Here is a 57,183-nt window from a genome sequence, read left to right as displayed (position 1 = left end):
TTCTTTGAAAACGATATAAGAACCTTGGAGCAATTCAAGACATTATAATACAATAAACCTCCGGAGCTCCGGAGGTTTTTGTTTTTAATTACTGACCTAAGAAACAAAACGTAATTAAAAACTGATCTTATTGAAAAATTTACACGTGTCTGTTTCTTATATCCATACTTCGGGTAGGCAAGGGATTCCATCGAAGTATTGACATTGCAGCCTCGTTGCTGCTTCTATTAGTAAGACAATCTTTATTTGATATCTATTACATTTAAAATAAAAAATGTCTGTAAAAAATTACAGACATTGATTCATTAAAAATTGATTATAGGTTTACTTGGTAAACTTTAATGGGTATTTTACATTTTTGTAATCATCAATACTGGCTTTTAGCGACCCCACTGCTAATTCAGCTTTCAAGAGCATTGGAAGGTGGTTGGCATCATTGGAAACCCACATGGTTACCCCTTCTTTTTCTTTGAATACTCTTCCGCTTTTCACAGAAGGAATGATTTTTAAACAATTGATCGTCCCGAATTTTGTTTTTAAGTTCTCAGTTCCTGTTACTTTAAGCTGAAAAGGAAACATTTCATCATCAATCCATACATTCATATTGATTACAGTTCCTACTTTTAGCTCGTCCGGACTTTTGCTTCGCAGATAATAGAAACAGGAAAGCATATCCTGAACACCTTTTACAGATTTGATGACCTTTGAGCCATTGGCTGGTGTTTTCTTATCTGTTAGGATTAAAGTATTATTATCATGATTAAAGGCAGTTTCAAAATGCTGGCGATAGCTTCCTTCACGTACGTTTCGAACATAGTAGCTAGGCAATCCGCTTGCGCTGTCAATAAAACTTTCATAGAGGTCTTCTACTTTGAAGAAAGCTTTAACGGCACCAGTAGTCTGTCCGGTCCCTTTTACATACAGATGAGGTTCTCCTTTATACGTTGTCTTTTTAGTCGTAAGGTTAGCGGTTCCGGCATTCAGGAACCCATAATGGATTCTAAGAGTGATGGATTCGCCATCTCCGATGTTATCAATTTGGGCTGAGCCTAAAAAGAATATGAATACGGCAAAAAGGTTTAAAATTTTCTTCATAACATGACATTTACAAAAACATTGCCAAAATTAAAATCTTAATTGATAGATATTTGACAAATCTCAGCTTTTTATTTAGAATCAATTAAATATGCTTCGCATTAAAATTAGTAAATTTGCAGCTACATGTATAATTAAATTATCTAAATTATGATAACCACTGATATATTGATCATAGGGGCAGGTCCTACAGGACTTTTTGCAGTTTTTGAAGCAGGGCTTTTAAAAATGAAGTGCCATATTATTGACGCACTTCCACAACCAGGAGGGCAATTGGCCGAACTTTATCCGAAGAAACCTATTTTTGATATTCCAGGGTATCCTTCAGTAAACGCTGGAGAATTAGTAGATAATTTGATGGAGCAGATCAAGCAGTTTCAACCAGGGTTTACTTTGGGAGAAACAGCTGTTTCCTATACCAAGGTAGATGAGGAGTGGTTTGAAGTGGTTACCAACAAAGGAACGGTTCACAGATGTAAGGCGATTGCTATTGCAGGTGGATTGGGTACTTTCGAACCTAGAAAACCTACTTTCGAAAATGTAGCTGATTATGAGGAAAAAGGTCTTGAATATTTCGTTAAAGAACCTGAGCACTTCAGAAATAAAAAAGTAGTGATCGCCGGTGGGGGAGATTCTGCTCTTGACTGGAGTATTTTCCTTTCTAATGTAGCTAGCGAAGTAACTTTGATCCACAGAAGAAATGAGTTCAGAGGAGCTTTGGATTCTGTAGAAAAAGTTCAGGATCTGAAAAACGAAGGAAAAATAAAGCTGATTACTCCTGCTGAAGTTACTGGTATCAGAGGGGATGGAAAAGTAGAAGCAATCACTGTACAAAAAGATGGTGAAGATGCTTTTGAAATTGAAACAGATTATTTCATTCCATTATTCGGATTGACTCCAAAATTGGGTGAGATCGGAAACTGGGGACTGAATATTGAAAAGAATGCGATTGTGGTAAACAACGCTCTTGATTATCAGACTAACATTGATGGTATTTATGCAATCGGAGATATCAATACTTATCCTGGAAAACTAAAGTTGATTCTTTGTGGTTTCCACGAGGCTACTTTAATGTGTCAAAGTGTTTATAACAGATTGAATCCTGGTAAGAAATTCGTATTAAAATATACTACCGTAAGTGGAGTAGACGGATTTGACGGAAGCCGTAAAGAAGCAGAGAAGGCTGTTGTGAAAAAAATTGACTAATTTTGCAGAATTATGTCAGATATTAATATTAAAATCACCGACAGAGAAGGTGTAACCCACGATGTTATAGCTCCAACGGATATGTCCATGAACTTAATGGAGATTATCCGTTCCTATGAATTAGCTGAAGAAGGTACTATTGGTGTATGTGGCGGAATGGCGATGTGTGCTTCATGCCAGGTTTATGTAATTAATGATCCTGGTCTGGAACCAATGGGAGATGAAGAAGATGCTATGCTTGCTGAAGCTTTCCATGTGAAAGATAACAGCCGATTAGGCTGCCAGCTGCATATTGCAGATGCCATGGAAGGGCTTGAAGTGGAAATTGCTCCTTATCCTTAGAAAATATTTTTTAATCTTAATAAAACCCGTTCGGATTTTCCGAACGGGTTTTGTTTTTTATAAAAGCTTTACTATCTGTAATCACTAAAATTGATTATACCGAAATCTTTAACAGTCTCAATATTCACTTTAGTTTAAATTTTATCATTTTTATAGGTTTCAGTTTATATCCAAATAAACAGAATAATAACAGTAGGGATTTTGTTGTCATGTGTATCTAAACTTCCTCTTTAGTAATCCATTTTCCAACAGTAGGAGCCTTATAATTCTTCATTTTTTCAAGTAATTCATCTATATTGTCGCTGATTAGAAGCATGTCTCTGTTTACTTGCTTCAAAAACCCCTTATCTACCATATTTTGAATCAGTTGGATAAGATCATTATAAAAACCGTCAATATTTAAAATTCCGATAGGTTTTTTGTGAAGTCCAAGCTGTGCCCAGGTAATCATTTCAAAGAATTCTTCTAAAGTTCCGTAGCCGCCGGGAAGAACTATCACTCCATCACAGAGATCGTTCATTTTTGTTTTTCTTTCGTGCATGGTTTCCACGATGATAAGCTCAGTCAGATTTTTATGAGCAATTTCTTTGGCTTGTAAAAAGTTAGGGAGAACACCGGTTACTTTTCCGCTTTCACTTAATGCTCCGTTAGCTATTGTTCCCATCAGCCCGGTTTCCGAACCGCCGTAAATAAGCTGTATATTTTGTTTTGCTAAAGTCTGACCGAGCAAAAATGCCTGCTCTTCATAGACTTTATCTGTACCGAAACTTGAGCCGCAGAATACTGTAATACTTTTCATATTGGAATGTATTTATTTTTAAAGCTATAGAAGGTAAGAAAATATTTATTGAAGTTTTATATTGTAATCTCCAGATCTTTAATTGTTCTTAATTTTTTAATATAACGTAATGATTTGATATAATTAAAAATATCCAAAATCAAAAGATCTTGGATATTCAATATAGTTATTTTACTATTTTATTTCTGAGGAATATTTGCTAAAATATCTTTCAGGAAGCTCCAGAATTTCTGAGCAGATGGAATATTTGCTTTCTCATCAGGAGAGTGTGCCCCTCTGATGGTAGGTCCGAAACTTACCATTTCCATTTCAGGATAATTAGCACCAATGATACCACATTCTAAACCTGCATGACAAGCTACTACATGAGGTTTTTCATTGAACTTCTCTGTATAGATCTTTTCCATAATCTGTACAATTTCAGATCCTGGTCTTGGTTTCCATCCTGGATATGAACCACTGAATACCACATTCATTCCAGCTAATTCTGCTACAGATTTTAATTGTTCTGCTGTAGAATATTTAGAAGAGTCCACTGAAGATCTTGTAAGGTTAAGGATTTTTAATTCACCACCTTTCAATTCAACTCTTGCCACGTTATTAGAAGCTTCTACAAGGTCTGCTACATCCGGGCTCATTCTGTAAACTCCGTTGTGAAGAGCTTTCAAAGTAAGGATAACTTTTTTAGAATCTCCTTCTGAAATAGCTTTGTCAGAAGAGGTAGAATTCTCAATATTGATTTGAAGACCTGGTTCTACAGAAGCAAATTCTTCTAAAATCTCTGTTTTAAGAGCTGTTGCTTCTTCAATGAATTCCTGTGCATTTCTTACCGAGATGAGAGCAACGCCTTCTCTTGGGATAGCATTTCTTAATCCACCACCATCAATAGAGATCAGTTCAACATTTTGCTTTTCCACTCCTTTGTAAAGCAGTCTTCCCAGAATAATGTTGGCATTTCCAAAACCTTTGTGGATATCCATTCCTGAGTGACCTCCTTGTAAACCTTTTACCTCAATTCTTACAACTTGTCCTTTTGGAGTTTCTGTTGCGTAGTTTTGAGTAATCGTAACGTCTACACCTCCTGCACAGCCGATGTCAATTTCATCATCTTCTTCCGTATCAAGATTTAATAGAATTTCTCCAGTAAGCTGTCCTGGCTTTAAACCGATAGCCCCTGTCATTCCTGTTTCTTCATCAATGGTGAATAAAGCTTCCATTGCAGGGTGAGGAATGTCTGAACTTTCAAGGATAGACATAATAGTAGCGACTCCTAAGCCGTTATCTGCTCCTAAAGTAGTTCCTTTTGCTTTTACCCAGTCTCCATCAACTTCCATTTTGATTCCTTCTGTTTCAAAATCGAAATTAACATCATTATTTTTCTGGCAAACCATATCCAAATGCGACTGAAGCACAATCGATTTACGGTTCTCCATTCCTGCAGTAGCAGGTTTTTTAATAATTACGTTTCCTACTTCATCTACAGTAGTTTCTAAGCCTAGGTTTTCACCAAATCCTTTGATGAAGGCAATTACTTTTTCTTCTTTTTTAGATGGTCTTGGAACTGCATTTAATTTGGAGAAGTTTTTCCAGATTATCTGCGGTTCTATATTAGATAATTCCATTGAAATTTATTTTTCTCAAATTTACAAAATAAAAAATGCTTCCGTAGGTTACAGAAGCATTTTTATGAGTTATAAAGTAGGAATAAGTAAATTTTTGAATGGGCTTATTCACTTTTTGTTGTTAACATCCACATTCTCCATAGATCGGTGTTGTGATAACACTGCCATCTGGTTTTTCAATGGTCAGGGTACCTTCAAAAAGTAAAGCTTCTTCGCCTTTTATCTTTTTACCTTTTACAGAGATTTTATACCCTTCATTTTCTATTTCTTTGGTCAGTTCTTCATCCACTTCCATATCACTTGAGGAGATAAGGTTCATGGCAAGCCTTTTACCATCCAGCTTCATGTAAGCCGTTTTTCCGGCATCATCAGCATAGATATATTTTTCAGCTTCAAAATCAGCTTTGTTTCTTGCAAAATAGCATGAACATTCTTTGATTTCTTCAGGAAATGAAATGGTTTCAATCTGAATTTTCCCGGAAGGAATACTTGCTGTAGCAGAGTCCTTAGCGATGTTTGAAGAATCTGTGGCGGCGTTCGCAGAAACTGTTTCTTTGTCCTTTTTACAGGCTACTAAAAGAAATGCAGAAAATAAAATGATTAAGTATTTCATGTGTTTGTGGTTTTGAAATGTTAGCCTCTTGCTCTTTCAAGAAGGGTCATCATTAATAATGAAAGAATTACTAAACTTTCTTCTTCATCATCAATGTCTATTAATCTATCTAATTGGAATCTTCTTCCAAAGAATGAAGGCATTTTTTTAAGTTTGAAATATGCTTTTCCGTCAATACCGGTAACAGTATAAGATGGATTCAGGAAATATCCTGTAAACATTCCGATGATAGGAAGTTCTCCTACGAAGCTGTCCCAGAATCTTACCCATGCACTATCTTCCTGTACTTTGAATTTAGGCTGGTCTTTAGAATCAAGAATATCATAGCTTGCTTTCCAGATAGAACGCATTCCTTTTCTGGCTAATCTTCCGTAGTTTTTGTTATCTACAATATCATTTAAAGAATAAGAAGCATTAAAATCAATCCATTGATTGGCTCTGATTCTGAAAAGTTCTTTTGATTTACTTTCGTCATTGAAAACGATAACGTCTTCTTTGAGTTTAAACATTTTCTGACGTACGTAAGCTACGTAATTTCCATTTTTGTCAGTAATGTTGAAGTCGCTGGCTAGTGTCGAAATTTTAAACTTGAAATCCAGTGGATAATTTAGGTTGTTAAGTACCATGTTTTAGTTAATTTTTTTCATATTTAATTTAAGCCGCAAATATAACTGTTTTTTTAGAGTTTCTGAGTATAATGGCCAAATTGGAATCTAAATTATCATTATGAGACAATCTAAGCGTCGAAAGTGGATTTGCTTCGCAGGTGAATAGTGAGTGACAGTTGGTAATCAAAATTGATAAGCGAAGCAAATTGACTATTGACCACTCACTTTTCTGTATTCTGAAACTCAAAAAACTCCTCTTCAGGATAGATTGTTTTCCTTAAATATTGCTTATTTTTGTAGCTATGGATTATCCAAGTAAAGTGTTGGCAAAGGCAGTTGATGAAATTTCAGGATTGCCTGGAATTGGGAGAAAAACAGCTTTAAGATTGGCATTACATTTATTAAAGCAACCTAATTCCAGAGCGGTGAGCCTCGGGAATTCTCTGATTAATCTTGTCAACGAAATAAAATACTGTAAAGAGTGTCATAATTTCTCTGATTTTGACATCTGTGAGATCTGCAGCAATGAAAAAAGAAGCGGTGAGTTGATTTGTATTGTTGAGGATGTAAGGGATGTGATTGCTATTGAAAATACAGGGAAATATGGCGGGAAATATCTGATTTTGGGCGGAAAGATTTCTCCGATGGAAGGAGTAGGACCAAGCCAGCTGAATATTCCAAGCATTGAAAGAAAACTGAATGAAGGAAAGGTAAAGGAGTTTATCTTCGCATTGAGTGCTACTATGGAAGGGGATACTACGGCTTATTATATTTATAAAAAGTTTAAAAATTTTAATGTGAACTTTTCAAGCATTGCAAGAGGAATCTCGGTAGGAGATGAATTGGAATATGCAGATGAAATCTCACTGGGAAGATCTATCATCAACAGATTACCTTACAACGAAAAGGATTAATATGAAGCTGTCTATTATTATTGTCAATTATAATGTCACTCAGTTACTCAGAAACTGTCTTTTATCTATTCAACAATATATAAAAGAAGTGGAGTACGAGGTTATTGTAATAGATAATGCCTCTACAGACAGTTCATGGCGGGATCTTCTCTCAGAATTTCCTGAAGTACACTTCATTTCTTCGGAAATGAATGGTGGTTTCTCAAAAGCTAATAATCAGGCAATACAAACTGCGAAAGGAGAATATGTATTGCTTTTAAATCCTGATACGGAGTTCGAAGGTTTTTATATGAAGGATCTTTTAGATTTTGCGGAAAGTCAGATTGCTTTTGGATGCCTGGGAATAAGAATGCATGATGCTGAAGGAAATTTTCTGCCGGAAAGCAAACGTTCGGTTCCGGATATGTTCAATTCCTTTGAAAAACTGTTCACCAATTTTAAAAAAAATAACTCTAAATCCTATTATAGAAACGATATAGAAGAATATGCTGTGGCTGAAGTTGAAGTCATGACAGGAGCTTTTTTATTGGTGAAAAAAGAAATTTATGAAAAGATAGGCGGATTGGATGAATCTTACTTTATGTATGGCGAAGATATTGACCTTTGCTATACTCTAATAAGAAATGGTTATAAAAATTACTATTATGGTAAGGTCTCTATTCTTCATCATAAGGGAGAAAGCACTGTAAAGGATGATGTATATCTGAGTCGCTTTTATGGTGCCATGCAGATCTTTATTGACAAATATTATAAAGAGTCAAAACCAATGCAGTATTCATTTTTAAAAGCAGGCTTAAAGCTTCGTCATCAGATTGAGAAGATTAAGCTGAAGTAAATAGGTTAGGAGTTGGTAGAGAGAAGCTGGAGGTCATTGAGCAATGAAATTTTCTGCTTTTTAACTTCTATAAATTAGGCTTTATTTATTTCATGGTGTCATTCTTAATGTAACGAAAGTGAAATGAAAAATCTAAATCTATATGAGATTCTTTCACAATGAATAGAAGTGGTAATAATTCCCCAAGTTAAATATTGAAGACATAATACAATAAAAAAGCAACCCGATCTGAGTTGCTTTTGTTGTATGTAGAAAAATAATCTTCTTATTTAGCTGGTGCAGCTGGTGTTGAAACCGGAGCTGTAGTTGTAGAAGAAGCAGGAGCAGATTGTTTTGCCGGAGCTTCTTTTTTAGCTGGTTGCTGTTGAGTAGGAGCCACTTGTGATGGTTTACCCGTGATCACAACACTTAAAAGGATAAGAACAATGATAGTTCCGCCTAGAGTCCATGTTGCTTTTTCCATGAAATCATTGGTTCTTTGTACTCCAAACTGAGCAGAAGATGCTCCTCCGAAAGTACTGGAAAGACCTCCACCTTTTGGGTTTTGAGCCATAACAACAATTACCAATAAAACACTGGCAATCATAATAAGAACCATCAATAGTGTAAATATAGTATCCATTAATTTTGATATCTTTTTGAATGGGCAAATTTAATCTTTTTTTACTGAACGGCAAAAAAAGATATCGGTAAATATGGCACAACAATAAAAAAATAGAAATTAAACAAAGCTTTTAGGCTTAAAACACAGGATAAGACAAATAGAAAGTTAAGAATGTTGAGAACAGGAGGATGAATTGTTTTAAACTTTCTCACAGATTTTACAGAACGCGGATTATTTTAGTTTCAAGATTTTCTAAATGTGGGAGAACACAAAAAAAGGCTATCCCAAATTGAGATAACCTTTTCTATAAAATTGTTTTGTTTTTTTATTTAAAATCAGAATCTTTAGCCTGGTTAAGCTGGTAAGATTGCACTGCCAGGTTGATTTCCATGCCTCCCATATTCTGGATAATGGTAAATGGAAGCTTTACTCCTGATACGTCTTTATAATCAGCGAAGCTTGTAGGCATAGAACCTCCTTCGCCAGTTTTTATTTCACCCGTTTTTAAACCGGTTTTTACACTGTAATAATAGGTTTGTTTTGGACCTTTTACCACATAAGAATCTTCATTGTTATATTTTTCGATTCCTGCTAGTTTTAATTCTGTTGATTTGGCAAAAGTAAGCTCCGGGAAAAGTTCCGGTTCTGCCATAGAGGCTTTTTGCTTATCGTTCAAAGGAATTTTTTGCCCCTGTGCTTCAGCATATCCGTCTTTACCATCAAAAACGATTTTCTGAAGGGTATTGCCCATCATTTTCATTTCCATCATCATTTTTCCGCCTTTCCCCTGAATCAGCTTCATGTTCATATCCATTCCCTGAACCTTAGTCGTAGCATCAGCGGTAATGGAGGTCACTTTCTGAACAGCTGCTAAGCCTCCTATTGCACTGATGTATTTATCTGCTACAGAGCCAATCGTTACATTTGCATCCACTTTCTGTGCGGCAGGTTTTGCTACCGGATTGGCTTCTTTATCAAAATATTTTACAGGATAGCCTAATTTTTCAAGCCCTTCAGCAATATCAGATGCTTTTCCTGCAATAAAAATTCTGCTCTGGTTAGGGAGAATTGTAGCCTTTACCGCATTAGATACATCTGCAGCAGTAACCTTGTCAATAGACTTTAAATAATTGGTATAGAAATCTGCCGGAAGATCCTGAACTTTTTGATTCAGTGCAAATTTTGCTATGGTTTCAGGTTTTTCTAACGACATAATGAAAGAACCCTTGAGTTTGGCCTTGGCATTATCTAATTCCTCTGGCTTAACGGTTGAAATGGCGTTTAATTCATTCATCATTTCTTTAACAGCTTTATCCGTAACTTCATTTCTTACGCTGGTTTCAGCTGAAAAGTCTGGTGAATACTTGCTCGCATTCATGCTGGAGTATGCTCCGTATGTAAATCCGTTCTTCTCTCTAAGGTTCATGAAAAGTCTTGCTTCACCACCACCACCAAGAATATAGTTGGCCATAGTAGCAGGGAAGTAGTTAGGATCCTTCATCTTAAGATTGTTCAGGTTGCTTACAGACAATACAGATTGTACAGCAGAGGGAACATCAACCACATTGATCTCTGTCTTGGCAACATTCGAGGCTGGTTCTAAAGCGGCAAACTTGGTATTTGACTTTTTCCAGCTTCCGAATGCTTTTTCAACCAAAGGTTTGATCTGGTCAAATTTTACATCTCCAACAATGACTAAGTAAGCATTATCCGGTGCGTAGTATTTATTGTAAACATTTTGAATATCTGCAAGTTGAACCTTGTTGATGGACTCAATAGTTGCAAATTCTCCTCTTGAAGTATTTTTTCCATACATTAAAGCATTAGAAACCTTTTCAGCAATAGAGGAAGCATTTTTTTCATCTGCTTTTAATCCTTCAGTAATTCTTTCTTTTGCATTTTTAAGTTCTTCTGCAGAGAATTTTGGATTTACGATAGCATCTGCCATCAGTCCCAATACTTCAGGAAAATATTTTGAAAGAGAGTTAGAGGAAGCTCCATTGGAAGAAAAGTTAATATTGGCTCCTAAGAAGTCTACTTTTTTATTGTATTCATCTTTGCTAAGGTTGGTTGTTCCATTATCCAGCTGTTCCGCCATAATCATGCTTACTCCCGTTATATTTCCCTCGTTATAAGGAGGTCTGTCCATCGAAAGTGTGGTATTTACCCTTGGTAGTTTATTGTTTTCAACTACCATTACAGTTAATCCGTTGCTAAGCTGAAACGTTTTTGGTTTGGCAATGTTGATGGCAGGAGTAGGTCCTGGTTTTGGCATTGCATTAAGGTCAATTTTTTGGGCAGAAAGCATTCCTGCAAATAAAAATGCCGCTGCTATATAAGTGAATTGCTTTTTCATGGGTAAATTATTTTTTCTCAGGAACGTAATTGATAATGATTCTTTGGTTAGGATTCAGATACTTTTTAGCTGCATTCTGAATATCTTGTTTGGTGATAGATCTGTAGATATCAATCTCTTTGTTAATAAGATTGGTATTTCCCATCAATACATGGTTGGTTGCTAAAGAAGCCGCAATTCCCTGAATGCTTGAGTTCTGATTCACAAACTGGTTTTCAAACTGATTCTGGATTTTTTGATAATCTTCATCAGAAATTAAAGTAGTCTGAAGTTTTTTAATCTCTGCATCAATATCAGTCTGTAAAGTTTGTTTAGACGTTTGCCCCATTGGGATTGCAAAGAAGGCAAAAATACTGTAATCCTCAAGCCCTTGGTTGAACGCAGCTACCTGAAGTGCTTTTTTATCCTGATCTACTAATTTTTTATATAAAATTGAAGATTTACCATTGCTTAAATAAGAAGAAAGCATGTCTAAAACATAAGCATCTTTTTCTTTATTAGCAGGAGTTCTGTAGGCAAATACATACGCCGGAAGCTGGATGTTAGGATCTGTTGCTGTTACTTCTTTTTCCTGAGTGATCGGAGCGTCTTTAGGGAAATCTTTTGGATATACTGTTCCTTTTGCAATACCGCCATAATATTCTTCAATCCATTTTTTAGTCTGTTCAGGCTTGATATCTCCCGCAACGACTAAAGTAGCATTGTTCGGTACATAAAATTTCTTGTAAAAAGCCTGGAACTCTTCAAGCTTAGCCGCATTCAGATCTTCCATAGACCCAATGGTTGGCCAGTTGTATGGGTGATTGGTAAACAAATTCTTTTGAATTGTTGAGAAAAGATTTCCATAAGGCTGGTTATCCATTCTTAATCTCTTTTCTTCTTTTACCACTTCTCTCTGAGTATCTACTCCCACTTGATTAATAACGGCATGACGCATTCTTTCAGCTTCCATCCATAATCCAAGCTGTTCATTATTGGATGGGAAAGTTTCGTAATAATAAGTTCTGTCGTTGGTCGTGTTGGCATTGTTTTGTCCTCCGTTTGAAGAAACGATCTTAAACCAATCTCCTCTCTTAATGTTTGGAGTTCCTTCGAATAAAAGGTGCTCAAAGAAATGGGCAAAACCTGTTCTTCCGTTTACTTCATCCTTTGCACCAACGTGGTACATTACCCCTGTAGTGACTACCGGAGCTGAATTATCCTGATGAAGAATTACGTGAAGACCGTTTGGCAAGTCATACTCTTCGAATTTAATTTGCTGTGCATTCAGCATGAGCCCGAAGAAAGCTACGGCAGCAGCCGAAAGAAGTCGCTTTTTCATAAAGTTAGAAATTGTTTATCAATAAGTAGGAAAAGTGAATTAAATGTTACAGAAATGTTGGAAATTGATGAGTCAGTGGTGAATGGTCAATTCGCTTTGGTTATCAATTTTGATAGTATGTAATCATTCACTATTCACCTGCGAAACAAAATTTGTCTATTGAGGTTCAAAGTTTAAGGTTGTGGGCTGAACAATTAAAGTGAATGGTGAATGGTCAATTCGCTTCGCTTGTCAACTTTACAGACTACAATCATTCACTTTTCACCTGCGAAGCAGAACTGACTATTCACGTTTAAATTATCGTTCGAGCAAAAAATCAATAGTGATTTTTACTATCCTTGCCAGCTTTTACAGACTATCAAAATTGACTATTGGCATTTCATAATTTGAATTCTCCTCCGAATACCTTAATTTTGTGTTCCCAAAATTTTTTTTGCAGTATGGACTATTTGAAAGGACTCAATGAATCACAATATGAAGCCGTTACCTCTTTACAAGGCCCTCTGATGGTACTTGCAGGAGCCGGTTCCGGAAAAACACGTGTGCTTACCATGCGTATTGCCCACCTTATCCATAATGGAATAGACCCTTTCAATATTCTGGCACTTACCTTTACCAATAAGGCAGCTCGTGAAATGAAAGAGCGTATCGCCAAGGTAGTAGGAGACAGTAATGCAAGAAGCCTTTGGATGGGTACATTTCACTCGGTTTTTGCAAGAATTTTAAGAATCGAGGCTCATCTCCTGGGATATCCTTCCAATTTTACCATTTATGATCAGCAGGATGCCCTGAATGTGATTAAAAAAGTACTGAAGGACATGAATATCGATGCTGATCTTTATAAACCTAAAAAAGTTCAGGCAAGAATTTCAACCTATAAAAATAACCTGATTACCGTTAAAGCTTATTTCAACAATCCTGAATTAATGGAAGCTGATGAAAAGGCGAATATGAAATTTATCGGACAGATCTATCAGAGATATGTTGAGCAATGTTTCAAAAACGGATCAATGGATTTTGATGATTTATTGTTGAAAACCAATGAATTGTTGACGCGTTTCCCTGAAGTATTGGCGAAATATCAGGACAGATTCAGATATATCATGGTAGATGAGTATCAGGATACGAACCACTCTCAGTATCTTATTGTGAAAGCACTGGCTTCAAAGTTTGAAAATATTTGTGTGGTAGGAGATGATGCCCAGTCTATTTACTCTTTCCGTGGAGCCAATATCTATAATATCCTGAATTTTAAAAAGGATTATCCGGATGCCATTACAGTCTCTTTGGAACAAAATTACCGTTCCACACAGAATATTGTGAATGCAGCCAATGTTGTTATTGCTAAAAACTTACAGCAGTTTAAGAAAAATGTTTTCAGTGATAATGAAGAGGGAGACAAAATTAAAATTTATCGTTCCCTTTCTGATGCAGATGAAGCGAACTTTGTCGCTGGAAATATCTGGGAACTTCGTAACCGTGATCAAAGAAAATATAGTGACTTCGCTATTTTATACAGAACCAACTCTCAGACCAGAGCATTTGAAGATGCACTGAGACGTAAAAATATTCCGTACAAGGTATATGGTGGTCTTTCGTTCTACCAAAGAAAAGAGGTTAAAGATTTAATTGGTTATCTACGTCTTTTAATCAATGAAAATGATTCGGAAGCATTGATGAGAATCATTAATTATCCTACCAGAGGAATTGGAGAAACTACACAGAACAAATTGATCGTTTTTGCGGATGCTCAAAATATTGCCGTATCAAAAGTTCTTGATAACCTGCCCATGTATGCTCCTCAGCTAGGACTTAATAATGGTGTTTTAAACAAACTGAATGATTTCTGGTCTATGATCAAGGCATTCCAGGTATTGTTAAAAACAGAAACGGCTTACAGTGTGGCTATGGAAGTAGCTAAACGAAGTGGTTTGATCAAGTTTTTGAAAGATGATCAGACTCCGGAAGGGATCTCAAGAGTAGAAAACGTTCAGGAATTAATGAACTCTATGCAAGGATTTATTGAAGAGCAGATACAGCTGGAAGATGGAGACCCGAGTCTTTCCAATTTCCTGGAAAATATTGCGCTTTCTGCAGATACTCAGGATAAGGAATTGGAAGATGATATGGTTTCATTAATGACGATTCACCTTTCCAAAGGTCTTGAATTCCCAGTGGTTCACTTGGTAGGCCTTGAAGAGAACCTTTTCCCAAGCTTTATGAGTTCGGCCACCAGAGAAGATCTTGAAGAAGAGAGACGATTGTTTTACGTAGCATTAACCAGAGCAGAAAAACAGGTATTCTTCTCCTATGCCATTTCCCGTTTTCAGTGGGGTAAAATTACAGATGCAGAACCATCACGATTCCTGAGTGAGATTGATGACGAGTATATTGAATTCCTTAATCCTGCGATGGAGAAAAGATTTATCAATAACTCAGGGGTGAAATCCAATATTTTTGATGAACATCCGTCAGAAATAAAATCTTTCAAAAAGGTAGAAAAAAAGACGCTTAACAGAGGGGAAGATAATGCGAAGCCTGCTCAGGAAGTAAGAAAACTGAAACCGGTAAGCACGGCCAAAATCATCAATCCTAGCGGAGCTTCTTCTCAGGATATTGAAGTAGGGGATAAAGTGAGACATGACCGTTTCGGGATTGGAGAGGTTACTTTCCTGGATGGTACAGATCCTCAGAATATCAAAGCAAAAGTGGTATTCATGCATGAAGGTGAAAAGAATCTTATTTTGAAGTACGCTAAGCTTACAAAAATTTAATCCTAAAAGTTTCTCAAACCGAGACCTATTTTATAAAATTTTAAAACGGTTCCATTTTTTATGGATCCGTTTTTTTATTGAGAATTGCTGTCATGTATTTAAAAAAATAGTAATTTTAAATAAGGGATAGAAAGAAACGATGATCATTTTTTATAAAAACAAAGTCTATTGATTTTATAGACTAATTAATATGTTTTACATTTGCACCTGCAAAAAACATGAATGTCTAATCAAATTGACGAAATGATATGAGAAATAAAAAAACTATTCTTTCTGCTTCTGTTCTCTTTTTTCTGGGAGTTTTTACCTATGGACAAGAGAAAGACAGCAATACAAAAAAAGACAGTACTCAAACCAATAAAGTAGAAGAAGTTGTAATTCTGGGATCCAGAGCCGGAGCAAGATCGAAGGCAGACAGTCCGGTTCCTGTGGATGTATTCAACCTGAAAGAAGCTTCAGTTGTACTTCCACAGTCTAATATCGGACAAATTCTGAATGCCATTGCACCCTCTTTTACCTCTACCGTTCAAACCAATTCTGATGGAACAGACCATTTGGATCCGGCCCAGCTGAGAGGACTAGGACCAGACCAGGTATTGGTATTGGTTAACGGAAAAAGAAGACATACTTCTGCATTGGTCAACGTCAACGGAACACCGGGAAGAGGAACTGTAGGAACCGATTTAAATGCTATTCCTTCCTTTGCCCTGAACAGAATAGAGGTCTTAAGAGATGGAGCGGCGGCACAATATGGTTCGGATGCTATTGCAGGGGTGATGAATCTTGAATTAAAAAGAGATACCGGAAAATTAACCGGACAGATCAGCTATGGTGGAAATTTAACGCCTGCGGCCAATGACCATACCGGAAATTTTGACGGCCAGAATATTCAGTTAGACCTGAACTATGGAAATAAAATCGGAACGAAAGGCGGTTTTTTCAATATCACCTGGTCCTCACAGTTCAGAAATCCTACCTATAGAGCGGGAACAGAATCAGGCGCAATCTATAATGCTTACAATGCTATTGAACAGCGTGCATTGAAAGATGGTGTGAACCTTTCTTCTCTGTTTAGTAATATCAATAATACTCCCAATTCGCAACAGATTATCGATTATGTTCATCAGTATGCTCAAGGGGTAAACTATTTTACCCCTGGCCAATTGGCTGGTATACAGGGAGCCACTACTATTCAGGATATAAAAGATGGAGCGGGAAATGTTATTCAGAAAGGACTTCAGTCTTTATTAAATTTTGATGTTACTGATCAGGAATTGGCATACAGAGGCCTTACCAGAAAAGATTTCAACATGCAGGTGGGGCAGTCTAAGCTTAATAATCACCAGCTTTTTATCAATGCCGAGGTTCCTGTAAGTGATAACTGGAAAGTGTATACTTTTGGTGGATATAGTTTAAGACATGGTGTTTCCGGAGGATTTTACAGAAGACCAAGAGAAAGCAGAACTTTTACAGGTTTATATCCTAATGGTTATCTGCCACAGATCGGAACCGATATTCAGGATATCTCACTAGCAGCAGGTGTAAAAGGAAAATGGGAAGGATGGAATATTGATTTCAGTAATACTTTTGGGCAGAACTCGTTTACCTATAATATCAGAAATACTGGGAATACTTCTTTAAGATTTGCTTCTCCTAATGAATTTGATGCCGGAGGCTTAAGGTTTACCCAAAATACCATCAATTTAGATTTCTCTAAAAAGTATGATGTACTGGAAGGATTGAATGTGGCATTTGGAGGAGAACACCGCTTTGAAAACTTTAAAATGACAGCAGGTGAAGAAGCGTCTTATACCACGTATGATGTCCTGGGAAATCAGTGGAACAATGCTACCCAGCGACCTACAGATTTCTTTGGAGCTTCTCTTCCGGGAGGTTCACAGGTATTCAGTGGATTCAGACCTGAAAATGCCGTTAACAAAAACAGACAGTCACTGGCAGCTTACGCAGATGTAGAATTGAACTTTACGAATTGGTTATTGGTGGATGCCGCTGCGAGATATGAAAACTATTCAGATTTTGGATCTACATTTAACTATAAATTGGCTTCAAGAATCAAGGTTGCTCCTAATTTCAATGTGAGGTTTGCAGGATCTACAGGATTCAGAGCACCATCTATTCACCAGATTTATTATAATGTAACTTCTACATTATTTACAGGAGGCCAGCTTCTAGAAGTAGGAACATACAGCAATGATTCTCAATTGGCTGCACAGTTGAATATCCCAAAACTGAAGCAGGAAACGTCAAAATCTGCCAGTTTAGGATTTACCTATAAAATTCCATCCGTGAATTTGACTTTCACAGCAGACGGATATTTTACAAAAATTGATAACAGAATCATTCTTACGGATCAGTTTTTAAGAAAAGATGTGCCTACGGATGCTCAAAAAGAATTTGATAAATTAAATGTGAATGCCGCTCAGTTTTTCACCAATGCTATAGATACGGAAACAAAAGGGTTGGATATTGTTATTGCTCATAACGCAAGATTTTCAGGGGTAAAACTGGATAATAATTTTGCCATCAACCTGAACCAGACTAAACAGGTAGGTGAAATTCACTCTGCAGGACTGCTGAAATCTCCTGCTCTTGAAAAGGTTTATTTCTCTGAAAAATCTAGAATTTATCTGGAAGAGGCTGTGCCTAGAGTGAAAGCAAGTCTCTCCCATACGCTTACATGGAAAGGAGCAAGTTTATATCTTAGAAATACTTATTTCGGGAAAGTAACCGGGGCAGATGTTCTTGATGCTAACGGAGATGGAATCATTGAATTTAATGAACATCAAACAATAGGAGATAAAATCATTACTGATATTTCTGCGGCCTACCAGTTTACAAAAAATGTAGGACTGACTGTAGGGGTTAATAATCTGTTTGATATTTATCCTACCAAAAATCTACCAGCTTCAAGTAACAACGATCAGTTTATTTACTCCCGTTCTACTTCACAATTTGGGCAGAACGGAAGGTATGTGTTTACAAGACTTAATTTCAATTTTTAATCAAAATTGAGAGGTATAAAAATCGGAACCTAAAAGTGGGTTCCGTTTTTTATTATAGTAAAAACTATCATTCTGAATCATCTGTTAAAAGAATCTCCAGACAATAATAAAGATTTCAATAACTTCCTTACTCCCAAGTCTTCAAATCATAAGCAGCTTCCCAGAATTGATACTCCATTCTTGATGCAGTGATAAAGGCTTCTGTCATTTTTTTTCTGGTTTCTTCGGTGCTATTTTCAGCTATTTTATCACAGATGGCAATGGCTTCATCCACTGCTGCTGAAAATTCTTCTCCGGCATACGTGGCAATCCATTTTTCATATGGGTTGTTCACCGTATTTTGAATCTCGTAAATATAATTTCCAACTTCACGGTAAATCCAGAAGCAAGGAAGGACTGCAGCAACTGCAATTTCCACAGATTCCAGAGCTGCCGTACTTCTCAGAAAGTGAATATAATGGTGGCAGGCAGGTTCTAAAACCCCTTTATCACTCAAGCCAAAATCTTTGAAGTAAGATTCATGCAGAGCATTTTCTACTATAATGGCATTTTCAGCGAAACGCATAAAAGTGAGTACATCCTGAAGATCAGTAATCTTTGCCGCAATGAGTGATAACGTTCTTCCAAAGTGTTCCAGATATAAAGAGTCCTGAGCCATATAAAAGCGGAATTTTTCCTGTGGTAGTTTACCATCGGATAACTCTTTGATAAAAGGCATATCAAGGATCGATTGATAATGTTTTTCTATAGCGTTCCAGGTTTGTTCAGACCATTTCATTTTTGATAAGTTTTTGAGGATTAAAAAAGTGGTTCAACGGTCCGTTTCCATGACCTGTTTGTACATCTATTCCGTTTTCTATGGCCTGGTAGATATATTGTTGTCCCAGAGAAACTGCCTCGTAAAGAGATTTGCCCTGAGCAATATAGGAAGCAATGGCAGATGAAAGTGTACAGCCTGAACCGTGGGTGTTATTAGTATTCAATTTTATTGTTTTGAAAGAATGGAAATTCTCATGTTCATCATAAAATAATGATGTAATCTCTGAGGTTTCCTGATGACCGCCTTTAAGGAGAATTGTTTTACAACCCAGGTTTTTGATTTTTTTTCCGGCAGTGTATAAATCTTCCAGCGTTTCTACTTTCATATCAGCTAAAATAGAAGCTTCATCCATATTGGGAGTGATGACATCTGCAATGGGGAAAAGTAATGTAGTGAGTGCTGTGATGGTTTCATCTTCAATTAAACGGTGTCCACTGGTAGCAACCATTACAGGGTCAAAGACAATAGGTATTTTAGGGTATACTGCTAATGTGGAAACAATGGTCTCTACAAGTTGAGGTGTATGAACCATTCCTATTTTTATAGCATCAGGAACAATGTCGTCCAGAATTGCTTTTATTTGATCAGCAACAGCTTCTACAGGAATAGGGTATATTTTACGTACTCCTTGTGTATTTTGTACAGGCAAAGCCGTTAACACTGATGTTGAAAAGCAGCCTAAAGCAGAAGCTGTCTTAATATCAGCCTGAATACCGGCACCGCCGCTTCCATCAAAACCTGCAATAGTTAATACTGAAGGATATTTGTATTTTTTCATTTTACAATTTCATTTTTTAATTCATATGCTGCTTTTTGAGGATCAGCAGCACTGCATATAGCAGAAACTACAGCAAGGCAGTCTGCTCCTGCATTGATGACGGCTTTTGCATTATTCAGTTGAATGTTGCCTATCGCGACCAAAGGTTTTTCTGTAAGCTGTCTGATTTGAGTAATACCTTCCAATCCCCATTCTGTAATAGTATCTGTTTTGGTTTTTGTTTTGAAAACAGGACTTATTCCCAGGTAGTCAGCAACTGTAGTTTGTTCGTTGTAAAGCTGATCCAGGTGTTCTATAGAATAGCCAATTATTTTATTTCTGATCAAAGACCGTTGTCTTAAATCTTGAGGAGTTGCATCGCTGTTACCAACATGTATTCCCGCTGGATTTACTTTTTCAGTAACGGTGATATTATCGTTGATGATAAGAGGGACACCATATTTATCTGTAATTTCTATAAGCTGTAGGGCCTTTTGAAGGAATACCTCAGTGCTGTCTTTTTTTTCACGAAGCTGTATCATGTCCACACCTCCTAAGATCGCTTGTTCTGCAACTTCCAGAAAGTTTTTCCCCATACAATCTGCTTCAGAAATTACCAGATATAATGAGTAAGGAAAAGTATTGATACTCATGATATTTCAATTTTCAAATGTCTGGTAAATTCTTCTTCTGTAATGTTGTAGAGTTTGTCTATCAAATGAAGCTGAAGACTGCCCGGGCCTTTACTCTCACGAACAGCCAGTTCGCCTGCTATTCCCAATAATGACATTGCAGCGGCAGTACCCGTTACCTTATCTTCTGTAACCCCTATAAATGCTCCGATTAATGCCGTTGCAGAACATCCCAGACCCGTTACTTTGGTCATGAGAGGATGCCCGTTTTTGACCCGTATAGATTGATGTTGGCTTATAATAATATCTGTTTCACCCGAAATACATACAATCGGGTTATATTGGTTAACCAGAATTTGTGCAGCTTCCACAGCATCATTACTTGCTGCGGTACTGTCTACTCCTTTGGTTGCTCTTGTATTGGTTTTAGCGAGTGCGATAATCTCAGAAGCATTACCTCTTATTACTGTAGGATGAAATTGTAACAGCTGATGCAATATCTGATCGCGAAAAGAAGTCGCTCCTGCACCTACCGGATCCAATACCCATGGTTTATGGAGGATGCTAGCAGTTTGAGCGGCCATAAGCATAGAGTCAGCCCAGTATTCATCGAGAGTGCCAATATTAATAACCACTGAATGGGCTATGTTGATCATGTCTTTGATTTCAGAGTGGGCGTGTGTCATAATCGGAGAAGCTCCTGCAGCCAAAAGAGCATTGGCTGTATTGTTCATGACCACATAGTTGGTTATATTATGAACAAGGGGAGACTTTTGTCGTACAAGTTGAACTTGTTCCCAAAGATTATTTTTCATTGTTATGATTATAAATAAAAATAGCTTTAGGAAAAAATCCGGAACAAAAAGACATAAGAAATCATGTCGTTTTACTTTTCCCTACGTCGGTGTAAGCCGTATCAGGTTCAAAGGGACTCTCTCAATTCTTTTCAGAATACCCCTAAAGCAAAACAAATGTATAAAAATTATAAGAGGAAGCAAAAACCTTTAACAGATTTTGTAGAAAGTACATTATCTCTCTACCAGCTCTTTCACCGGTTCTCCATAATGATCAATTTCTGTTTTGTTAATTTGTAGTAACTGATACCATTTTCTAAAGGCTCCCATAAATACAATAAGCATAAGGACCATTGCTGTCGCCGCTAATGCAGCAAGCAAATACTGTTCTTTGGGAATATATATAGAGGTTACCTGAATATAGCCTGCCCAGAATGTAATTCCGGCCATAAAAACTCCGGGAATAGCTGAACATAATGCATATCTCCCTCTGTTCATCCTGATCAGCATCGTTGTGCAGACAATAAGTCCACAGGCTGCCAATAGCTGATTACTGATTCCAAATAACGGCCAGATACTGTTTACATTCCCTGTATACACCAGATATCCCCAGGCAAAAGTGAAAAGAAGACTGCTGATAATGATTCCGGGAATCCAGTTTTTATCATTAAATTTTGGAACTACAGATCCCAGCATTTCCTGTAGAAAGAAACGTCCCACCCTTGTTCCTGCATCAATAGCTGTAAGGATAAACACAGCCTCAAACATAATCGCAAAATTATACCAATAGGCCGTCAGCTGATCCATATATGGTATTTTATTGAAGATATGAGCCATCCCAACCGCAAGGGATACGGCACCTCCTGTTCTGCCATAGAGGTCAATTCCAATTTTCTGTGAATAATAATCTATATCTACGCCATGTAGAGAAGGATGAGTTGCAAGGAATGAATCATAAGCCTCTTTTGGGGTATTGATGGCAAAATAATCCCCCGGCATCAGTGTACAGGCTGCAATAAGTGCCATTAATGCTACAAAACCTTCTACAAGCATGGCCCCGTAGCCTACAAAAAGAATTTCTCTTTCTTTATTCAGCATTTTGGGAGTTGTCCCTGTAGCAATCACAGCATGGAATCCGGAAATCGCTCCACAGGCAATGACAATAAAAATAAAAGGAAGTACCGGTCCTCCAATAATGGGGCCTCCACCATTTACAAAAGTTGTGATAGCAGGCATCTGTACAGTAGGATGTATAACAATTACCCCGATAGCCAGCATAATAATAGTTCCTATTTTTAAATAAGTGGAAAGGTAATCCCTTGGAACTAAAAGAAGCCATACCGGTAATACAGAAGCAATAAAACCATATAAAGGAATGGCAATGGAAATTGTTTTAATATTCCATGAAAATAAACTATTCATAGTTGGATTCTGCATCAGCCCATGACCTCCGATAATTCCGGCAATTAATAGAATACCTCCTAAGATACTTGCAAACAGAACACTGTTCTTTTTATAACGCATAATCAGCCCCATAATGATGGCAATAGGCATGGTAATCACTACAGTAAAAAGAGACCATGAAGCTTCATGCATTGCATTGATGCATGCCAGAGATAGTCCTGCCAGGGTCAGAACCAGGATAAAGAGGATTGCAAAACCTGCTACTGTTCCTGTTGCTTTCCCAATTTCTTTTGAGGCAATGGTAGCAAGGCTTTGTCCTTTGTGTCTCACGGAAGCAAAGAGGACAACCATATCATGAACTCCACCTCCCAGTACACAGCCTATCAGAATCCATAATGCGCCAGGAAGATAGCCGAACTGTGCAGCGAGAACAGGCCCCACTAATGGTCCAGCCGCTGCAATAGCTGCAAAATGATGCCCAAAAAGTACATTTTTATTAGTGGCTACATAATCTTTACCGTCTGCAAATTCTACAGCGGGAGTCATATTTTGATCATTAAGTCTGAGAACTTTATTGGCAATAAAAATACCATAGAAGCGGTAAGCTATTGCGAAAATAAGCACAGAGGCAAATATGAGGGTAAGTGCATTGATATTATTTAAAGAATCCATATTGCTTATTTTTTTTAATGAATAAATAATTAAAATATTGTTTTATTGTAAATAATTTAAACAATAGCCAAGGTAATTATTTTTCAGTTAAAAAATATGAATATGTATATCAATCTAGCATATTTGTTATTTTGTGTTGATTTAAATGTTTTATTTACAGTTGTTTGTGTTTGTTTTATCTCCGAGAATGTATATTATTTCTTTTGGGAGATAATAAAATCAACCATCTGATCAACCATTTTATCAAGGGCCGCTTTATCAGTTGTAGAAAAACTGTGCACACCATTATCAATGATAATTAGCGATGTCTCTACTTTTGCATGTTTAAGTTTTCTGTATAATTTTTTAGATTGGCTTAAAGGAACAATTTTATCTTTGTTCCCCTGAACAATTAAGGTTGGAACACCAGTCTTAGTATAAGTTGCAGGCGAGATGGTTTTTAGATAGTCAATGGCTCTGTCCTGATCTTTTTTTAAATCATATCCTGAGATACCTTTTACGAGGCCTTGTTGTAAGCTGACAATCTTTTTGGAGATCATTCCCACCATAGCTACCGGAATTGTTCCCAATCTGGTATGGAAAAGTTTGTTAAGCTCAACAGGTCCGTAATGATCAACCACATAATTTACTTTTGCCGAATAAGGAGATAGGTCAGAATTTCCTTTGAACATATCATCCGGAGTATAAGCTGCTACTAAAGAAAGATGTGCTCCAGCTGATGCTCCAAACAGGCCGATATTGCTGGTGTCAAAGTTATATTTCTCGGCATTTTTTCTTACCCATCGTACAGCATCCTTGGTATCTTCTAATGGAAGGGGGAAGTGGATGTTGTCATTTAGAAGGGTATAATTGATACTAACTACTGCATATTGTTTTTCCATGAGTTTGGCAATCGCTGTTTCAAGATAATTATCAGTGTAAACGGCTTTACTGCCTTCTATCCATCCGCCTCCATGAACATAGATTAAGACAGGAAGCTTACCAGAAAAATTCTTGGGTGTATACAAATCCAAGGCAAGTGAATCTCCCTTTTTACCTGTTTTGTAGATAATATTCTCAGAAACCATTGCTATATTCGGTAGAAGTGTACTTTTTACCCGTTTAACTTTTTCAGGGGATTGTGAAAATGACTGTGAAAAAGTGATCTGAGAAGAACTTAGAAATAAAATAAAAAACAGGCTTGTAAAAAACCTGTTCATTGATATGTAGTTAAATAATGTCATACTATTTTTTTTTGAGGGAATCTTATTTTACTAACTCCTCAAAAAGTTTACCAAAAGTAGAATTCAGATCCTTAGATTTTCCGGGATGAGGTCTGGAAGTTTGTACAACAGCACTTCTTACAGCAGTCAGCCAGCGGAAACGCTCAGGAATATCAAGCAGGGCAATAGGACCACCTTCTTTATCACCATTGGCTATTTTCTGGAAGCTTTCGAGGTTTTGAATGACATCATCATAATCCAGTTTGCTGTGCATCAGCTTGAATTTATCAGGACATAAATAGAATTCTATTCGGATAAATTTCTCCTTTTTTGAAAACATAACCAGTCCGATATTGAAAAATTCTTCTCTCTCAACCTTGGGTACTAAGCGTATTACCGCATATTCATATATTTTATCCTCTTGCATTTTTAGCTTCATTTAAAAAGATTTGAGAATTTTCTAATCGGGTCTTCATGAACTGAAAATAAATTTCGCGGATTTCTTCAGGGGTTTCATCTGCATCATTCCAGTGTAACCAGTCTTCAGGAATAGCATTCACAATATCTCTGAAAAGAGTTTCATTCAGTACTTCATGAGCAAACTTATCTGCTTCATCCAGCTTATGAGCTTTAGGGAGAAGAACATGGTCTTTTACATATTTGAAAGGTGTTTTTGCAGCCGCATCAAAATTTTGCCATGAATGATGGAAATAGAAAGAAGCTCCATTATCAATGATCCAAAGTTCCTTATGCCACATCAGCATATTCGTATTTTTAAAGGTACGGTCAATATTGGTAATAAAAGCATCCAGCCATACCACCTTTGAAGCTAAAAGCGGATCAATTTTTACACTCGGATCATAAGTGATAGAGCCTGATAAATAATGTAATCCAAGATTTAACCCCTCGGAAGATTTTAATAAATCCTGTATTTCTTCATCCGCTTCCGTTCTTCCAAAATCAGCATCAAGATTAATAAAAACCAGTTCAGGAATCTTTAATCCTAAAGCTTCCGTAATCCTTCCGCCTATAAACTCAGAGATCAGCATCTTAACTCCATGACCGGCGCCACGAAATTTTAAGACATATTTAAAATCATCATCAGCTTCTGCCAGAGCAGGAAGTGAGCCTCCTTCTCTCAATGGCAGAATGTAACGCATCACGGTTACTGTTCTTAAATTCTGCATAAAGCAAAAATAAGGTTATTTTTAATGAATTCTTTATACTTAACAAAATAAAGTCCATCAGATAAATGAGTAAGCTTTATTATACTGTGGATCTGTTGTACTTGGAGATAAGATATTCAGACAAAATATTCAGTTATTTATTGAATGATAAACATCAATTTTTATAATAAATTTCTCACCTGTTGAGCAGGCTGCAGATAACAAAAAACGTAATTAAAAACAAAAAAAGTAAAGTTTTTTTCATAAATTACAATTAGTATTCTAAATATAAAGGATATTGAATAAAAGCCAATTATTTTATGAATTTGATTAGTGAAAAGAATATTTATTTAGAAAATAAAGAAACAAAAGGTTTCCTTGCTGATGCTTTTTATAATGATGCTCAAAAAAAACAGCCTTTGGTTATTTTTGTCCATGGATATAAAGGATATAAAGACTGGGGAGCATGGGATTTAATGGGCGAAAAGTTTGCTAAAGCAGGTTTCTTTTTTGTAAAGTTTAATTTTTCTCATAATGGAACTACAGTAGATGATCCTCATCATTTTGCTGACCTTGAATCCTTTGGGAATAACAATTATACCAAAGAATTATCTGATTTGGGGGTTGTTATTGACCATTTTATTCAAAATTCACACGTAGATTCTGAAAAAATAATTCTGATAGGGCACAGTAGAGGAGGAGGGATCTCTATGATTAAAACTTTTGAGGATGAGAGAATCAATGGATTGATTACGCTGGCCAGTGTAGATACCTTAGATCGTTTTCCACAAGGTGACTTGTTTGAAAACTGGAAAAAGGAAGGTGTGTACTATTCTTTAAATGGGCGTACCAAACAGGAAATGCCTCATTACTATCAGTTTTATGAAGATTACGAAAAGAATATACATCGTTTTGATGTAGAACGGGCTGCTGAAATGGCTAAAGCGTATATGCTTATCATTCATGGAACGCATGATGAAGCTGTAGATGTAAAACATGCTGAACATCTTCATATTTTGAATCCAAATTCAGAACTTTTTCTTATCGAAAATGGGAACCACACTTTTGGAGCCAAAGAACCTTGGACAGACTCTCATTTGCCGGAAGATCTGGAGACTGTAACTGAAAAATGTATTGCTTTTTTGACCCAATATTTAAAATAGAAAATCATTATTATGGAATTTCGACGATTGAGATTTAAAAATAAAATGAGAAGAAATCACGTTGTAATATAATAATCACATACTAAATATCATTATGAAAAAAGTTATTATGGGCGCACTAGCGCTAACATTAGCAGGAACTGTTGTTTCCTGTAAAAAAGAAGCTAAAACAGAATCTTCTGTAAGCACAGACTCCTTAGCTACGGTACAGCCAAAAGATTCAGCTGTGGCACCAAAGACAGATTCAGCTTCGGTTGCAGCTCCTTCAAAGACTGCTGCAGTTGAAATTATTACCAAAAATGATGGAAAGTATCCTCATGATATCAAATTATTCGAAGACAAGAATTTAACTGAAAGATTGAAAAAATTGGTAGGAAAAGATTATGATGAAATGATAAAAAATTTCAACGTAGAAAGTCCTATCGTATCTGAAGCTGGGATCTATAAACTGCATGGATGTAAGCAACATGATTGCCCTGGATATGCTACTTTCGTTTACTATGATTCCAAGAATGATAACCTCAATGTTTCCATCGATAAAAACGGTAAGGCAACTGAGTTTGCAGAAAAGGGTAAAATTACCATTTCAAAAACATTAGATACTAAATAATTATTTAGTGTTCGTTGTAGCAAAAAAGGAGTGAAATTTTCACTCCTTTTTTTATTGAATTATTGTTCGATTTTTACAGCATTCTTTTTTACAGATTTTAAAAGACTTCTGAAGTTTTTCATGGTCATCATTTCGGTTGTTGGAGTGAAAATGTTTGCTTTTTCACCTTTATCCACTGAAAGTTCCGAATATGCTTTCAATGAATATATTTTTTTCATGGTTTTAATATCATAGATGTCCATCATAGCAAACGTTTCATTTTTTTTATATTCATACAGCTCGCCAGCTGCACGATCTAAACCGTTATTGACTTTCATGGTATAAATATTGACCAGATAATTAAAATCAGAGTTGTTTTTCAAAGTCTCGAGATCTTCCATTTCCGGTTCAAATGGAATACTGTTCTGGATTATATTTTCTGCTTTGGCTGTTTTTAAATCAAAAGCATTGCCATTGCTTAGATCTTGAAATAGTTTCATAACTTCTTTACTCATCATTTCTCTGTGGTAAGACTCTACCCCAGTTTTGATGTTGTTAATCAGCCATTTTTTGTCTTTTGAAAATACTAATGATTTACTGTAAATCCCATAATCTTTTTTTACATGAGTAATATGACAGGACTGTAAAGTGATTAATAGAACAAGGAATAAGATCTTTTTATTCATGTGGTTGATCTATTTAATTAAAATCTTCCAGGCTTCTTCAATTTTGCTTTCCAGTAATAATTTTTGTGCATCCAGATGAATAGCTGTTTCTGAATAATATTCTCCGGATGGTAATACTTCAACATTAGCCAGCATTCCCAAATCATTTCCTGTAAATACTTTACTGTATTTGATCGCATCGGGTAAAAGATCAAAACCAATTCCTTTTGTTACTAAGGGTTTAGGGACTTCAAAAAGGTTGTTTTCGTTATTTCTGGAATACCAGTTGCTGCCTAGACGGGCTACCATATCCAATTTTTCCTGATCCAGGTTTCCGGCTTCATTCAGGTATTCTTCTCTGATATGAATCTTCTGAACTTCACAGATGACAAGATTTCCTGCTCCCCCCTGATCGCCTAAAGATTTTACTTCTAAAACTTTGCATTCAAAATTTACAGGGCATTCTTCAATCAGTTTGGGTTTTACCAGATCGGCATCTTTCATAGTCAATCCGGATTTTACAAATTCATTCACTCCTGTTTCATATTCTGTAGAAGCCAAAGAAATCTGTTGTACAATCGGAAAATTTACAGTTCCAATGACCACTTCCGCTACTTCCAATACATTTTCAAGGGTGTGCTTGGTGGTATTGTCACGCACTCTCCTCGATGGTGAAAAGATCAGAATCGGAGGAACCGTACTGAACATATTGAAAAAACTGAATGGAGATAAGTTGCTGTTACCGTTTTTATCCACCGTAGAAGCCAATGCAATGGGGCGTGGTGAAACGGCTGTCTGCATAATGGTCTGAAGCTGTACGGAGGTTATTTCGGATGGAATTACTGTTTTCATATTTTATTTGGGCACTTAATTAAACTTAAGTATTCAATGTATGTTAAAAAGAAGATGCTTCGGCTACGCTCAGCATGACAAATCTAATACTAACTGTTATTTTACAGCATATTTATAGCGATGTCATGCTGAGCGAAGTCGAAGCATCTAACGTTTATTTTTTATCTTAAAGTGTTGGGATAATTTTACCAGAAACCTCACCGAAACCTACCCTCACACCATCTTTTTCGGCCCAGGCCTTCATGGTAACGGTATCGTTATCTTCAATGAATTTTCTTTCTTCACCGTTGCTTAATGATAAAGGATTTTGGCCTCTCCATGTTAACTCAAGCATAGAACCGAAAGATTTTGGATCACTTCCTGAAATCGTTCCACTTGCGTACATATCACCAACTTCTACATTACATCCATTTACGGTGTGGTGAGCCAATTGTTGGGTCATATTCCAGTACATGTGTTTGTAGTTGCTTTCGCAGATCAGGTTTTGTTCTCCGTTTTCAGGTTGAATATATACTTCAAGGTTGATATCGTAGTTTTTGTCTCCTTCAAATTTCAAATAATCTAAAACTTCAGGGTCCTGTGTAGGAGAAGCTGTTCTGAATGGTTCCAACGCTTCAAGAGTAACTACCCACGGAGAAATAGATGATCCAAAGTTTTTTGCAAGGAATGGTCCTAGTGGAACATATTCCCATGCCTGGATGTCTCTTGCAGACCAGTCGTTGAATACAACCATTCCGAAGATCGCATCTTCAGCATCTTTAATGGAAATACTTTCTCCCATCTCCGTATTTTTGTTGATGATGAAAGCCATTTCCAGTTCAAAATCTAACTGCTTACAAGGTCCGAAAACAGGTTTGTCAGCATCAGCAGGTTTTGTTTGACCTTTCGGGCGGTTAATTTCCGTTCCGGAAACAACGATAGAGGAAGCTCTTCCATGATATCCTACCGGTAAATGCTTCCAGTTTGGTAATAATGCATTCGCTGGATCACGGAACATTTTTCCTACATTGGTAGCATGCTCAATACTGCTGTAGAAGTCTGTATAGTTTGGAATGTGAACAGGCATCATCATTTTTACCTTATCAAGGTCATAGAAAGCTTCTTCAATTGTTTTTTGATCTTTTGACAAAGCAGACCCTTCCTGTAATAATGCCTGGATTTTGGTACGAACTGCATTGGTAACAGGTTTACCCAGTTCAATAAATTCATTGATAGTATAAGCTTCAAAAACATTATCGTCCAAGCCTTCAATGTCTTCAAAATAGCCAAGATCATAAAGGGTGGCAAGATCAATAACCTGATCTCCAATTCTTGTACAGCATCCGATATATTCTTTGTTGAATACTGCCACTCCGAAAGGAATATTGTGTATAGAAAAATCCGAATTTGAGGAATAGTCTACAAATGATTTCATAAGTTTAGATATTAGTTAGATTAAAATATCATCCTGAGAAACTTTCCCCGAATGTTTATTTTGCCTTTTTTGAGTAAGAGGCTTCATCAATCCATCGGTCTCTTGTATTGACATCAATGAGATAGAGAATGTTATCCTGTTGGGTAAGCAATAATGTTTTTGTAACAGGCATAGGGATTTTTTTGCCTTCAAGCACATCCGCTCGTAAAGAAATGATGTTCTTCTTTCTGACAATATCGCCGGTAAAGACATTGGAACTGCTTTCTCCGGTGGCTTTATCATCAAAAACCTCTACATAGGTGGCGTTGTTCCCTTTAATAACAATAAAATCTCGTTCTGTATGATCTGCTTCATCTTTAATGAAGATAAATTTTTTGTTGTCAATATCTACCTTTTCAAGATTCTGATTGATACCTCTTCTTGCTTCAAGTCTGTCCAGAACTGCATTCAGTGATCCATATTGTGCTTTTACACCTAAGGTTCCAAAGAATAAAATTCCAATTAAAAGTTTTCTCATTATGCTGTGTTTTATAAAAAAGTTTTGTCAGAACCTTGCATCCTGACAAAACTAAATATTTTTGGTTGTAAAATTAAAGATTTCCTCTTCTTTCCTGTTCTCTTTCTAATGCTTCGAACAATGCTTTGAAGTTTCCGGCTCCAAAACTCTGTGCACCGTGTCTTTCAATAATTTCGAAGAATAGAGTAGGACGGTCTTCTACAGGCTTAGTAAAGATCTGTAATAGATATCCTTCTTCATCATGATCAATAAGTATACCTAAGTCTTGAAGTTTCTTAAGATCTTCATCAATATGACCCACTCTTTGAGGAACCATATCATAATAAGCTTCTGGCGGAGCTGAAAGGAACTCTACACCACGCTTTTTAAGTTCAGTTACTGTATGAATAATGTCTTTGGTAGCAACAGCAATGTGCTGTACCCCTTCTCCCTCATAGAAGTCAAGATATTCTTCTACCTGAGATTTCTTTTTACCTTCTGCAGGTTCGTTAATTGGGAATTTTGCATATCCGTTTCCGTTGGACATTACTTTAGACATCAATGCAGAATATTCTGTATTGATCTGTTTGTCATCAAAAGAAAGGATGTTTACAAATCCCATTACTTTTTCATACCATTCTACAGTAGGGATCATTCTGTTCCAGTCTACGTTTCCTACACAGTGGTCTACATACAATAAACCAGCTTCTTCAGGCTTGTAGTCACTTTCCCATTTCTCATATCCAGGCATGAAAGCTCCGTTGTAATTTTTTCTTTCTACAAACATGTGAACAGTTTCTCCGTAAGTATAAATACCAGACATTCTTACTTCACCATGCTCATCAGTTAAAGTTACAGGCTCTAAATAAGGTTTTCCACCTCTTTTAGTTGTTTCTTCGAATGCTGCATACGCGTCATCTACCCAAAGTGCCAAAATTTTTACTCCGTCACCATGTTTTTTTACGTGTTCGTTGATAGGAGATTCAGAGGTAAGTCCTGTAGTAAGCACTAATCTGATTTTTCCTTGTTGAAGCACATAAGATGCGCGGTCTCTTACTCCTGTTTCAGGACCCGCATATGCTACAGACTGAAAACCGAAAGCGGTTTTGTAATAATGGGCCGCCTGTTTTGCATTTCCTACATAAAACTCAATATAATCTGTACCGTTGATCGGTAAGAAATTCTCTGCTTGAGCAATCTTCTCGGCAAATGTAAGTGTTGACATATTTTCTCTTTTACTTTTATTTTATTGGTATGCAAATTACAAAATTCTTGGATATAGCGAAAATATTAGGGCCGATTCCTTGAATATATTTAACATAAAGTTTAAGAAATGTTCACTTAAGTATATTTAAGTTTCTTAAGTTTAAAATAACCTGCCTACATTTGTAATACAAAAAACAAGTGAGAAAAAAATATTTCGAACATGAAAGCCGCAGATAATCTCTGCGGCTTTCTTATTTTAACTTGTTATACAGTGGTTTCTATCTTTCTGTTGAGCATTCCGGCGTCAGGATTATAATTGTCCCAGATCTTCCAAGTATTATCTATTTTTTTGAAGAAATAAATTTGTGTGCTGAGCTGGTTAACAAAATGTTCCTCACCGGTTTCTCCTACTTTAAATAATAGGTTCCAGAATTCCTGAGTCTCCAGTATTTTTTTTTCGGGTTCATCCGTTACTACATGAATGTCAAAAACTTCATAGTTGGAACGGTTATTCTTGGTTACTAATTGAAATTCTTTGTCACAGAGTTCTTTACTAAACTGTGAAATTCTTTCCAGAAACGGAGAGTCATCAAATACAAGGTCCTTGAAAAGTTCAGTATTATGGTTGGGAAACTCTTTGCAGAACTCAAAAGCTCTGGCACAATAATCATATACCAACCTGGTCATATAGGAAACATCACCAGTATCATCCTGATCTTTCTTTTTATGTCTTATAGAAAGGATATAGTCATTAAGGTCTTTGTATCCCAGGAAAATACATATTTTATCCAGGGTTTTTAAGAATCTTAAATCGCTGTGGGTTTTATCCTGATAATCGTTTTCAAAAAAACGCTGTAGGGTGACATGGGAAATCGTATTCCCGATCTCAAACTTTTTACCCCCTTTAAGTTCTTCAGCTTCAGAAAGTTCATCTTTAATGATTTCGGAAAGAATAATATAATGGCTTCTCTTCCATTCACTCACATTCCCCAAAACAGAATTCCTTACCTTCGAATGCTTTACAACTTCTTCTCGTATAGAATTATATATAGTCTTCAATTTCCTCGTTTTAGAAAGATTTTTATCAAAAACATTGCCAAAATATTAAGGCTTTTTTATGTTTTATTGGTATAAGTTAAAGATATATTTTTAAATTCTAAATAAAAATTAAAGTTAAAAAGTATTAATATTTGATTGTCAGTGCTTAAATCTTTCAAAAGCAGCTCTTTCAAGCATTTCTCTATCATCTGGATGAGCAATGCTAATCAGCTCCTGTGCTCTTTGACGAAGGTTTTTACCATATAGATAAGCCGTACCGTATTCTGTAACCACATAATGAATATGACCTCTTGTAGTCACTACACCTGCTCCTTGCTTCAGAAAAGGAACAATCCTTGAAATTCCTTTTTTCGTTCTTGCAGTGATCGCAATAATGGGCTTTCCATCTTCACTTAATGCTGCTCCACGCATAAAGTCCATTTGTCCGCCGATGCCGCTATATTGTAACGTTCCAATAGAGTCTGCACATACCTGTCCGGTAAGATCAATTTCAATCGCAGAGTTGATAGCTACCAGTTTTTTGTTTTTCATGATATTGATCGGAAAGTTGACTTCACTTACATCTCTGAAAGCAAAAACGGTATTATCATCCACATAATCATACAGTTTTCTGGTTCCGAAGCAGAAACTTGTAATGGTTTTATTATCGTTATAGCCTTTGTATTTGTTATTAATGACATCATCCTGAATCAGGTCTATAACTCCGTCACTCAGCATTTCTGTATGAATTCCGAGGTCTTTATGGTTATGCAGACATTGTAAAACAGCATCAGGAATGGTTCCGATCCCCATCTGCAGGGTAGAACGGTCTTCGATAAGTTCTGCTACATTTTTCCCTACCAGCATTTCTTCAGGGCCTACTTTAGAACTATAATCTACAGTATGGAGCTCTACCTCATGCCAGACCAGTTTATGGATTCTGCTGATATGGATCATTCCGTCTCCATGAGTTCTTGGCATTTTTGGGTTTACCATTGCCACAATCGTTTTCGCAGTATCTACAGCTGCTCTTGCAATGTCTACTGAAGTTCCCAAGGTACAGAACCCATGTTTGTCAGGTGGAGAAACAGTGATCAGTGCAACATCCAGCGGAAGGATGTTTTTTCTGAATAAGATTGGAATTTCACTTAAAAATACGGGAACAAAGTCTCCTCTGTCCGAGTTTACAGCTTCACGAACCGGTGTAGATACGAATAAGGAGTTGATAAAAAATTTGTCTTTATACTCCGGTTTTGCAATTTCTATGTTTCCCTGCTGGGTAATAGAAACCATTTCTACATTATCTAATCTGTGTGCCTGCCTTGCCAGTTCGTCAATCAGATAATTCGGAGTACATGCGCTGCCATGGAAAAAAACACGGTTACCGCTTTTTATCGTATATATTGCTTCTTCTGCGCTAATGTAATTATTCATATTTTATCTTTTATTATAAAATTACTGACTAATTCTTATTCATAAATGCCTAACCTCTCTCAAAGATAATCTTTATATCTCTATTTATTTAAAATATTATAAAGGAGATTAAAAGACTTTTATCATATTAATGAATCATCTAATTGTAATAAAAAAAATAAAGGACCAAATGCATAACATCTGATCCTTCTATAAGGTTTAATTGGATTGTAAAATTCTTAATTGGAAACTTCAGCTGCTATCTGCTGCTTCATGCTTCCGGTTTCAGAGAAACGTAAATGCCAACTGAAAGCTTCTTCCAGCAGGTGAGGGGTATGTCCGCCACGTTCACAGGCTCTGTCAAAATAAGATTGCAGCTCTTCTCTGTAATCAGGATGAACACAGTTATCAATAATTTTCTGGGCTCTTTCTCTTGGGGCTAATCCTCTTAAATCAGCCAGTCCTACATCTGTTACCAAAATATCAACATCATGTTCTGTATGGTCTGTGTGAGAAACCATTGGAAGCACATGGGAAATATTATTTCCTTTGGAAGCGGCCTGGGTCACAAAAATACTTAAGTAAGCATTTCTGGCAAAGTCTCCGGAACCTCCAATTCCATTCATGATTTTTGTTCCGCCAATATGAGTAGAGTTTACATTTCCATAAATATCGAACTCAATAGCGGTATTGATGGCGATTACTCCTAATCTTCTGATTAATCCTGGTGTATTGGATATATTCTGAGGTCTTAAAACAAATTTATCTTTATATTTTGAAAGGTTTCCTAAAACTCTTTCATAGCATTCTTGGGAAACAGTAATAGAAGATGCCGATGCAAAGCTTAGTTTACCAGAGTCTATAAGGTCAAAGGTACTGTCCTGAAGCACTTCAGAAAACATGGTTAAATCGTAAAAATTACTATCCTTAAATCCTGTAAGTACAGCATTGGCTACTTTCCCAATTCCTGCCTGAAGAGGAAGTAATCTGTCTGTAAGACGTCCTAACTGAACTTCATTTTCAAAGAAGGCGAGAAGGTGTTTGGCAATTGCCGTTGTTTTTTCATCCGGTTCTGCAATATCAGCTGGGCTGTCTTTAAGATTGGTGAAAACAATAGCTTCAATTTTATTAGGATCTACAGGAATACTTTTTCTTCCGATTTTATTCCATGGAGCTACGATTGGGATGACATTTCTGTATGGATAATCTTCTGCTTGGTAAATATCGTGGATACCATATACTTCTTCAGGAACTTCCGTATTGATTTCAATGATTACTTTTTTAGCCAAAGCGGCAAAAGTTACTGAATTTCCTACTGAAGTAGTAGGAACAATACTTCCGTCTCTTTCAATATAAGCAGCTTCTATAATGGCTACATCAATGCTTTGAAGGTTTTTGGTATGAAGAAGTTCGGCACTTTCACTTAAATGCTGATCGATGAAGAGAATTTCTCCTTTATTGATTTTGTTTCTTAAAGTAGGATCTACCTGGAAGGGCATTCTTTTCTTTAAAACATTTGCTTCTGCCAGTTTACCATCGGTGCCATGGCCTAATGAAGCGCCGGTCATTAAAGTGACTTTAAGGTCTTCTGTTTTTCCTCTTTCTGCGAGTGCCGGCAAAATGGCTTTGCTGTCACCTGCTTTTGTAAAGCCGCTTGACCCGATGGTCATCCCGTCTTTAATCATTTTTACAGCGTTTTCTGCTGTAGTTACCTTTTCGTGTAGACTTTCTAATCTGATTCTTTCTAACATGTAATATTGATTTTTATTAAACCACCATTACTTAGGATGCGATATGAAAAATAATGATGGCCGTATATGTGAACCATACCTTACAAATTTACAAAAAAAGCTGCTTTAAATAAAGGATTTAAAGCAGCTTTTGTATGTATTCAGTAATAGTTTTTCTCAATAATCGGAAAGACCTTTTCCTGTTTTATTCTAACCATGAAGTTTTATAAGATGGATCTTCCACTTTTAAAGCTTCTTCCGTAATTTTTAAAGGACGGAAAGGGTCTACCATTACTGCATATTCTTCCGTGAATTTTTTACCGATACTTCTTTCCATTGCTCCTGGGTGAGGACCATGAACGATTCCTCCCGGGTGAAGGGTGAAGTCCATTAAGTCGATATGATTACGGCTCATAAAATCACCTTCCGTATAGAATAATACCTCATCAGAGTCAATATTGGAGTGATTGTAAGGAGCCGGAATTGCCTGTGGATGATAGTCATACATTCTTGCACAGAATGAGCATACCACAAAGTTATGCGCCTCAAAATTTTGGTGAACCGGTGGCGGCTGGTGAATTCTTCCGGTAATGGGTTCAAAGTTTTTGATATTAAATTTATAAGGATAAAAATATCCGTCCCAGCCTACCACATCAAATGGGTGTGTTGCATAGATGAAATCTGTAATCTGGTTTTCTTTTTTTACTTTAATTAAGAATTCTCCTTTTTCATCCTTAGGTTCTTTGAAAACAGGAGCAATAATATCTCTCTCGCAGAATGGAGAATGTTCCAAAAGCTGCCCGAATTCATTTCTGTATCTTTTCGGGGTGTAAATAGGAGAGTGGCTTTCCAATACGAAGAACACTGTGTTTTCAGACTGTAATTCTACCTGATAAATAGTTCCTCTTGGGATAATAAGATAGTCGCCGGTTACAAATTCAAGATCTCCCACAAAGGTTTTTAAAACTCCACTGCCTTCATGTACGAATAAAAGTTCGTCGCATTCTGCATTTTTGTAGAAATAATCCATCGATTTTCTTGGCTTGGCCAATCCCATTTTCAGGTCGTTATTCATCAAAAGAATCTTACGGCTGTCCATGAAATCGTCCTCAGGAGTTACATTCATTCCCTTGAACATTCTTGGCGTAATATTTTTATCCACCGCAATTTTCGGAGTTACATCTTTCGGCTCCCCGATTGATTTGATCTGTGTTGGGCGGTGAATATGGTACAATAGAGAAGAGATCCCATGAAAACCTTCGGTTCCGAAAAGCTGTTCATAGTAAAATTTATCTTCCGGAGATTTAAAGACTGTATGCCTTTTTTGTGGGATGTTTCCCGATAGATGATATCTCATTTTACTTTCATATGTAGTTTCTCAAATTTAATCATTTTTCACGAATTGGCTCAATCAAATATTTATCGGTAAGTTTTGTATTTCAAAAATAATTGTTAGATTTGTCTAACAATTTTAATTTCATGAAGCGAATATTATTTTCTATTACTTTTTTATCCTCATATTGTTTTGCCCAGGAGACAGATAGTTTAAGTTTAAATCAACCTATAAAAACAGATTCCGCAAGGGTTTCGAAAAAAGAGTTTAAGACAAGTACTATTGATGATGTAGTGGTTACCGGGACCATAAAACCGATGAGCAGATCCAAAAGTCCGGTGGCGGTTGAGATTTACAGTCAGAAATTTTTCCAGAAAAATCCTACTCCAAGTATTTTTGAAGCCATCGGAATGGTCAATGGGGTAAAACCACAATTGAATTGCTCGGTATGTAATACAGGAGATATTCACATTAATGGTCTGGAAGGACCTTATACAATGATTTTGATTGATGGAATGCCAATTGTAAGTTCTCTTTCTACAGTATACGGATTAAGTGGAATTCCTAATAGTCTGGTAGATAGAATAGAAGTGGTGAAAGGCCCTGCTTCCTCCATTTATGGTTCCGAAGCAATGGGTGGAGTTATCAATATCATTACAAAAAATGCTTTAACGGCTCCTAAGTTGAGCGTAGATATGATGACCAGCTCATGGGCTGAAAATAACCTTGATCTTTCAACCAAGTTTAATCTTGGAAAGAATGTAGCTTCACTATTGAGCTTAAATTATTTCAGCTTTAAAGAAAGAATAGACCAGAACAAAGATAATTTTACCGATAGCACTCTACAGGACAGGATTTCTATTTTTAACAAGTGGAATTTTAAAAGAAAAGATAACAGGCAGGCTAGTTTTGCGATGAGATATCTATATGAAGACCGTTTTGGGGGTGAAATGCAGTGGAATAAATCTTTCCGTGGAAGTGATGAAGTGTATGGGGAAAGTATTTATACCAATAGAGCGGAAGTTTTCGGGTTGTATGAATGGCCGATGAAAGGACATGTTGTGACTCAGTTTTCTTATAATTATCATGACCAGAATTCTTTTTATGGAGCGAATCCGTTCAATGCTTTGCAGAAAGTGACCTTTGTACAGACGTATTGGGACAGAAGCTTCGGAAAACATGATATTACAGCCGGGGTAACTTTTAAAAGAACTTTTTATGATGATAATACACCAGGAACACTTGCTTCCGATGGAGTAACCAATGCACCGATGAAATCACCTATTTGGGGCGTGTTTGTTCAGGATCAATGGGAGATTAATGATAAAAATACCTTGTTGCTAGGCTATCGTTATGATTATGATAAAGTACATCATTCTGTGCATTCTCCAAGATTTGCGTGGAAATTCTCGCCGAATCCATATCATACGCTAAGATTCAATTTCGGAACAGGATTCAGAGTAGTCAATCTTTTTACTGAGGATCATGCTGCATTGACAGGTTCCAGAGAAGTGGTAGTAAAATCAGATTTGCAGCCTGAAAGATCTGTGAACGGAAATTTAAATTATATATGGAAGATTCCTGTAGGAACAAGAATGGTGAACCTTGATGCCTCTGCGTTCTATACCTATTTCAGTAATAAAATCGTTGGTGATTTCGATTCTGATCCGAATAAAATTATATATGACAATCTTCATGGATACGGAATTTCCAGAGGAGCTTCCTTGAACGTAGATTTCAGTTTTGCTTTCCCATTAAGCGTTAATTTGGGAGTAACGTATCTTGATGTCTACCAGAAATACGATGATGCCAATGAAAAAACGCAGCAGCTTCACGCTCCAAAATGGAGTGGAACTTATAATCTGACCTATAAATTTCCTAGTAATCTGACCATAGATTTTACAGGACAGTTTTATGGGCCAATGAGACTTCCTATTTTACCGAATGACTTCCGTCCTGAGTATTCTCCATTCTATTCGCTGGCTAATATTCAGGTTTCAAAGAGTTTTAAGTCTGGTTTTGAAGTCTATTGTGGAATTAAAAATTTATTCAACTTTACTCCTAAAGATCCTCTGATGAGGCCTTTTGACCCGTTTGATAAACATGTTGATGATCCTGTCAGCAATCCAAACCATTATACTTTCGATACAGCATACGGCTACGCTCCAATGCAGCGTATCAGAGGATTCCTGGGGGTAAAATATATACTAAAATGAGACCTTTTGCTTTATTTTTAATGTTTGTGCCCTGTCTTTATTTGTCTCAGATGAAGACAGGGACTTTTTCTGAACTGGAGCATCTGCAAAAAGAATCTCCTAAGCCCGTTGTAATTCATCTTTATACAGATTGGTGCTCAGTCTGTAAAATAGAATCTTATCGTTTGAATAAAGATAAAGATCTGGTGGAAATAATGAACGATCACTTTTACCTGATTCATTTTGAGCCTGAAAAGACGAGGGAAAAAATCAGTTTTCAAGGGAAAGAATTTGAGTATTTATCCAATGGAAATTCGGGAATTCATGAATTAGCTTTGGCTTTGTCTAAAAATAAGGAACAGCCTGTATATCCGTTGTGGATTTTTCTGGACAAAAATCAGAATTTAGTATACTATCAGGAAGGATTACTGACTCCTGAAAAAATGAAACAGAAATTGTTGGAGATTTCCGCTTTGTAGGCTAAGGAACGTTTAAAAATCTATGTTGCTATGTGTTTTAATTTTTAACCACATAGCAACATGGATTTTGTACATTATTTTATCGCTTGTGAAATTTCCAATAAAAATTAAATCTTTTGCAGATTATACAGGTATTTTTTCATCTGTGAAATTTGTGTAATCCGTGGGAAATACTTTTACTTTATAACTTCAGCGTCTATTAAAACAGCCAATTGTATACATGGTTCATTGGACCTGTTGCTCCAGGCATGGTTTGTTCCTCGTTGGATTACGATGTCTCCCGGTTTTAGGAGGGTTTCTCCTTCCTCCATAATGAGATAAAGTTCCCCGGAAAGAATAATGATATAATCTAATGTTGGAGTTTGGTGCATCATCGGATGAGGTTCTCCTTTCTTGAATTCAACTCCTAAATCTTTATCTGGTGGAACTACTACATATCGGAAATAGGTTCCGTTTTTAGGGGTTTGTGGAAATCCTGTATTGGGAATTTTGTTTTCAAAGCCTAAGCTTGCTGGCATTGTCTGAGTGTTCCATACATCTGAAATAATCAGCCCGGGGAAATGTTCTACTGCATTTTTTACCTGCTGATCCTCTACAATAATAGATTTTCCGTCTCTGATTCCTGTTACGATGCGTCTTGGTATTTTGTTCATTGGTTTATGAATTTTTCATGATAAGTTTATGACCTTGGGTCTGATTATTTTTAAGGATGGAGTGTGCCTCCAGAACAGTTTCCAAAGAAAGATTACCTATTATTTTATGTTGTGATGGAATGATGGCGCCATTTTCAATAAGTTGTGCAATTTCCTCCAGACTGTTTTTGTAGTAATCATACTGCTTAACCATGCCGTATGTATAGTTAGAGATATTCATAATCAAGGTTCCTTTGTTGAAGAGAATTTCATGAGCTTTTTGGGTGACGAGGGCGGTTACATCTACATAGGTTCCATTGATTTTCAAGACTTCAGCCGTTACTTCAGCCATGTAATTTCCAACCAGATCAATTCCGATGTCAAAAAGTTGCTGTTGATTGGCTTTTAAAATATTGTCTACAAGATTTTCTTCTTTGTAATTGACAATTTGATGGTCTTTTACCCCCAGGGTTAAAAGCATTTGTTTATTTTCTTCACTGCCTACTGTAACAATGAAATTTTCAATTTGGTGAGCCAATAAAATTTTGATTAAAAAAGAACCTACTCCTCCGGCAGCACCAGTAATAAGAATAGTTTGCTCCGGCTGTAATTTCAGTCTTTTAAAGATTTGTAAGGAAGTCAATCCTGCTGATGGAATAGAAGCAGCCTGTTCAAAGGATATATTTTGGGGTTTGAGAGCAACAATGACTTCCGGAACTGAAATATATTCTGCATAAGTACCATTGCTTCCCATAGAACCACTGCCACAAAATACTTCATCTCCGATGTTAAACTGAGTGACATCAGTTCCTTTTTCTACAACAATTCCCGATAATTCTCTCCCTAAAATGGGTGAACTGATTAATTTTCTTTCCAGTTCATTTTCCAGCATTTGGTAATCAATGGGATTGAAGCCACTGGCTTTGATATGAATTAATACTTCATTGTTTTTGGGTTGAGGTTTTTCAACAAAACCGTCTTTAAGTTTAAAATTCTTATTTAAAATAACTGCTTTCATATTGTTAATTTGATGTACAAATGTAAAACAGGAATAGTTTATATTTGCTACTAGTTAACAAATGGTTACTAGTTACCTTGATGAAACTATTATGGCAAAAATTATTGAAAACGGAACAGAAAGAGAAGCAACTTGTACCGAGGAATTATTCGCTATGCGTGATAGCCTGGATGTTCTTGGGGGAAAATGGAAATTGATGATTCTTCGTTATCTGACCAACAGAACGGATCAACAGATTCATTTTAAAAAACTGGAACGTGGTATTGACGGAATTTCTGCTAAAATGTTGAGTAAAGAATTGAAAGAACTGGAAATAAATCTTTTGATTACGAGAACAATTCAGGATACAAAACCTATTACAGTCACTTATGCTGTTACAGAATATGGGAAATCTGTATTTCCGGTAACAGAGACACTGGTGAACTGGGGAATACTTCACAGAGAGAAAATTAAGGAGTCGATGAACTCTTCTGAATCTTAAAAAGGCAATAAAAAATCCTCAGACCCGATAGAGTTGAGGATTTTTAGTGGTTTTAAATAATTGGCTCAATTACTTTTTATCTAACCAGGTATTGATTAGTTCAGCATGCTCTTCTACCCATTTTTGAGCAGTGGCTTCTTTATTTTTACTGTGTTCCATTTGGATTAAGAGATCAGACATGGTCTCATCATCAAAATGGAGTTTAGAAAAAAACTTTGCCAGTTCCGGATGATCTGTACTAAAGCTTTTTCTCGCATAAGTTTTGATCTGTTCTGCTTCACCAAATATCTTTTTGGGATCGTCAAGAAATTTCAGTTTCATTTTACCAAACATCCAGTGGGGCTGCCATCCTGTTACTACAATCCATTGTTTACGCTGTATAGCGTTCTGTAATTCGGTGATCATGGCAATGGTAGAGGAATTGATCTGTTTGTAATCCAACTTATAATCAATAATAGCCTTATCAGTTCCTGTTGTCAACCCTGCACCCTTTTCAATCCCGATAATTCTGTGATTGAACTGTTCTTGATGTTGGTTAAGGTCTTCAATAGACTTAATCGGAACATATTCAGGAACTACCAATCCAATGCGGCCATTGTCATAATTGGTTCCAAGATGTGTTAATCCGGGAAATTTAGCCAGCTTTTTAGCGTGAGTGTAAGGAAGCCAGACTCCCATAAAAAGGTCTGTTTCTTCATTATTCATTGAAGCCAGAATCATATCTGTAGAGGCTTTCTGAATAATGACATGATAGCCCTGCTGGTCCAGAATGGCTTTGGCAACATGAGTCATCGCTACATCTTCAGCCCAGCCGTCTACCATTCCTATGGTAATATATTTAGAGTTTTTTATATTTCCACATGAATGTAATGCAGCCAGTGTGATCATTAAAATGGGAAAAAATAGATATTTTAATTGTTTCATTTTATTGTTTTTTCTTTACAAATCCCTGGGTAATCCTATCGAGGATAATCGCTAAAATAACAACGGATAATCCACTTTCAAATCCCAGTCCGATATCCAGATTATTAATTCCTTCCAAAACTTTTTCTCCTAATCCGCCTGCGGCAATCATTCCGGCAATCACAACCATGGATAATGATAAGAGTATGGTTTGGTTAACCCCTGTTAAAATAGTTTTCATGGCCAGAGGAAGTTCTACTTTAAATAATATCTGACGGCTGGTGGCTCCAAAAGCGCGGGCCGCTTCTACAATATCTTTCGGGACAGATTCAATTCCCAATGTTGTTAAACGTACTGCTGGCGGCATTGCAAAAATGATGGTTGCAAAAGCACCGGGTACTTTTCCGATACTGAAAAATAGGACAGCAGGAATGAGGTAAACGAAGGCGGGCATAGTTTGCATTAAATCCAGTAAGGGGCGGATAATTTTTGCTGCGATTTTGTTTTTAGCGGCTAAAATTCCAAGAGGGATAGAGAGAACAAGGGCCGTGATGGTTGCTACGAAGATAAGTGCCAACGTTTCCATAGTTTCTTTCCATAATCCCATCATAAATATCAAACTCAGCCCTGCTGCTGTAATAATGGCAATACCTTTTCCGGCTTTCCATAATGCTAAAAGGGTAATGAAGAGGATAATTACATAAAAAGGAGTGTTTATCAATACCCATTCAATCCCCATGATAGAAGCATTTCCTACATGTTTTATGACATCAAATACAGGTTTTCCATTTTCTGTGAGCCAATTGATTGCAGTTTCTACATATTGACCTATATCTATAATTTTATTCATCTTATTGGTTGTTTGCGATTTCTTTTAATTCAATAATTTCTTCTTCGTTAAATTTGGTAGCTTCTATGACAAGAGATAATTGGGTGACAAGACCTAAAAATTTATTGTTTTCATCTACAACAGCAATGGCAGATTTACTTCCTGAAATTAAAGGAAGCATTTCTTCCACCGTTACTTCGGGATAAACAGAAGGTACATTACTGTTGATAATTGATTCTACCGTAGGTTCTTTCTTTTTGGCAATTCTGACAACGTCGTTAAGCGTTACAAAACCAAGGAATTTGTTTTGGAAATCTACAACAGGTAAGTTTTCTAATCCTGTTGCTCTCATTTTTCTTAAAGCTCCTTCAGGACCATCTTTTCTAAAGCGAACCACTGTAGCTTTATCGAACATCAGAGATCTTGCAGTGATAATTGTTTTACGGTCTACTTTCTCTACGAACGCTTTTACATAGTCGCTTGCAGGATTGGTTAAAATATCTTCAGCCGTTCCTATCTGCTCTATAACCCCATCTTTCATAATGACGATACGGTCTCCAATTTTAATGGCTTCGTCCAAATCGTGGGTAATGAAGACAATCGTTTTTTGTAAAGTGTTTTGTAATTCCAGCATCTGATCCTGCATTTCAGATTTTATCAGTGGATCCAGAGCAGAGAAGGCTTCATCCATCAGCAATACTTCCGGATCGTTGGCCAAAGCTCTTGCTAATCCTACTCGTTGCTGCATTCCCCCCGAGAGTTGGAAAGGATATTGGTTTTCGAAACCGTTTAAGCCTACAATATCCAGGGCTTTCTGCGCTTTCTCATCCCTGGAGGCTTTGCTTTCCCCTCGGATTTCAAGTCCGAAACCTGCATTATCTAAGATATTGTGATGAGGAAGTAATCCAAATTTTTGAAATACCATGCTCATCTCTGTTCTTCTTACTTCCAGAAGTTCTTTATTGTTTTTACTGGTAATATCATCGTCATTGATATATACTTTACCCGAAGTAGGCTCATTCAGCCTGTTAAGACAACGCAGCAAGGTAGATTTTCCGCTTCCGGACAACCCCATGATAACAAAGAATTCCCCTTCATAGATTTCAAAACTTGCTTTATTGATTCCTACTGTGCAGCCTGTTTTTTCAAGAATTTCCTTTTTGGAAAAACCTTTGTCTAAAAGTTCCTGTGCTTTTTCTTTGTTTTTACCAAAAATAATAGTCAGATCTTCAACTTTAAGTTTTACTTTTCTACTGTTTTCATTTTTTTCCATATTCAGAATTTTTAATTAATAATTGATATACAATGTGTACATCATTCCAAGATTAAACATTTAATCTTTTGGTGTTGTTCTTTTGGTGACGAGTATAAAAAATAATCTGCCAAGCTTATAATGATAAAAGCTTATAACAATAAAATAAAAGCATAAAGCGCTTGGCCCTATGTTTATTTTAAATATTTCAATAGATTTTACTCTAGAAAAAAGAGTGTCTTATGTAAAAAGAAGTTAATCTTTTACATGAATTCTATAATTAAATTACTGATGAGGTAATAAAAGATATGTGTACAGAACAACTTGAATTTCTACATTTCATCAAAATGTAGGCCAGTATAAAAAACCTGTGTATCAGATTTTTACGGCGTTGCAAATTTACGAATTTTATTTTAAATGGATTTTTTAGGATCTAAGAAGCTGGTTTTAAGTCATATTATGGAGCGAGATGCTTATGGTAAATTTCCCCTTATCATTAACGATAAAAGTGGTTTTATAATGCAGATGTTTTTAATAGATATTTTTACAATATGACGAATGAAATTACTTCAGTAAAACAGCAAGAATTGCCAATATTGCTGGAAGTGCCTGAACAAAAAAGATTTTCTTTGTAGCAGAAACAGCACCATAGATACCCGCTATAGCCACACATCCTAAAAAGAAAAGTGCAATATTATCCTGCCATTGTGGATCTTTAATCAGAAAAGACCAGATGAGTCCGGCAGCCAGAAAACCGTTATATAATCCCTGATTGGCGGCCAATCCTTTTGTAGGTTTAAACATTTCTGCAGGTAAAGCAGCTTTGAAAACTTCTTTTCCTTTGGTTTCCCATGCGAACATTTCCATCCAAAGAATATAGAGATGTTCCAGTGCAACAACTGCGATCAGAATTTTAGCAACGAGTTCCATGATTTCATATTTTGTCATTGTAAAACTAAAAAAATAAAGTTAAGTTTGAGTATTCAATTCTAAAGATGGATAATTTCAAGGCACATTTAAATAAATTTATTACAGTAACAGATGAAGAGTATATTTCGATTTTTTCATTCTTTGAGGTATTGAAGGTGAAGAAAAAACAAAGTCTGATGCTGGAAGGCGAAATTTGTAGAAATATGTATTTTGTGATAGAAGGCTGCCTGAGAAAGTATTTTATTAATGAAAAAGGAGTAGAGCATACAACACAGTTTGCCATTGAAAACTGGTGGATTACCGATACGTTTGCTTATGAGAGACAATTACAAACGGATTTTAATATCCAGTCAGTGGAAAAGTCTACCATTCTTATCATTGATTTTAAAAGTCAGGAATTATTATTGGAGAAACATCCCGTGATGGAAAAATATTTCAGAATTATTTATCAAAGAGCCTATGCCGCTTCTGAAAGGAAGCTCCGCTACCTTACTGAATATTCAAGGGAAGAGTTGTATGTACATTTCAGTACGCTGTATCCCTGGTTTATACAAAGGATTCCTCAATATCTCATTGCTTCATTTCTTGGTTTTACTCCGGAATATTTAAGTGAAATTAAAGCAAAATTACGTTCTTAAACCAGTTTAAGTTTTTTACGGATCAGATATCGGAAATTTGTCATGTGATTAAAAGCTAATGCAATGACAAATACACAAAATCAATTTCCACAGCTATTTTTAAGACTGGCCCTTTCGGTCACCATGCTTTCTGCAATAGCCGACCGATTCGGATTATGGAGTGCAGAAAACTCATCATGGGGAAACATGACCAAGTTTATAGAATATACAAGATCACTGACCTTTTTTCTTCCAGAAACATTGAGTACCCTATCAGCTTATGCGGCCACATGTTTAGAAATTCTATTTCCATTGATGCTGATTATAGGTTTTAAAACCAGGATTGCAGCTTATGGAAGCAGTATCTTATTATTGATTTTTGCACTATCAATGGCTATAGCACTAGGTCCTAAGGCTCCTTTCGATTATTCAGTCTGGGTGGGAAGTGCTGCGGCTCTTTTATTAGCTGTTCAGCAAGGATATTCTTTTAGTATAGATCAATTAACCAAAAAATAAATATAATGAGCGCAAGATTAAACATTGCAACAGTAGATTCAGCAGCGTACAAAGCTATGATGGGATTAGAAGGGTATTTACAGAATACATCTTTAACTCATATTCAAAAGGAATTAATTAAAATCAGGGCTTCACAGATCAATAAATGTGCTTTCTGCCTTGATATGCACACAAAAGATGCTATCAAATATGGAGAAACTCCTCAAAGAATTTTTATTCTGAACGGGTGGACAGAAGCAAAAGAGTTCTTTACAGGAGAGGAGCAGGTGCTTTTGGCTATGACAGAGGAGATTACATTGATAAGCGATAAAGGATTAACTGAAGAAACCTATCAGAAAGCAAAATCATTTTTTGATGACAATCAGATTGCACAGATTATTATGGCGATTGTGACGATCAATGCATGGAATAGGATTGCCATCAGTACACATATGTCGATAGCAAAATAATGGCAGAGTAAGGATGCTGTGCAGTTAGGAATGGGGGCTTATTGAAGCCTGCATCATTTACAGACATTTACTTTATTGAATAAAATAGCCTTTCATTTTTGAAAGGCTATTTTAATGCAAGAAGCAAAGTGACATTGTAACCTGTTTTAAGTATTAATTCTAAAATAAATTCTAAAGGTTAGTTTTATTTTTTCAAAACCGGAATTACGTTGTCTCTCTTTTTTAGTATGTTATAGGTTTTAAGCGAGATCTCTATCTTTAGTAAATAGCGACAGGATTCACATTCACCTGAGTAGATCCTACATACAGAGGCTGCCCCAGTACAAATAAAAATTCCCAAATTTTTTGCTTAACCAAAGGGCGGCTGTCAATCAGTTCCAGATTATAGATTCCTTTTTTAGCCAGCATATATTGGTTGATGGGAAACTCTTCTTTACTTTTTGGGTTGGGATATACTTCTGAAGCCCAGGTATCACCACCAAAAGCAACAATGCCCTGGTCAGCTAACCATTTTGCAGCTTCCATCCCGATTCCAGGTTCTGTTTCTAAGAACTGTTTGTTGTCTTTACCGATCAGTTCGAGCCATCCCGTATTGAAAAGAATAACATCTCCTTTTCTTAGTGTAAGACCCTGTTTCTTTAAAACAGCTGTGATATCTTCAACAGTAAATTCTGTTCCACCAGGCACAATTGCTTTTCCATAATGTCTCACCATATCAAGGACTATACCTCTGGTGACAAATGGTGGTACTTTTTCAACACCTAGCTTTTTTACACCTTCTACAGTTACAAAATCAGTTGCTTTATTTCCGTTATAGTAAACGTTATCAATCCCGATATGTCCAATCCCGTTAAGCTGAGTTCCTACGCCGGTCCATCCATTGACTAATTCGTCATTGAATGTAAACTTGTTGGGACCTATACTTTTTCCGCCCTGTTCTCCGGGTTGGATGTTGTATAGATTGAAACTTCTGTGTCTGAAAGCGGGTAAGTTTTTATCAATAGGAACAGCAAGTGCTAATGTTTTACCTTGTTTTACCAATCCAAGTGCTTGTTTTACTACTTCGGGTGTTAATAAATTAGCAGCTCCTATTTCATCCTGAGCTCCGTAAGCAGAAGGATACCATGATTGATCTTCTGGATTAACAAGGATTTGAGCGTTTAATGAAATGCTGTTTATAGTCAATAGGGTAACCAGTCCGAACATTTTGATCAGATTCTTTTTCATATTTTATGATGTATAGGTTAAATAAGAAGGGAAGTTGGAAGCTGGAAGAAGGGAGTTGTTGAAGTCTATGAACAACTGGCATTCCATTTATTGAATAATACTTCCGGTTTTACTTTCCATTAAAGAGAAAGGAAACTGGAGGAGAGAGGATGTTTTTGAAGCTGGTCAACAACTGATATTTTATGGATTAGGTTGTTGTTATTTAAATTGACAGACTGTAAGTTAACAATGCATGCTAGTGTTTTCAACTTCTTATTTACATCTTACAGTCTGATAATAATAGGTTCAAGTACTGAAAGTTATCAATAACCTGACAGTACTTCCACCCCCCCTCTTCCAGCCCCCAACTTATATATTAAATCTCGTTTAAAGCAGAATTGATGAAGTTTAATTCTTCCTGAGAAAGATTGATATCCATCGCTTTAGCATTTTCAACAGCTTGCTGGGCATTTCTTGCTCCTGCCAATACTACTGTGATTGCTGGCTGCAGGGTAGTCCATCTTAATACCAATTGAGAAAGGCTGGCTCCTTTTTCCTGAGCGATAGGTTCAATTTTTTCTAAGAAATTTTTTACTTTATTTAAATCAAACTGAGAGAAATAGCCGTTTCTGTGGTCGTTATCTTTTAATTTGTTATCCTTGAAATATTTACCTGTCAAAAGACCTCTTTCCATCGGACTGTATACGATGATTCCTGAATTGTTTTCTAAAGAATAAGGAACAAGATCATTTTCAATAGCGCGGTTCAGCATGCTGTAAGAAACCTGGTTGCTTGCCAATTGTAAAGATCTGTTAGCCTCTTCCATTTGGGCTACACTGTAGTTACTTACTCCGGCAGCACGAACTTTTCCTTGTTGTATCAGTAGTTCCATAGCTTCCATGGTCTCGCTGACCGCTGTTGTGCTGTCTGGCCAGTGAAGCTGTAAAAGGTCGATATAATCAGTACCCAGTCTTTTTAAACTTTCTTCAACTTCTTTGATGATGTTTTCTTTAGAAGCGAATTTATAAACCGGAATTGATTTTCCTTCCTCTTCAGCATCGAAGAAAAATTCTCCCTTTCCATTGTTACTTCCATCCCAAACTAAACCGAATTTGGTTAACAACTGGATCTTTGAGCGGTCTTTCCCTTTGATGGCTTCACCAATCATTTCTTCACTTAATCCGAAACCATAAAAAGGAGCCGTGTCAATAGAAGTTACTCCGTGGTCCAATGAAGCATGAATAGAGTCAATAGAATCCTGTTTTTCATTACCGCCCCACATATTTCCACCGATGGCAAAAGCTCCGTGAGTAATTGCGGATAGCTCAAGATCGGTGTTTCCTAATTTTCTGTATTCCATTTTTTTGTTTTATTTATTATTGAGTTCTTTTAAAATTGCTTCTCCAACACTCTTGGCAGATTGTGGATTTTGTCCTGTAATCACTCTTTGATCAGTTACCACATGGTTTTGCCAAAGCCCGGATTTTTCAAATTTTGCTCCTCTTTCTTTTAATTTATTTTCTAATAAGAAAGGAACAACATCTGTTAATTGTACCGCAGATTCCTCTTCATTGGTAAAAGCATTGATCTTTTTCCCATCTACCAGATATTTTCCGTTATTCAGTTTGATATTAACCAAACCTGCCGGACCATGGCATACACCTGCTACAATACCTTTATTTTCATAAATTTTTGAAGCAATATCTGCCAGTTCAGTATTATCAGCCAAATCCCACATGGCTCCGTGTCCCCCTGCATAAAAGATGGCTGAGTAATCTTTTGGATTGATCTGTGAAGGTGTTAAAGAATGATCAATCTTGTTCTTGTATTCTTTATTTTCCCAAAACTCTTTATTTACCGGATCTTTTAAGTCGAATCCGTCTACCGGTGGAGTTCCGCCTTTCGGACTTACAAAATCAATTTCATAGCCTGCTTTGTGAAGAACCTCCCATGGATGAGAAACTTCTCCTAAGTAATATCCCGTGTCTTCCCCTGTACTTCCTTTTTTGTCATGGCTGGTAACAACGAACAATATTTTCTTTTTCATATTTTTTGATTTTTTGGTCTGTGCCTGTACAAATCCTACGGTAAAGATTGCCAATAGTAAAAACGCTATTTTTTTCATATTTAAATGATATGAGTGAGATATATTTGCGGTTTCTCCTGAAGTTTTTCATCTACTAAAGCTCCGAAAGCCTGAATATAAGGTTGTTGATTATGTTGATCCAGTCCTTCTTGGCTTTTCCAGATTTCGTAGAAAACAAATTCATTTTTATCTTCAATTCCCTGGTGTAGGTTATAAAGCTCACAAGCTTCTTCTTTTCTTGTTTCTTTTACCATATTCTGAAGAACTTCCAATACTTCTGTCTGATGTTCTTCTTTGGCTTTTATAATGGCTGTAAGATGAATTTTCATTATACTAATTCTGCTTTTAATTCTTTTTCAAATACGTTTTTCACATGGTCTCTGTAAAGCTTCATATCACGCTCTATGTTGGCATTTTTTTCAACATCATGGAAGTGGAAACTGTCCATTTTTTCTAAGGATACAAAGGCATTCATTCTATGGAATCCAAATAAAGGGCCTTCATCTACGCTTTTTTCGTTAAAGAATTCTCCGGGAAGCGTAAATGCTGTAGCAGGGGCATTCCAGCTTGTTGTTAACATATATTTTCTGCCACCAAGCATTCCGCCAGTCCCATAATTGATCTCTGGATTGGCAGCATTTCTGCCATCACTCATATAAATACCTTTGGCGTGGCCTGCTGTGAATACTTCATCTATATATTTTTTAAATCCATTCGGAAGCTGAAACCACCAGATTGGAGTATGGTAAATAATATAATCTGCCCACACAAATTTCCCTACTTCTTCATGTTTGTCATAGCCTTCACTTACATTGGTGATTTTTACTTCTACATTCTCAAATTCTTGAAGAACAGCTATTGTATTTTCTGCGATAGTTTGATTATATTTTCCTCCGGAATGTCCGAAATTTTGCCCTCCGTTAATGATTAGTACTTTTTTCATTTTTTTATGATTGTTTAAATTTTACTCTGCAAAGTTAGGAGGGTTTGTTGTATAGTAAAAATAATATAAATTATAGTAATGTATCAGAATATTTATAATTTGATTATAGTTTATTGTCGATGGTGAATAGTCAATACAATTTGCCTGTCAATTTTTATAGGCACAGACTGTTCACTTGTTAAGCAGAATTGAGGATTGACTAGGTAAAGCAAAAGTTAATTCTTAATAATTGTTATTTCATGGTAAAAAGTCATGTCATATCTGAACTGAAATTCCTGTTCGTCTTGTAAATTTGATTAACAAATTGACAGAGAATGATACAGATAGCAGTTTTCAGTGATGTACATGGAAATCTTCCGGCTTTGGAAGTGGTGTTGAAAGATATTGAACAGCGAGGAATTCATCAGAAATTCTGTTTGGGCGATTTGGTTGATTTTGCTCCTTGGGGAAATGAAGTAATAGAAAAAATTAAGAATTTGAATATTCCCTGTCTGTTGGGAAATCATGATGAACGAATTGCTTTTGACCTGCCTGTTTTTCCCTTGTCTAAGCATTCTGAAGAAGAAACGAAGGCCAGATTTATTGCAATAGATCATTCTAAACAACATATTACAAAAGACAATAAACAGTTTCTTTCCGAACTTCCTTTTCATTTGAAACTAAACTATAAAACAGGTAACAAACATTGGAATATCCAATTGGTGCATTCCAGTCTTATGAGCAATGATACTTATTTGTATGAATCTGAAAATGATGAGGTTTTTATGAATCTGCTTGAAGATTCAAATGCTGATCTGATTGTAATGGGACATACCCATTTATCTTTTACAAAACAGTTTGAAAATAAAAAATGGGCAGTGAATTGTGGTTCTGTAGGACGTTCCAAAGAAGAAAACAGGCTGGCTTCCTATTTAATACTGACTTTAGATGATAAAAAAATCATTCCTGAAATTGTACAGTTAAGCTATCCACTTGAAGAAACTTTGCATGCGATTAAGGAAAGTGGGATTCCTGATTATTATGCTGCTTTTTTAAGAAATGACAATATATTAATATTATAATTATTTTGTAATATTGTATTATAATATTAATAATTAAGTCATGGTCAATTTAGAATGGTATCGTACTTTTAAGGCGATCTATAAAACCGGGACACTGACGGGAGCAGCAGATGCTTTATTCATTTCGCAACCTGGGGTTAGTTTGCACTTAAGTTCACTTGAAGCTTATGTCGGATATAAATTATTTGACAGAACGGGTAGAAAAATGATTCCTACGGAGAGAGGAAAAGTATTATTTAATGCCGTAGCAGAACCACTTACCAAGCTTGAAGATGTAGAGAAAAATTTCCAAAAATCTACAGAAAAACATACTCCGACAATCAGTGTGGGAATGTGTTTTGAAACTTTTCAAACTACTTTGGAACAATATGTTTCTTCATTACCTTTCAATCTGATCATCAGTTTTGGAGAATATCCTGAAATGCTGGATCAGCTGGACAAAGGAATTCTGGATCTTATCATCACTCCCAAAAAAGGGTCTTCACCTAATATACAGCATGAAGCATTTTCTTCTGAACAGATCATTCTGGTAGGTGGAAAAGAAGTAGATACAGGTGCGTTTAAAAAAATACTAAAAACAAAGGATATTGAACAGATCGAAGCATGGCTTAAGAATGAAAAATGGTATGGGACAACAGGAGATATGGAGCATCTTTTTCAATTCTGGACTTTGAATTTTGGTCATAAACCGAACTTTCGTCCCAATTATATTGTTCCTAATCTCAACTCTATCATCCGTTGTCTGAAAGGAGGAACAGGATTAGCCGTTGTTCCGGATTTCTTATGCAAGAATGCTATTGAAAGCGGAGAGATTCAGCTCATTTGGGAAGGAAAGAAAAAGTTAGAAAATACCCTGTATTTTGGATGTAGAAAAAATACTAATTATCAAATGGAAATAGAACATATTAAAGGACTATTCCGTAAGGTAATGGGTAAGTAGAATCATATCGCGCATCTGAAGGCCGTTTTCATAAATCGGGGATGGATAATTCTCTATAAAAAAATCTTTACGTATCCCTGTTTTTACGAAACCATTTTTCTCATAAAATCTGATTTGCTGGAATCCTGTATCTGAAGTTCCTACACTCAATACTGTATAATGATTCTTAAGAGCTATTTCTTTGGCTTTATGGATTAAAATACTTCCAATTCCTTTACTTCTGTAGCTTTCAATCACTGCAATATTTTTGATCTCAAGTTCCGTCTCATTGTTTGGATATAAAGCCATAACAGCCATATTTTCTGTTCCATCATGCAAAATATAAATATCACATTTGAATATGTATTGATCAATAGCTTCAGTGGTCTCGTCAGCTAACAATAGCAGTTCATAAGGGATCTTTGAATTTTTGGCAATTTTATTAAAAGTATATTGTTCCATTTATAGGCTTATAAAGGATTTAAGAATCATCACTTCCACAAAAATAAGGAAAATAGAGACTTGAACCCATTCATAGTTAGAGTGGTAAATATTTGGAGGTTGGAAATCGCAAAGGCGCAAAGAGTTTTAAATAATATATTGTTTTTAAGGCGCAAGAAAATCAAAGATTTCGGCAGTACAATACTGTTGTTTTTGTCGCGAATGCACAAATAATTCATATAAAGTTCAAAGCCTATGTGCCCTTTAGTTTGTAAACTTAATTTCTTTTTACAAACTAAAGGGTACATAGATTTTATTAGTAAAATTATGCTAGTGTCATTTTATTTGTGCATTAGTAGCATTATAAAGTGTTGTTCGATTGTATCGGAGATAAAATCCTTGGCCCTTAAACACAACAGGAAAACTTAGTGTCCTTGCGAGTCCCCAACATCCCTGCAAATACTCATTAAATAACATTTTTTTAACAAAAACAGTAAAATTGGTAAGCAGAAGTTCCGTTTTTTTATCGCAAATTTGTTTAATCACTTTATATTAATCATTAAAATAAAGATTTATGCAAAAGAAAACCTATACAGGACAACCTGTAGTGACTTTAAATAACGGAGTAGATATTCCTGCTTTAGGCTTTGGAGTATGGCAGATGGAAGACTTGAAAGAATGTGAAAATGCTGTTGTCAAAGCTATTCAGACAGGGTATAGAATGATTGATACAGCAGCTATTTACCAAAATGAAACGGCAGTAGGTACTGCGGTAAAAAATAGCGGAGTAGACAGGGACCATTTATTCATCACTTCTAAAGTTTGGGTTCAGGATCATGGATATGAACAAGCAAGGCGTGCATTTGAGAGAACGTTAGACAGACTGCAGATGGATTATCTGGATATGTACCTTATTCACTGGCCATATGGTGATTTTTTGGGAACATGGAAAGCTTTGGAGGAGTTGTATCAGGAAGGAAAGATTAAAGCAATTGGGGTTTGTAACTTTACTATTGAAAAGCTTGAAGAGCTAAAAGCCAACTCAACAATCCTTCCGGTTATCAACCAGATCGAGCTGCATCCGGTTTTCCAGCAAAAAGAATTGCAGGTGTATGATAGAGAAAATAATATTATAACACAGCCTTGGAGCCCACTTGGAAATGGTAATGCCAATCTTTTAAGTAATACAGATCTGAAATCAATCGCTGAAAAATATGGGAAAACAGTGGCTCAGGTAATCTTGAGATGGCACTTACAGGAAGGTTTTGTGGTGATTCCAAAGTCTGTGACTCCATCAAGAATTGAAGAAAACTTTAATGTATTTGATTTTGAACTGACAGAAGATGAAATGAATACTGTTCGTTCTTTGGATACAGGAAAAAGATTATTCTTTGATCCGAAAGATCCGGAATGGGAGCAAAAGATGCTGAGTTCTGTAGCAGATATTTAAAAAATAAAAGATTAAAATATTTCCCACAGATTGCACAAATTTCACGGATTAAAAATCTGCGTTATCTGTGAGATCTGTGGGAATTTTATTTTCTGTTCAGGAGTGAGTAATGTCATATCCTATTGAAATTGAAACATTCTTGTTTTTTTGTACCTTTTTAAATAAAATCAATTCTTATGGTTTGGCCGGATACAATCAGTAAAAGGTTAGGAGTGAAATATCCTATTATTCAGGCTCCGATGTTTGGAGTGAGTACGGTACAAATGGTTGCTGCAGCAGCCCGTGCTGACTGTCTGGGATCTTTGGCGTTAGCTGACCTTTCAGCAGATGAATCTATTGAACTCATTCGGGAAACAAGGAAATTAACTGATAAGCCTTTTGCTATTAATATTTTTGCCCATCACATTCCTGAAATAACGAATGAATTAAAAGATAAATTTAGCAAAACTAAGCTGTTTTTAGAGCTGTTAGCGAAGGAGAATAATATTGAAGTTACACTGCCTGATCTTGGAGATTTGAATATTAATTCTTATCATGACTTGATAGATCTTGCTATAGAGGAAAATTGTAAGATTATAAGTTTTACTTTCGGAAACCTGGATACTCAAAGTATTCAGAAGTTGAAAGAGAATGGAATAACACTGATTGGAACCTGCACTTCTGTAAATGAGGCTCTGCTTTTGGAAAAATCAGGAATAGATATCATTTGTGTACAGGGAACGGAAGCGGGGGGCCATAGGGGAACTTTTGATCCGGACCATGTTCCGCAGATTGGTGGCTTATCTTTATTATCACAGGTGTATGATCATGTAAAAACTCCTTTAATTTATGCAGGAGGAATTTATAATGCTAAAACTTTAAACGCGATAAATGATTTGGGGGCGCAGGCTTTTCAGGTGGGGAATATTCTATTGGCTTCTCAGGAAAGTGCTTTACTGCCTTTTGAAAAAGAAAGACTCAAAAAGGTGAGAGAAGATGAGATTATGTTAACCAAAAGCTTTTCAGGTAGGTATGCCAGAGGAGTTAAAAATAAATACATTGAAGCCGTTGAAGATTCTGAGTATATTTTGCCTTACCCTTATCAGAATAAACTGACTAATGCCTTGCGTAAAGCTGCAAAATCTAAACAGAATGCAGATTTTGTAGGTATTTGGACAGGGCAGTCTATCCATAATTACAGTGAGCTTTCTACGGAACAGATTCTGAGGGAACTTATATTTCAGGCACGAGAGAAATAAATGGAATTGTAGTATCTTCGGGATCTAAATACAATTCTAAACTTTAATCATGAAAAAAATATTTCTATCTCTGGTTGTAT

At 36.2% G+C, this 57,183-nt stretch carries 57 protein-coding genes and 1 riboswitch (2 of these 58 running past the window's edge); of the genes, 20 read left to right on the top strand and 37 right to left on the bottom strand.

The genetic code is table 11. The annotated features are described in order from the left end of the window. Positions 1-48, top strand: the end of a protein-coding gene (gene pheS / locus AC3HD6_RS20795) for a phenylalanine--tRNA ligase subunit alpha (RefSeq protein ID WP_488898065.1). The gene continues 963 nt to the left of window position 1, outside the view; only the last 48 of its 1,011 coding nucleotides appear in the window; the start codon falls outside the window, past its left edge; it ends in the stop codon at positions 46-48. 276 nt (positions 49-324) lie between these two features. On the opposite strand, the gene AC3HD6_RS20790 is transcribed toward pheS, so the two are convergent. Then, positions 325-1,095, bottom strand: a complete 771-nt coding sequence (locus AC3HD6_RS20790) for a DUF3108 domain-containing protein (protein WP_488898064.1) — start codon at positions 1,093-1,095, stop codon at positions 325-327. A gap of 150 nt (positions 1,096-1,245) precedes the next feature. On the opposite strand from AC3HD6_RS20790, the gene AC3HD6_RS20785 reads away from it, so the two are divergent. Further along, complete coding sequence (locus AC3HD6_RS20785) at positions 1,246-2,301, top strand: NAD(P)/FAD-dependent oxidoreductase (RefSeq protein ID WP_488898063.1); 1,056 nt, start codon at positions 1,246-1,248, stop codon at positions 2,299-2,301. 12 nt (positions 2,302-2,313) lie between these two features. Then, positions 2,314-2,643 carry a 2Fe-2S iron-sulfur cluster-binding family protein gene (locus AC3HD6_RS20780; RefSeq protein WP_045493683.1) on the top strand — a complete coding sequence of 110 codons (330 nt, stop codon included), beginning with the start codon at positions 2,314-2,316 and terminating at the stop codon, positions 2,641-2,643. A 217-nt stretch (positions 2,644-2,860) separates the two neighbouring features. Here the strand turns inward: AC3HD6_RS20780 and AC3HD6_RS20775 are convergent, their stop codons facing one another. From AC3HD6_RS20775 to AC3HD6_RS20760, 4 genes are all read right to left on the bottom strand, one after another. Continuing rightward, entirely contained in the window at positions 2,861-3,442 is a 582-nt protein-coding gene (locus AC3HD6_RS20775; RefSeq protein ID WP_488898062.1) for an LOG family protein, read from the bottom strand. Positions 3,443-3,621: 179 nt separating this feature from the next. Then, positions 3,622-5,064 (bottom strand): aminoacyl-histidine dipeptidase, encoded by a 1,443-nt coding sequence (locus tag AC3HD6_RS20770; RefSeq protein ID WP_488898061.1) that lies wholly within the window; start codon positions 5,062-5,064, stop codon positions 3,622-3,624. Between the two features lie 121 nt (positions 5,065-5,185). Continuing rightward, a complete protein-coding gene (locus AC3HD6_RS20765; RefSeq protein ID WP_488898060.1) occupies positions 5,186-5,677 on the bottom strand; it encodes a hypothetical protein in 492 nt (163 codons plus the stop codon). A gap of 20 nt (positions 5,678-5,697) precedes the next feature. After that, positions 5,698-6,303 carry an LURP-one-related/scramblase family protein gene (locus AC3HD6_RS20760; RefSeq protein ID WP_488898059.1) on the bottom strand — a complete coding sequence of 202 codons (606 nt, stop codon included), beginning with the start codon at positions 6,301-6,303 and terminating at the stop codon, positions 5,698-5,700. A 284-nt stretch (positions 6,304-6,587) separates the two neighbouring features. Between AC3HD6_RS20760 and recR the strand changes: the two genes are divergently transcribed. Together recR and AC3HD6_RS20750 are read left to right on the top strand one after the other, a co-directional pair. Then, the gene (recR, locus tag AC3HD6_RS20755) at positions 6,588-7,199 is read left to right on the top strand and encodes a recombination mediator RecR (RefSeq protein ID WP_068939607.1); all 612 of its coding nucleotides are present in this window, start codon (positions 6,588-6,590) and stop codon (positions 7,197-7,199) included. Beyond that, the gene (locus AC3HD6_RS20750) at positions 7,195-8,034 is read left to right on the top strand and encodes a glycosyltransferase family 2 protein (RefSeq protein ID WP_488898100.1); all 840 of its coding nucleotides are present in this window, start codon (positions 7,195-7,197) and stop codon (positions 8,032-8,034) included. Before recR ends, AC3HD6_RS20750 begins: the two co-directional genes overlap by 5 nt. Before the next feature lie 265 nt (positions 8,035-8,299). Here AC3HD6_RS20750 and secG read toward each other — a convergent pair whose 3' ends face one another. The 3 genes from secG to AC3HD6_RS20735 form a co-directional block, all read right to left on the bottom strand. Beyond that, a complete protein-coding gene (gene secG / locus AC3HD6_RS20745; protein WP_488898058.1) occupies positions 8,300-8,656 on the bottom strand; it encodes a preprotein translocase subunit SecG in 357 nt (118 codons plus the stop codon). A 307-nt stretch (positions 8,657-8,963) separates the two neighbouring features. Continuing rightward, positions 8,964-10,994, bottom strand: a complete 2,031-nt coding sequence (locus AC3HD6_RS20740; protein WP_488898057.1) for a M16 family metallopeptidase — start codon at positions 10,992-10,994, stop codon at positions 8,964-8,966. Between the two features lie 7 nt (positions 10,995-11,001). Then, a complete protein-coding gene (locus AC3HD6_RS20735; protein WP_488898056.1) occupies positions 11,002-12,315 on the bottom strand; it encodes a M16 family metallopeptidase in 1,314 nt (437 codons plus the stop codon). Positions 12,316-12,755: 440 nt separating this feature from the next. On the opposite strand from AC3HD6_RS20735, the gene AC3HD6_RS20730 reads away from it, so the two are divergent. Beyond that, positions 12,756-15,089 carry an ATP-dependent helicase gene (locus AC3HD6_RS20730; protein WP_488898055.1) on the top strand — a complete coding sequence of 778 codons (2,334 nt, stop codon included), beginning with the start codon at positions 12,756-12,758 and terminating at the stop codon, positions 15,087-15,089. Between the two features lie 248 nt (positions 15,090-15,337). Then, the gene (locus AC3HD6_RS20725; RefSeq protein ID WP_488898054.1) at positions 15,338-18,112 is read left to right on the top strand and encodes a TonB-dependent receptor plug domain-containing protein; all 2,775 of its coding nucleotides are present in this window, start codon (positions 15,338-15,340) and stop codon (positions 18,110-18,112) included. A gap of 127 nt (positions 18,113-18,239) precedes the next feature. On the opposite strand, the gene tenA is transcribed toward AC3HD6_RS20725, so the two are convergent. The 8 genes from tenA to AC3HD6_RS20685 all read right to left on the bottom strand — a co-directional run bounded on the left by tenA (position 18,240) and on the right by AC3HD6_RS20685 (position 25,580). Further along, the gene (gene tenA / locus AC3HD6_RS20720; protein ID WP_488898053.1) at positions 18,240-18,890 is read right to left on the bottom strand and encodes a thiaminase II; all 651 of its coding nucleotides are present in this window, start codon (positions 18,888-18,890) and stop codon (positions 18,240-18,242) included. Then, on the bottom strand, positions 18,877-19,710 hold the full coding sequence (gene thiD / locus AC3HD6_RS20715; protein WP_488898052.1) for a bifunctional hydroxymethylpyrimidine kinase/phosphomethylpyrimidine kinase: 834 nt from the start codon (positions 19,708-19,710) through the stop codon (positions 18,877-18,879). The genes tenA and thiD overlap by 14 nt, the downstream gene beginning before the upstream one ends. Next, complete coding sequence (thiE, locus tag AC3HD6_RS20710) at positions 19,707-20,342, bottom strand: thiamine phosphate synthase (RefSeq protein WP_488898051.1); 636 nt, start codon at positions 20,340-20,342, stop codon at positions 19,707-19,709. Before thiE ends, thiD begins: the two co-directional genes overlap by 4 nt. After that, positions 20,339-21,136 carry a hydroxyethylthiazole kinase gene (gene thiM, locus AC3HD6_RS20705; RefSeq protein WP_488898050.1) on the bottom strand — a complete coding sequence of 266 codons (798 nt, stop codon included), beginning with the start codon at positions 21,134-21,136 and terminating at the stop codon, positions 20,339-20,341. The genes thiE and thiM overlap by 4 nt, the downstream gene beginning before the upstream one ends. 61 nt (positions 21,137-21,197) lie before the next feature. Next, positions 21,198-21,290: riboswitch (TPP riboswitch) on the bottom strand. A gap of 59 nt (positions 21,291-21,349) precedes the next feature. Then, complete coding sequence (locus AC3HD6_RS20700; RefSeq protein ID WP_488898049.1) at positions 21,350-23,191, bottom strand: carbon starvation CstA family protein; 1,842 nt, start codon at positions 23,189-23,191, stop codon at positions 21,350-21,352. Positions 23,192-23,385: 194 nt separating this feature from the next. After that, on the bottom strand, positions 23,386-24,390 hold the full coding sequence (locus AC3HD6_RS20695; RefSeq protein WP_488898048.1) for an alpha/beta hydrolase fold domain-containing protein: 1,005 nt from the start codon (positions 24,388-24,390) through the stop codon (positions 23,386-23,388). Positions 24,391-24,436: 46 nt separating this feature from the next. Next, the gene (locus AC3HD6_RS20690) at positions 24,437-24,820 is read right to left on the bottom strand and encodes a DUF3037 domain-containing protein (RefSeq protein WP_488898099.1); all 384 of its coding nucleotides are present in this window, start codon (positions 24,818-24,820) and stop codon (positions 24,437-24,439) included. Further along, positions 24,807-25,580 carry a HipA family kinase gene (locus AC3HD6_RS20685; RefSeq protein ID WP_068939585.1) on the bottom strand — a complete coding sequence of 258 codons (774 nt, stop codon included), beginning with the start codon at positions 25,578-25,580 and terminating at the stop codon, positions 24,807-24,809. The genes AC3HD6_RS20690 and AC3HD6_RS20685 overlap by 14 nt, the downstream gene beginning before the upstream one ends. A gap of 299 nt (positions 25,581-25,879) precedes the next feature. Between AC3HD6_RS20685 and AC3HD6_RS20680 the strand changes: the two genes are divergently transcribed. After that, a complete protein-coding gene (locus AC3HD6_RS20680) occupies positions 25,880-26,722 on the top strand; it encodes an alpha/beta hydrolase family protein (RefSeq protein WP_488898047.1) in 843 nt (280 codons plus the stop codon). A gap of 94 nt (positions 26,723-26,816) precedes the next feature. Beyond that, a complete protein-coding gene (locus tag AC3HD6_RS20675; RefSeq protein ID WP_488898046.1) occupies positions 26,817-27,332 on the top strand; it encodes an Ivy family c-type lysozyme inhibitor in 516 nt (171 codons plus the stop codon). Between the two features lie 59 nt (positions 27,333-27,391). Here AC3HD6_RS20675 and AC3HD6_RS20670 read toward each other — a convergent pair whose 3' ends face one another. From AC3HD6_RS20670 to AC3HD6_RS20630, 9 genes are all read right to left on the bottom strand, one after another. Next, positions 27,392-27,997, bottom strand: a complete 606-nt coding sequence (locus AC3HD6_RS20670) for a hypothetical protein (protein WP_488898045.1) — start codon at positions 27,995-27,997, stop codon at positions 27,392-27,394. 9 nt (positions 27,998-28,006) lie between these two features. After that, a complete protein-coding gene (locus AC3HD6_RS20665; RefSeq protein WP_488898044.1) occupies positions 28,007-28,828 on the bottom strand; it encodes a flavin reductase family protein in 822 nt (273 codons plus the stop codon). Positions 28,829-28,994: 166 nt separating this feature from the next. Continuing rightward, positions 28,995-30,242, bottom strand: a complete 1,248-nt coding sequence (gene fahA / locus AC3HD6_RS20660; RefSeq protein WP_068939576.1) for a fumarylacetoacetase — start codon at positions 30,240-30,242, stop codon at positions 28,995-28,997. Between the two features lie 55 nt (positions 30,243-30,297). Continuing rightward, positions 30,298-30,759, bottom strand: coding sequence for a hypothetical protein (locus tag AC3HD6_RS20655; protein WP_488898043.1), 462 nt, complete (start codon positions 30,757-30,759; stop codon positions 30,298-30,300). 73 nt (positions 30,760-30,832) lie between these two features. Then, positions 30,833-31,963 carry a 4-hydroxyphenylpyruvate dioxygenase gene (gene hppD, locus AC3HD6_RS20650; RefSeq protein ID WP_488898042.1) on the bottom strand — a complete coding sequence of 377 codons (1,131 nt, stop codon included), beginning with the start codon at positions 31,961-31,963 and terminating at the stop codon, positions 30,833-30,835. Positions 31,964-32,208: 245 nt separating this feature from the next. Further along, on the bottom strand, positions 32,209-33,003 hold the full coding sequence (locus tag AC3HD6_RS20645) for a hypothetical protein (RefSeq protein WP_488898041.1): 795 nt from the start codon (positions 33,001-33,003) through the stop codon (positions 32,209-32,211). Positions 33,004-33,141: 138 nt separating this feature from the next. After that, positions 33,142-34,416, bottom strand: coding sequence for an acetyl-CoA hydrolase/transferase family protein (locus AC3HD6_RS20640; RefSeq protein WP_488898040.1), 1,275 nt, complete (start codon positions 34,414-34,416; stop codon positions 33,142-33,144). A 218-nt stretch (positions 34,417-34,634) separates the two neighbouring features. Continuing rightward, positions 34,635-36,146 (bottom strand): succinyl-CoA:acetate CoA-transferase ScpC, encoded by a 1,512-nt coding sequence (scpC, locus tag AC3HD6_RS20635; protein ID WP_488898039.1) that lies wholly within the window; start codon positions 36,144-36,146, stop codon positions 34,635-34,637. Positions 36,147-36,330: 184 nt separating this feature from the next. Then, positions 36,331-37,482, bottom strand: a complete 1,152-nt coding sequence (locus AC3HD6_RS20630; RefSeq protein ID WP_488898038.1) for a homogentisate 1,2-dioxygenase — start codon at positions 37,480-37,482, stop codon at positions 36,331-36,333. Between the two features lie 122 nt (positions 37,483-37,604). Between AC3HD6_RS20630 and AC3HD6_RS20625 the strand changes: the two genes are divergently transcribed. Then, a complete protein-coding gene (locus AC3HD6_RS20625) occupies positions 37,605-39,674 on the top strand; it encodes a TonB-dependent receptor plug domain-containing protein (RefSeq protein ID WP_488898037.1) in 2,070 nt (689 codons plus the stop codon). Further along, positions 39,671-40,132, top strand: coding sequence for a thioredoxin family protein (locus tag AC3HD6_RS20620; protein ID WP_488898036.1), 462 nt, complete (start codon positions 39,671-39,673; stop codon positions 40,130-40,132). The genes AC3HD6_RS20625 and AC3HD6_RS20620 overlap by 4 nt, the downstream gene beginning before the upstream one ends. Positions 40,133-40,308: 176 nt before the next feature. Here the strand turns inward: AC3HD6_RS20620 and AC3HD6_RS20615 are convergent, their stop codons facing one another. After that, positions 40,309-40,785: a cupin domain-containing protein gene (locus tag AC3HD6_RS20615; RefSeq protein WP_488898035.1), complete on the bottom strand. Its 477-nt coding sequence runs from the start codon at positions 40,783-40,785 to the stop codon at positions 40,309-40,311. Between the two features lie 4 nt (positions 40,786-40,789). After that, the gene (locus AC3HD6_RS20610) at positions 40,790-41,782 is read right to left on the bottom strand and encodes an NADP-dependent oxidoreductase (RefSeq protein ID WP_488898034.1); all 993 of its coding nucleotides are present in this window, start codon (positions 41,780-41,782) and stop codon (positions 40,790-40,792) included. Positions 41,783-41,873: 91 nt separating this feature from the next. Here AC3HD6_RS20610 and AC3HD6_RS20605 point away from each other — a divergent pair, with 91 nt between their 5' ends. Further along, on the top strand, positions 41,874-42,263 hold the full coding sequence (locus tag AC3HD6_RS20605) for a winged helix-turn-helix transcriptional regulator (RefSeq protein WP_347218623.1): 390 nt from the start codon (positions 41,874-41,876) through the stop codon (positions 42,261-42,263). A 69-nt stretch (positions 42,264-42,332) separates the two neighbouring features. Here the strand turns inward: AC3HD6_RS20605 and AC3HD6_RS20600 are convergent, their stop codons facing one another. From AC3HD6_RS20600 to AC3HD6_RS20585, 4 genes are all read right to left on the bottom strand, one after another. Then, the gene (locus AC3HD6_RS20600) at positions 42,333-43,187 is read right to left on the bottom strand and encodes a glycine betaine ABC transporter substrate-binding protein (RefSeq protein WP_488898033.1); all 855 of its coding nucleotides are present in this window, start codon (positions 43,185-43,187) and stop codon (positions 42,333-42,335) included. Between the two features lies 1 nt (position 43,188). Beyond that, positions 43,189-44,016: an ABC transporter permease gene (locus AC3HD6_RS20595; protein WP_488898032.1), complete on the bottom strand. Its 828-nt coding sequence runs from the start codon at positions 44,014-44,016 to the stop codon at positions 43,189-43,191. A 1-nt stretch (position 44,017) separates the two neighbouring features. Then, entirely contained in the window at positions 44,018-45,268 is a 1,251-nt protein-coding gene (locus AC3HD6_RS20590; RefSeq protein WP_488898031.1) for a quaternary amine ABC transporter ATP-binding protein, read from the bottom strand. A 543-nt stretch (positions 45,269-45,811) separates the two neighbouring features. Then, on the bottom strand, positions 45,812-46,177 hold the full coding sequence (locus AC3HD6_RS20585; RefSeq protein WP_488898030.1) for a DUF1304 domain-containing protein: 366 nt from the start codon (positions 46,175-46,177) through the stop codon (positions 45,812-45,814). 65 nt (positions 46,178-46,242) lie between these two features. Between AC3HD6_RS20585 and AC3HD6_RS20580 the strand changes: the two genes are divergently transcribed. The 3 genes from AC3HD6_RS20580 to AC3HD6_RS20570 all read left to right on the top strand — a co-directional run bounded on the left by AC3HD6_RS20580 (position 46,243) and on the right by AC3HD6_RS20570 (position 47,759). Further along, on the top strand, positions 46,243-46,815 hold the full coding sequence (locus tag AC3HD6_RS20580) for a Crp/Fnr family transcriptional regulator (protein WP_488898029.1): 573 nt from the start codon (positions 46,243-46,245) through the stop codon (positions 46,813-46,815). 63 nt (positions 46,816-46,878) lie between these two features. Next, positions 46,879-47,310: a DoxX family protein gene (locus AC3HD6_RS20575; RefSeq protein ID WP_488898028.1), complete on the top strand. Its 432-nt coding sequence runs from the start codon at positions 46,879-46,881 to the stop codon at positions 47,308-47,310. Positions 47,311-47,315: 5 nt separating this feature from the next. Beyond that, the gene (locus tag AC3HD6_RS20570) at positions 47,316-47,759 is read left to right on the top strand and encodes a carboxymuconolactone decarboxylase family protein (protein ID WP_488898027.1); all 444 of its coding nucleotides are present in this window, start codon (positions 47,316-47,318) and stop codon (positions 47,757-47,759) included. A 258-nt stretch (positions 47,760-48,017) separates the two neighbouring features. Here AC3HD6_RS20570 and AC3HD6_RS20565 read toward each other — a convergent pair whose 3' ends face one another. From AC3HD6_RS20565 to AC3HD6_RS20545, 5 genes are all read right to left on the bottom strand, one after another. Beyond that, complete coding sequence (locus AC3HD6_RS20565; protein WP_488898026.1) at positions 48,018-48,986, bottom strand: cyclase family protein; 969 nt, start codon at positions 48,984-48,986, stop codon at positions 48,018-48,020. Between the two features lie 355 nt (positions 48,987-49,341). Further along, positions 49,342-50,325 (bottom strand): aldo/keto reductase, encoded by a 984-nt coding sequence (locus AC3HD6_RS20560; RefSeq protein ID WP_488898025.1) that lies wholly within the window; start codon positions 50,323-50,325, stop codon positions 49,342-49,344. Between the two features lie 9 nt (positions 50,326-50,334). After that, the gene (locus AC3HD6_RS20555) at positions 50,335-51,090 is read right to left on the bottom strand and encodes a type 1 glutamine amidotransferase domain-containing protein (protein ID WP_488898024.1); all 756 of its coding nucleotides are present in this window, start codon (positions 51,088-51,090) and stop codon (positions 50,335-50,337) included. Between the two features lie 2 nt (positions 51,091-51,092). Further along, a complete protein-coding gene (locus AC3HD6_RS20550; protein ID WP_488898023.1) occupies positions 51,093-51,380 on the bottom strand; it encodes a putative quinol monooxygenase in 288 nt (95 codons plus the stop codon). Further along, complete coding sequence (locus AC3HD6_RS20545) at positions 51,380-51,994, bottom strand: NAD(P)H-dependent oxidoreductase (RefSeq protein ID WP_488898022.1); 615 nt, start codon at positions 51,992-51,994, stop codon at positions 51,380-51,382. Before AC3HD6_RS20545 ends, AC3HD6_RS20550 begins: the two co-directional genes overlap by 1 nt. Before the next feature lie 314 nt (positions 51,995-52,308). Between AC3HD6_RS20545 and AC3HD6_RS20540 the strand changes: the two genes are divergently transcribed. Next, complete coding sequence (locus AC3HD6_RS20540) at positions 52,309-53,055, top strand: metallophosphoesterase family protein (protein WP_488898021.1); 747 nt, start codon at positions 52,309-52,311, stop codon at positions 53,053-53,055. A 40-nt stretch (positions 53,056-53,095) separates the two neighbouring features. Next, the gene (locus tag AC3HD6_RS20535; RefSeq protein WP_488898020.1) at positions 53,096-53,995 is read left to right on the top strand and encodes a LysR family transcriptional regulator; all 900 of its coding nucleotides are present in this window, start codon (positions 53,096-53,098) and stop codon (positions 53,993-53,995) included. On the opposite strand, the gene AC3HD6_RS20530 is transcribed toward AC3HD6_RS20535, so the two are convergent. After that, complete coding sequence (locus tag AC3HD6_RS20530) at positions 53,969-54,436, bottom strand: GNAT family N-acetyltransferase (RefSeq protein ID WP_488898019.1); 468 nt, start codon at positions 54,434-54,436, stop codon at positions 53,969-53,971. The two genes, AC3HD6_RS20535 and AC3HD6_RS20530, sit on opposite strands and share 27 nt — an antisense overlap. 553 nt (positions 54,437-54,989) lie before the next feature. Here AC3HD6_RS20530 and AC3HD6_RS20525 point away from each other — a divergent pair. The 3 genes from AC3HD6_RS20525 to AC3HD6_RS20515 form a co-directional block, all read left to right on the top strand. Then, entirely contained in the window at positions 54,990-55,865 is an 876-nt protein-coding gene (locus tag AC3HD6_RS20525) for an aldo/keto reductase (protein WP_488898018.1), read from the top strand. 176 nt (positions 55,866-56,041) lie between these two features. Further along, the gene (locus tag AC3HD6_RS20520; RefSeq protein WP_488898017.1) at positions 56,042-57,103 is read left to right on the top strand and encodes an NAD(P)H-dependent flavin oxidoreductase; all 1,062 of its coding nucleotides are present in this window, start codon (positions 56,042-56,044) and stop codon (positions 57,101-57,103) included. 49 nt (positions 57,104-57,152) lie between these two features. Continuing rightward, positions 57,153-57,183, top strand: partial view of a lipocalin family protein gene (locus tag AC3HD6_RS20515; protein WP_488898016.1) — the start only. 404 nt of this gene lie beyond the right edge of the window; 31 of the gene's 435 nt are visible here — the first part of the coding sequence; it begins with the start codon at positions 57,153-57,155; its stop codon lies beyond the right edge, outside the window.

It is taken from the genome of Chryseobacterium sp. II3a (assembly GCF_057815135.1).
The sequence above is the reverse complement of the archived record's forward strand: the minus strand, read 5'-3'. Positions and strand labels throughout refer to the sequence as shown.

What these genes read in the sequence shown, in the direction of transcription:
- AC3HD6_RS20685 (WP_068939585.1), bottom strand. Translation starts at nt 25,580, where the DNA reads ATGCAGAATTTAAGAACAGTAACCGTGATGCGTTACATTCTGCCATTG.
- AC3HD6_RS20785 (WP_488898063.1), top strand. Translation starts at nt 1,246, where the DNA reads ATGATAACCACTGATATATTGATCATAGGGGCAGGTCCTACAGGACTT.
- AC3HD6_RS20530 (WP_488898019.1), bottom strand. Translation starts at nt 54,436, where the DNA reads ATGGAACAATATACTTTTAATAAAATTGCCAAAAATTCAAAGATCCCT.
- AC3HD6_RS20630 (WP_488898038.1), bottom strand. Translation starts at nt 37,482, where the DNA reads ATGAGATATCATCTATCGGGAAACATCCCACAAAAAAGGCATACAGTC.
- AC3HD6_RS20765 (WP_488898060.1), bottom strand. Translation starts at nt 5,677, where the DNA reads ATGAAATACTTAATCATTTTATTTTCTGCATTTCTTTTAGTAGCCTGT.
- AC3HD6_RS20615 (WP_488898035.1), bottom strand. Translation starts at nt 40,785, where the DNA reads ATGAACAAAATACCAAGACGCATCGTAACAGGAATCAGAGACGGAAAA.
- AC3HD6_RS20790 (WP_488898064.1), bottom strand. Translation starts at nt 1,095, where the DNA reads ATGAAGAAAATTTTAAACCTTTTTGCCGTATTCATATTCTTTTTAGGC.
- AC3HD6_RS20540 (WP_488898021.1), top strand. Translation starts at nt 52,309, where the DNA reads ATGATACAGATAGCAGTTTTCAGTGATGTACATGGAAATCTTCCGGCT.
- AC3HD6_RS20610 (WP_488898034.1), bottom strand. Translation starts at nt 41,782, where the DNA reads ATGAAAGCAGTTATTTTAAATAAGAATTTTAAACTTAAAGACGGTTTT.
- AC3HD6_RS20580 (WP_488898029.1), top strand. Translation starts at nt 46,243, where the DNA reads ATGGATAATTTCAAGGCACATTTAAATAAATTTATTACAGTAACAGAT.
- AC3HD6_RS20780 (WP_045493683.1), top strand. Translation starts at nt 2,314, where the DNA reads ATGTCAGATATTAATATTAAAATCACCGACAGAGAAGGTGTAACCCAC.
- secG (WP_488898058.1), bottom strand. Translation starts at nt 8,656, where the DNA reads ATGGATACTATATTTACACTATTGATGGTTCTTATTATGATTGCCAGT.
- AC3HD6_RS20640 (WP_488898040.1), bottom strand. Translation starts at nt 34,416, where the DNA reads ATGAATAATTACATTAGCGCAGAAGAAGCAATATATACGATAAAAAGC.
- AC3HD6_RS20770 (WP_488898061.1), bottom strand. Translation starts at nt 5,064, where the DNA reads ATGGAATTATCTAATATAGAACCGCAGATAATCTGGAAAAACTTCTCC.
- recR (WP_068939607.1), top strand. Translation starts at nt 6,588, where the DNA reads ATGGATTATCCAAGTAAAGTGTTGGCAAAGGCAGTTGATGAAATTTCA.
- AC3HD6_RS20680 (WP_488898047.1), top strand. Translation starts at nt 25,880, where the DNA reads ATGAATTTGATTAGTGAAAAGAATATTTATTTAGAAAATAAAGAAACA.
- AC3HD6_RS20700 (WP_488898049.1), bottom strand. Translation starts at nt 23,191, where the DNA reads ATGGATTCTTTAAATAATATCAATGCACTTACCCTCATATTTGCCTCT.
- hppD (WP_488898042.1), bottom strand. Translation starts at nt 31,963, where the DNA reads ATGTCAACACTTACATTTGCCGAGAAGATTGCTCAAGCAGAGAATTTC.
- AC3HD6_RS20625 (WP_488898037.1), top strand. Translation starts at nt 37,605, where the DNA reads ATGAAGCGAATATTATTTTCTATTACTTTTTTATCCTCATATTGTTTT.
- AC3HD6_RS20605 (WP_347218623.1), top strand. Translation starts at nt 41,874, where the DNA reads ATGGCAAAAATTATTGAAAACGGAACAGAAAGAGAAGCAACTTGTACC.
- thiD (WP_488898052.1), bottom strand. Translation starts at nt 19,710, where the DNA reads ATGAAAAAATACAAATATCCTTCAGTATTAACTATTGCAGGTTTTGAT.
- AC3HD6_RS20570 (WP_488898027.1), top strand. Translation starts at nt 47,316, where the DNA reads ATGAGCGCAAGATTAAACATTGCAACAGTAGATTCAGCAGCGTACAAA.
- AC3HD6_RS20555 (WP_488898024.1), bottom strand. Translation starts at nt 51,090, where the DNA reads ATGAAAAAAATAGCGTTTTTACTATTGGCAATCTTTACCGTAGGATTT.
- AC3HD6_RS20565 (WP_488898026.1), bottom strand. Translation starts at nt 48,986, where the DNA reads ATGAAAAAGAATCTGATCAAAATGTTCGGACTGGTTACCCTATTGACT.
- AC3HD6_RS20730 (WP_488898055.1), top strand. Translation starts at nt 12,756, where the DNA reads ATGGACTATTTGAAAGGACTCAATGAATCACAATATGAAGCCGTTACC.
- AC3HD6_RS20585 (WP_488898030.1), bottom strand. Translation starts at nt 46,177, where the DNA reads ATGGAACTCGTTGCTAAAATTCTGATCGCAGTTGTTGCACTGGAACAT.
- AC3HD6_RS20695 (WP_488898048.1), bottom strand. Translation starts at nt 24,390, where the DNA reads ATGAACAGGTTTTTTACAAGCCTGTTTTTTATTTTATTTCTAAGTTCT.
- AC3HD6_RS20520 (WP_488898017.1), top strand. Translation starts at nt 56,042, where the DNA reads ATGGTTTGGCCGGATACAATCAGTAAAAGGTTAGGAGTGAAATATCCT.
- AC3HD6_RS20545 (WP_488898022.1), bottom strand. Translation starts at nt 51,994, where the DNA reads ATGAAAAAAGTACTAATCATTAACGGAGGGCAAAATTTCGGACATTCC.
- AC3HD6_RS20600 (WP_488898033.1), bottom strand. Translation starts at nt 43,187, where the DNA reads ATGAAACAATTAAAATATCTATTTTTTCCCATTTTAATGATCACACTG.
- AC3HD6_RS20655 (WP_488898043.1), bottom strand. Translation starts at nt 30,759, where the DNA reads ATGAGAAAACTTTTAATTGGAATTTTATTCTTTGGAACCTTAGGTGTA.
- AC3HD6_RS20725 (WP_488898054.1), top strand. Translation starts at nt 15,338, where the DNA reads ATGAGAAATAAAAAAACTATTCTTTCTGCTTCTGTTCTCTTTTTTCTG.
- AC3HD6_RS20760 (WP_488898059.1), bottom strand. Translation starts at nt 6,303, where the DNA reads ATGGTACTTAACAACCTAAATTATCCACTGGATTTCAAGTTTAAAATT.
- AC3HD6_RS20535 (WP_488898020.1), top strand. Translation starts at nt 53,096, where the DNA reads ATGGTCAATTTAGAATGGTATCGTACTTTTAAGGCGATCTATAAAACC.
- AC3HD6_RS20590 (WP_488898031.1), bottom strand. Translation starts at nt 45,268, where the DNA reads ATGGAAAAAAATGAAAACAGTAGAAAAGTAAAACTTAAAGTTGAAGAT.
- thiM (WP_488898050.1), bottom strand. Translation starts at nt 21,136, where the DNA reads ATGAAAAATAATCTTTGGGAACAAGTTCAACTTGTACGACAAAAGTCT.
- scpC (WP_488898039.1), bottom strand. Translation starts at nt 36,146, where the DNA reads ATGTTAGAAAGAATCAGATTAGAAAGTCTACACGAAAAGGTAACTACA.
- fahA (WP_068939576.1), bottom strand. Translation starts at nt 30,242, where the DNA reads ATGAAATCATTTGTAGACTATTCCTCAAATTCGGATTTTTCTATACAC.
- AC3HD6_RS20775 (WP_488898062.1), bottom strand. Translation starts at nt 3,442, where the DNA reads ATGAAAAGTATTACAGTATTCTGCGGCTCAAGTTTCGGTACAGATAAA.
- AC3HD6_RS20560 (WP_488898025.1), bottom strand. Translation starts at nt 50,325, where the DNA reads ATGGAATACAGAAAATTAGGAAACACCGATCTTGAGCTATCCGCAATT.
- AC3HD6_RS20675 (WP_488898046.1), top strand. Translation starts at nt 26,817, where the DNA reads ATGAAAAAAGTTATTATGGGCGCACTAGCGCTAACATTAGCAGGAACT.
- AC3HD6_RS20620 (WP_488898036.1), top strand. Translation starts at nt 39,671, where the DNA reads ATGAGACCTTTTGCTTTATTTTTAATGTTTGTGCCCTGTCTTTATTTG.
- AC3HD6_RS20550 (WP_488898023.1), bottom strand. Translation starts at nt 51,380, where the DNA reads ATGAAAATTCATCTTACAGCCATTATAAAAGCCAAAGAAGAACATCAG.
- AC3HD6_RS20665 (WP_488898044.1), bottom strand. Translation starts at nt 28,828, where the DNA reads ATGAAAACAGTAATTCCATCCGAAATAACCTCCGTACAGCTTCAGACC.
- AC3HD6_RS20595 (WP_488898032.1), bottom strand. Translation starts at nt 44,016, where the DNA reads ATGAATAAAATTATAGATATAGGTCAATATGTAGAAACTGCAATCAAT.
- thiE (WP_488898051.1), bottom strand. Translation starts at nt 20,342, where the DNA reads ATGAGTATCAATACTTTTCCTTACTCATTATATCTGGTAATTTCTGAA.
- AC3HD6_RS20670 (WP_488898045.1), bottom strand. Translation starts at nt 27,997, where the DNA reads ATGAATAAAAAGATCTTATTCCTTGTTCTATTAATCACTTTACAGTCC.
- AC3HD6_RS20525 (WP_488898018.1), top strand. Translation starts at nt 54,990, where the DNA reads ATGCAAAAGAAAACCTATACAGGACAACCTGTAGTGACTTTAAATAAC.
- AC3HD6_RS20735 (WP_488898056.1), bottom strand. Translation starts at nt 12,315, where the DNA reads ATGAAAAAGCGACTTCTTTCGGCTGCTGCCGTAGCTTTCTTCGGGCTC.
- tenA (WP_488898053.1), bottom strand. Translation starts at nt 18,890, where the DNA reads ATGAAATGGTCTGAACAAACCTGGAACGCTATAGAAAAACATTATCAA.
- AC3HD6_RS20690 (WP_488898099.1), bottom strand. Translation starts at nt 24,820, where the DNA reads ATGCAAGAGGATAAAATATATGAATATGCGGTAATACGCTTAGTACCC.
- AC3HD6_RS20575 (WP_488898028.1), top strand. Translation starts at nt 46,879, where the DNA reads ATGACAAATACACAAAATCAATTTCCACAGCTATTTTTAAGACTGGCC.
- AC3HD6_RS20740 (WP_488898057.1), bottom strand. Translation starts at nt 10,994, where the DNA reads ATGAAAAAGCAATTCACTTATATAGCAGCGGCATTTTTATTTGCAGGA.